The sequence below is a fragment of the Alteromonas sp. G4i35 genome (assembly GCF_054960375.1).
The window spans coordinates 1-57671 of sequence record NZ_JBHNZD010000027.1; the positions used below are offsets into that span (position 1 = coordinate 1).

51 protein-coding genes and 8 tRNA genes (1 of these 59 running past the window's edge) are annotated in these 57671 nt (G+C 44.4%); 29 read left to right on the forward strand and 30 right to left on the reverse strand.

From position 1 onward, the window contains the following. Positions 1-438 precede the first annotated feature (438 nt). Genes ACFI6L_RS16595 through ACFI6L_RS16605 form a run of 3 tightly spaced genes read left to right on the forward strand, consistent with a single transcriptional unit; the run spans position 439 to position 2712 of the window. Complete coding sequence (locus ACFI6L_RS16595) at positions 439-708, forward strand: PepSY domain-containing protein (protein ID WP_014948937.1); 270 nt, start codon at positions 439-441, stop codon at positions 706-708. A 1-nt stretch (position 709) separates the two neighbouring features. Continuing rightward, a complete protein-coding gene (locus ACFI6L_RS16600) occupies positions 710-1384 on the forward strand; it encodes a response regulator transcription factor (protein ID WP_462574438.1) in 675 nt (224 codons plus the stop codon). After that, a complete protein-coding gene (locus ACFI6L_RS16605) occupies positions 1381-2712 on the forward strand; it encodes an ATP-binding protein (protein ID WP_101563961.1) in 1332 nt (443 codons plus the stop codon). The genes ACFI6L_RS16600 and ACFI6L_RS16605 overlap by 4 nt, the downstream gene beginning before the upstream one ends. A gap of 248 nt (positions 2713-2960) precedes the next feature. Here the strand turns inward: ACFI6L_RS16605 and ACFI6L_RS16610 are convergent, their stop codons facing one another. Then, positions 2961-4001 (reverse strand): AI-2E family transporter, encoded by a 1041-nt coding sequence (locus ACFI6L_RS16610; protein ID WP_014948934.1) that lies wholly within the window; start codon positions 3999-4001, stop codon positions 2961-2963. Between the two features lie 73 nt (positions 4002-4074). Between ACFI6L_RS16610 and folX the strand changes: the two genes are divergently transcribed. Both folX and ACFI6L_RS16620 read left to right on the forward strand, forming a co-directional pair. Continuing rightward, positions 4075-4443: a dihydroneopterin triphosphate 2'-epimerase gene (gene folX / locus ACFI6L_RS16615; RefSeq protein WP_012517852.1), complete on the forward strand. Its 369-nt coding sequence runs from the start codon at positions 4075-4077 to the stop codon at positions 4441-4443. Between the two features lie 23 nt (positions 4444-4466). After that, positions 4467-5363 (forward strand): epimerase, encoded by an 897-nt coding sequence (locus tag ACFI6L_RS16620; protein WP_462574439.1) that lies wholly within the window; start codon positions 4467-4469, stop codon positions 5361-5363. 328 nt (positions 5364-5691) lie between these two features. On the opposite strand, the gene ACFI6L_RS16625 is transcribed toward ACFI6L_RS16620, so the two are convergent. Then, entirely contained in the window at positions 5692-8214 is a 2523-nt protein-coding gene (locus ACFI6L_RS16625) for an ABC transporter permease (RefSeq protein ID WP_462574440.1), read from the reverse strand. Continuing rightward, on the reverse strand, positions 8215-8913 hold the full coding sequence (locus tag ACFI6L_RS16630) for an ABC transporter ATP-binding protein (RefSeq protein ID WP_061485322.1): 699 nt from the start codon (positions 8911-8913) through the stop codon (positions 8215-8217). It lies immediately after the preceding gene. 16 nt (positions 8914-8929) lie between these two features. Here ACFI6L_RS16630 and ACFI6L_RS16635 point away from each other — a divergent pair, with 16 nt between their 5' ends. Then, complete coding sequence (locus ACFI6L_RS16635; protein ID WP_014976079.1) at positions 8930-9586, forward strand: arylesterase; 657 nt, start codon at positions 8930-8932, stop codon at positions 9584-9586. A 601-nt stretch (positions 9587-10187) separates the two neighbouring features. Beyond that, positions 10188-11162, forward strand: a complete 975-nt coding sequence (locus tag ACFI6L_RS16640; RefSeq protein WP_462574441.1) for a transposase — start codon at positions 10188-10190, stop codon at positions 11160-11162. 29 nt (positions 11163-11191) lie between these two features. On the opposite strand, the gene ACFI6L_RS16645 is transcribed toward ACFI6L_RS16640, so the two are convergent. From ACFI6L_RS16645 to gltX, 8 genes are all read right to left on the reverse strand, one after another. Beyond that, positions 11192-12130: a tRNA-dihydrouridine synthase gene (locus tag ACFI6L_RS16645; RefSeq protein WP_462574442.1), complete on the reverse strand. Its 939-nt coding sequence runs from the start codon at positions 12128-12130 to the stop codon at positions 11192-11194. A gap of 318 nt (positions 12131-12448) precedes the next feature. Next, complete coding sequence (locus ACFI6L_RS16650; RefSeq protein ID WP_014948927.1) at positions 12449-12637, reverse strand: DUF1289 domain-containing protein; 189 nt, start codon at positions 12635-12637, stop codon at positions 12449-12451. Between the two features lie 277 nt (positions 12638-12914). After that, a complete protein-coding gene (locus tag ACFI6L_RS16655; protein ID WP_039225759.1) occupies positions 12915-13820 on the reverse strand; it encodes a M14 family metallopeptidase in 906 nt (301 codons plus the stop codon). 348 nt (positions 13821-14168) lie between these two features. Next, positions 14169-14244 (reverse strand) — tRNA-Glu (locus ACFI6L_RS16660). 157 nt (positions 14245-14401) lie between these two features. Then, positions 14402-14477 (reverse strand) — tRNA-Glu (locus ACFI6L_RS16665). A gap of 156 nt (positions 14478-14633) precedes the next feature. Beyond that, a tRNA-Glu gene (locus ACFI6L_RS16670) sits at positions 14634-14709 on the reverse strand. Positions 14710-14802: 93 nt separating this feature from the next. Beyond that, positions 14803-14878 (reverse strand) — tRNA-Ala (locus ACFI6L_RS16675). A gap of 85 nt (positions 14879-14963) precedes the next feature. Then, positions 14964-16373 (reverse strand): glutamate--tRNA ligase, encoded by a 1410-nt coding sequence (gene gltX, locus ACFI6L_RS16680; protein WP_462574443.1) that lies wholly within the window; start codon positions 16371-16373, stop codon positions 14964-14966. An 885-nt stretch (positions 16374-17258) separates the two neighbouring features. Between gltX and ACFI6L_RS16685 the strand changes: the two genes are divergently transcribed. The 5 genes from ACFI6L_RS16685 (at position 17259) to ACFI6L_RS16705 (ending at position 19542) form a co-directional block, all read left to right on the forward strand. Next, a tRNA-Val gene (locus tag ACFI6L_RS16685) sits at positions 17259-17334 on the forward strand. 38 nt (positions 17335-17372) lie between these two features. After that, positions 17373-17448: transfer RNA gene (locus ACFI6L_RS16690), tRNA-Val, on the forward strand. Positions 17449-17485: 37 nt separating this feature from the next. Next, positions 17486-17561: transfer RNA gene (locus tag ACFI6L_RS16695), tRNA-Val, on the forward strand. A gap of 37 nt (positions 17562-17598) precedes the next feature. Then, positions 17599-17674: transfer RNA gene (locus ACFI6L_RS16700), tRNA-Val, on the forward strand. A 245-nt stretch (positions 17675-17919) separates the two neighbouring features. Continuing rightward, positions 17920-19542, forward strand: coding sequence for a response regulator (locus ACFI6L_RS16705; protein WP_462574444.1), 1623 nt, complete (start codon positions 17920-17922; stop codon positions 19540-19542). A 45-nt stretch (positions 19543-19587) separates the two neighbouring features. Here ACFI6L_RS16705 and ACFI6L_RS16710 read toward each other — a convergent pair whose 3' ends face one another. Further along, positions 19588-20115 (reverse strand): GNAT family N-acetyltransferase, encoded by a 528-nt coding sequence (locus ACFI6L_RS16710; protein WP_371342745.1) that lies wholly within the window; start codon positions 20113-20115, stop codon positions 19588-19590. Between the two features lie 128 nt (positions 20116-20243). Beyond that, positions 20244-21212 carry a GTP 3',8-cyclase MoaA gene (gene moaA / locus ACFI6L_RS16715; protein WP_156078142.1) on the reverse strand — a complete coding sequence of 323 codons (969 nt, stop codon included), beginning with the start codon at positions 21210-21212 and terminating at the stop codon, positions 20244-20246. Positions 21213-21536: 324 nt separating this feature from the next. Between moaA and ACFI6L_RS16720 the strand changes: the two genes are divergently transcribed. From ACFI6L_RS16720 to ACFI6L_RS16730, 3 genes are all read left to right on the forward strand, one after another. Continuing rightward, positions 21537-23357, forward strand: a complete 1821-nt coding sequence (locus tag ACFI6L_RS16720) for an ABCB family ABC transporter ATP-binding protein/permease (RefSeq protein ID WP_462574445.1) — start codon at positions 21537-21539, stop codon at positions 23355-23357. Then, entirely contained in the window at positions 23358-23573 is a 216-nt protein-coding gene (locus tag ACFI6L_RS16725) for a DUF3820 family protein (RefSeq protein WP_014948919.1), read from the forward strand. A gap of 65 nt (positions 23574-23638) precedes the next feature. Beyond that, positions 23639-23962: a hypothetical protein gene (locus ACFI6L_RS16730; protein WP_061094648.1), complete on the forward strand. Its 324-nt coding sequence runs from the start codon at positions 23639-23641 to the stop codon at positions 23960-23962. Here ACFI6L_RS16730 and ACFI6L_RS16735 read toward each other — a convergent pair. The 8 genes from ACFI6L_RS16735 to ACFI6L_RS16770 all read right to left on the reverse strand — a co-directional run bounded on the left by ACFI6L_RS16735 (position 23959) and on the right by ACFI6L_RS16770 (position 31829). Then, on the reverse strand, positions 23959-25323 hold the full coding sequence (locus tag ACFI6L_RS16735; RefSeq protein WP_039227356.1) for a TrkH family potassium uptake protein: 1365 nt from the start codon (positions 25321-25323) through the stop codon (positions 23959-23961). The two genes, ACFI6L_RS16730 and ACFI6L_RS16735, sit on opposite strands and share 4 nt — an antisense overlap. Continuing rightward, positions 25320-25976, reverse strand: a complete 657-nt coding sequence (locus ACFI6L_RS16740) for a potassium channel family protein (RefSeq protein ID WP_014948916.1) — start codon at positions 25974-25976, stop codon at positions 25320-25322. Before ACFI6L_RS16740 ends, ACFI6L_RS16735 begins: the two co-directional genes overlap by 4 nt. Further along, entirely contained in the window at positions 25976-26671 is a 696-nt protein-coding gene (locus tag ACFI6L_RS16745; protein ID WP_049585909.1) for a response regulator transcription factor, read from the reverse strand. The genes ACFI6L_RS16740 and ACFI6L_RS16745 overlap by 1 nt, the downstream gene beginning before the upstream one ends. Positions 26672-26675: 4 nt before the next feature. Next, positions 26676-27674 carry a sensor histidine kinase gene (locus ACFI6L_RS16750; RefSeq protein ID WP_156078139.1) on the reverse strand — a complete coding sequence of 333 codons (999 nt, stop codon included), beginning with the start codon at positions 27672-27674 and terminating at the stop codon, positions 26676-26678. 160 nt (positions 27675-27834) lie between these two features. Continuing rightward, a complete protein-coding gene (locus ACFI6L_RS16755; RefSeq protein WP_014978802.1) occupies positions 27835-29178 on the reverse strand; it encodes a class II 3-deoxy-7-phosphoheptulonate synthase in 1344 nt (447 codons plus the stop codon). A gap of 178 nt (positions 29179-29356) precedes the next feature. Beyond that, on the reverse strand, positions 29357-30301 hold the full coding sequence (locus ACFI6L_RS16760) for an ATP-binding cassette domain-containing protein (RefSeq protein WP_462574446.1): 945 nt from the start codon (positions 30299-30301) through the stop codon (positions 29357-29359). A gap of 16 nt (positions 30302-30317) precedes the next feature. Then, a complete protein-coding gene (locus ACFI6L_RS16765; RefSeq protein WP_462574447.1) occupies positions 30318-31295 on the reverse strand; it encodes a FecCD family ABC transporter permease in 978 nt (325 codons plus the stop codon). Between the two features lie 57 nt (positions 31296-31352). After that, positions 31353-31829 (reverse strand): low molecular weight protein-tyrosine-phosphatase, encoded by a 477-nt coding sequence (locus ACFI6L_RS16770; RefSeq protein ID WP_014948910.1) that lies wholly within the window; start codon positions 31827-31829, stop codon positions 31353-31355. Between the two features lie 93 nt (positions 31830-31922). Here ACFI6L_RS16770 and pepE point away from each other — a divergent pair, with 93 nt between their 5' ends. After that, positions 31923-32645 carry a dipeptidase PepE gene (gene pepE, locus ACFI6L_RS16775; RefSeq protein ID WP_423083693.1) on the forward strand — a complete coding sequence of 241 codons (723 nt, stop codon included), beginning with the start codon at positions 31923-31925 and terminating at the stop codon, positions 32643-32645. On the opposite strand, the gene bioD is transcribed toward pepE, so the two are convergent. The 4 genes from bioD to bioB are packed head-to-tail and all read right to left on the reverse strand — an operon-like array spanning position 32616 to position 36971. Then, positions 32616-33386, reverse strand: coding sequence for a dethiobiotin synthase (bioD, locus tag ACFI6L_RS16780; protein WP_462574448.1), 771 nt, complete (start codon positions 33384-33386; stop codon positions 32616-32618). The genes pepE and bioD overlap by 30 nt on opposite strands. Further along, entirely contained in the window at positions 33383-34483 is a 1101-nt protein-coding gene (locus ACFI6L_RS16785) for a methyltransferase domain-containing protein (protein WP_462574449.1), read from the reverse strand. Before ACFI6L_RS16785 ends, bioD begins: the two co-directional genes overlap by 4 nt. 2 nt (positions 34484-34485) lie before the next feature. Next, the gene (locus ACFI6L_RS16790; protein ID WP_462574450.1) at positions 34486-35847 is read right to left on the reverse strand and encodes an aminotransferase class I/II-fold pyridoxal phosphate-dependent enzyme; all 1362 of its coding nucleotides are present in this window, start codon (positions 35845-35847) and stop codon (positions 34486-34488) included. Then, a complete protein-coding gene (bioB, locus tag ACFI6L_RS16795; protein ID WP_014976059.1) occupies positions 35847-36971 on the reverse strand; it encodes a biotin synthase BioB in 1125 nt (374 codons plus the stop codon). Before bioB ends, ACFI6L_RS16790 begins: the two co-directional genes overlap by 1 nt. A 98-nt stretch (positions 36972-37069) precedes the next feature. Between bioB and bioA the strand changes: the two genes are divergently transcribed. From bioA to ACFI6L_RS16810, 3 genes are all read left to right on the forward strand, one after another. Beyond that, positions 37070-38335, forward strand: coding sequence for an adenosylmethionine--8-amino-7-oxononanoate transaminase (gene bioA, locus ACFI6L_RS16800; RefSeq protein WP_462574464.1), 1266 nt, complete (start codon positions 37070-37072; stop codon positions 38333-38335). Between the two features lie 172 nt (positions 38336-38507). Further along, entirely contained in the window at positions 38508-39029 is a 522-nt protein-coding gene (locus ACFI6L_RS16805; protein ID WP_014948903.1) for a DUF2937 family protein, read from the forward strand. A gap of 469 nt (positions 39030-39498) precedes the next feature. Then, complete coding sequence (locus tag ACFI6L_RS16810) at positions 39499-39780, forward strand: hypothetical protein (RefSeq protein WP_039233500.1); 282 nt, start codon at positions 39499-39501, stop codon at positions 39778-39780. A gap of 125 nt (positions 39781-39905) precedes the next feature. Here ACFI6L_RS16810 and ACFI6L_RS16815 read toward each other — a convergent pair whose 3' ends face one another. Both ACFI6L_RS16815 and ACFI6L_RS16820 read right to left on the reverse strand, forming a co-directional pair. Next, a complete protein-coding gene (locus tag ACFI6L_RS16815; RefSeq protein WP_014948901.1) occupies positions 39906-41180 on the reverse strand; it encodes a GNAT family N-acetyltransferase/peptidase C39 family protein in 1275 nt (424 codons plus the stop codon). Then, on the reverse strand, positions 41177-42664 hold the full coding sequence (locus ACFI6L_RS16820) for a RimK family protein (protein ID WP_014976055.1): 1488 nt from the start codon (positions 42662-42664) through the stop codon (positions 41177-41179). The genes ACFI6L_RS16815 and ACFI6L_RS16820 overlap by 4 nt, the downstream gene beginning before the upstream one ends. Positions 42665-42916: 252 nt before the next feature. Between ACFI6L_RS16820 and ACFI6L_RS16825 the strand changes: the two genes are divergently transcribed. Continuing rightward, complete coding sequence (locus ACFI6L_RS16825; protein WP_014948899.1) at positions 42917-43885, forward strand: calcium/sodium antiporter; 969 nt, start codon at positions 42917-42919, stop codon at positions 43883-43885. 182 nt (positions 43886-44067) lie between these two features. On the opposite strand, the gene ACFI6L_RS16830 is transcribed toward ACFI6L_RS16825, so the two are convergent. Next, on the reverse strand, positions 44068-44556 hold the full coding sequence (locus ACFI6L_RS16830; protein ID WP_014976053.1) for a hypothetical protein: 489 nt from the start codon (positions 44554-44556) through the stop codon (positions 44068-44070). A 325-nt stretch (positions 44557-44881) separates the two neighbouring features. Here ACFI6L_RS16830 and asnS point away from each other — a divergent pair, with 325 nt between their 5' ends. Beyond that, positions 44882-46279 carry an asparagine--tRNA ligase gene (gene asnS, locus ACFI6L_RS16835; protein WP_014948897.1) on the forward strand — a complete coding sequence of 466 codons (1398 nt, stop codon included), beginning with the start codon at positions 44882-44884 and terminating at the stop codon, positions 46277-46279. Between the two features lie 108 nt (positions 46280-46387). Here the strand turns inward: asnS and ACFI6L_RS16840 are convergent, their stop codons facing one another. After that, the gene (locus tag ACFI6L_RS16840; protein WP_462574452.1) at positions 46388-47287 is read right to left on the reverse strand and encodes an AraC family transcriptional regulator; all 900 of its coding nucleotides are present in this window, start codon (positions 47285-47287) and stop codon (positions 46388-46390) included. Positions 47288-47488: 201 nt separating this feature from the next. On the opposite strand from ACFI6L_RS16840, the gene ACFI6L_RS16845 reads away from it, so the two are divergent. Both ACFI6L_RS16845 and ACFI6L_RS16850 read left to right on the forward strand, forming a co-directional pair. Continuing rightward, positions 47489-48439: an SDR family oxidoreductase gene (locus ACFI6L_RS16845; RefSeq protein ID WP_462574453.1), complete on the forward strand. Its 951-nt coding sequence runs from the start codon at positions 47489-47491 to the stop codon at positions 48437-48439. A gap of 89 nt (positions 48440-48528) precedes the next feature. Further along, entirely contained in the window at positions 48529-49173 is a 645-nt protein-coding gene (locus tag ACFI6L_RS16850; RefSeq protein WP_462574465.1) for a fibrobacter succinogenes major paralogous domain-containing protein, read from the forward strand. Positions 49174-49232: 59 nt separating this feature from the next. Here ACFI6L_RS16850 and ACFI6L_RS16855 read toward each other — a convergent pair whose 3' ends face one another. Continuing rightward, the gene (locus tag ACFI6L_RS16855; RefSeq protein WP_232300918.1) at positions 49233-50006 is read right to left on the reverse strand and encodes a hypothetical protein; all 774 of its coding nucleotides are present in this window, start codon (positions 50004-50006) and stop codon (positions 49233-49235) included. Between the two features lie 413 nt (positions 50007-50419). On the opposite strand from ACFI6L_RS16855, the gene ACFI6L_RS16860 reads away from it, so the two are divergent. From ACFI6L_RS16860 to ACFI6L_RS16885, 6 genes are all read left to right on the forward strand, one after another. After that, entirely contained in the window at positions 50420-51562 is a 1143-nt protein-coding gene (locus ACFI6L_RS16860; RefSeq protein WP_110288075.1) for a paraquat-inducible protein A, read from the forward strand. Further along, entirely contained in the window at positions 51559-53211 is a 1653-nt protein-coding gene (gene pqiB / locus ACFI6L_RS16865; RefSeq protein WP_014948894.1) for an intermembrane transport protein PqiB, read from the forward strand. The genes ACFI6L_RS16860 and pqiB overlap by 4 nt, the downstream gene beginning before the upstream one ends. Positions 53212-53388: 177 nt before the next feature. Then, positions 53389-54000 (forward strand): PqiC family protein, encoded by a 612-nt coding sequence (locus ACFI6L_RS16870; RefSeq protein WP_239247236.1) that lies wholly within the window; start codon positions 53389-53391, stop codon positions 53998-54000. A 2-nt stretch (positions 54001-54002) separates the two neighbouring features. Continuing rightward, positions 54003-55118, forward strand: coding sequence for a GGDEF domain-containing protein (locus tag ACFI6L_RS16875; RefSeq protein WP_462574455.1), 1116 nt, complete (start codon positions 54003-54005; stop codon positions 55116-55118). Positions 55119-55257: 139 nt separating this feature from the next. Beyond that, on the forward strand, positions 55258-56406 hold the full coding sequence (locus ACFI6L_RS16880; protein WP_014948891.1) for an efflux RND transporter periplasmic adaptor subunit: 1149 nt from the start codon (positions 55258-55260) through the stop codon (positions 56404-56406). A gap of 9 nt (positions 56407-56415) precedes the next feature. Continuing rightward, on the forward strand, positions 56416-57671 hold the beginning of the coding sequence (locus ACFI6L_RS16885) for an efflux RND transporter permease subunit (protein WP_039227327.1). The gene runs 1924 nt beyond the window's last position; the window shows 1256 of its 3180 coding nt (coding positions 1-1256); its start codon is at positions 56416-56418; its stop codon lies off the right edge, out of view.

Sequence of the window (57671 nt, forward strand, 5' to 3'; positions counted from 1 at the left end):
GACACACACTCATACATCCATATGAGCGTTGTGAACTAATTTACAAAAACCGTGGACAGTCATTCGTTTGCACAATAAACATTGGTCCCCCTTAATAACAATCAACAAAGTGGACAGACACTTTTTCAAAGTAGGAGTAAAGATTACTCAATATGACTTACTAACGAGAGCACTTAAATATATGCGTCACTTTGAAGCTTAGAAATAGACTTGTGGACAGACACTCTCATTTTGACTTCCGGCCTCTTAGCAACTAAGTGTCTGTCCACAATAATTGCTCATTCACAATATTTGCTCTTTCGTAAATGCCATTTACTTAAGGCTTATATACAGCTTTTGCTCCGCAAGGTAGACTAAACCCAGTTCAGAATCGGTTCAGTTAACCAAGTTATACTTATCTGTAGTTTGGCCTGAGTGGGATAATAATTGTGAGGTTGTATGAAATTATCGCTTCGTGTTGCAGTAGTTTGTTTAGTGTTAGCTTTGTCTAACACAGCGCCAGCTTTGGCGTTTCAAGACTCTGGCGGCGATATATCAAAAAGCGAAGCTGCTGAGCGTGCTCGCGTTGCTGTAAATGGACGCGTCTTAAAAGTTGAACAGACCTCAAAAAACTACCGGGTAAAAGTACTTAAAAAGTCAGGGCGAGTAGTATCAGTAGATGTAGACAAACGCTCAGGCAAGGTAAAAACAAATAAAGATAAGGACTAACATGCGTATCCTCGTAGCCGAAGACGATAGCAGATTATTAACCCAGCTTGATGCGCTCCTTCAGCAAAATGGCTATAGCGTAGACCTCGCAGATAATGGTGAGCACGCGCTTTTTCTCATTAAAGAATATAGCTATGACCTGGCTGTCGTCGACATCGGCATGCCAAAGCTAGACGGATTTGAGGTTATACGAAAAGCCCGTCAAGCTGATATTTCCTGCCCTATACTCATTTTAACTGCTAGAGATAGGTGGCAAGAGAAAGTGGAAGGCCTTGATGCCGGAGCCGATGACTACCTCACCAAACCCTTTCATAACGAAGAGTTACTTGCTCGAACAAAAGCACTAATTCGACGAGCTTCAGGACAAGCGAACCCAACCATTCAGTTCGGCCCTATCTCACTGGATACCGTTAGTGAAGAACTATCGTTAAACGGTCAAGCTCTGGAACTAACAGCTTACGAATACAAAGTCATGGAGTACCTTATGCTTAACCCGCAAAAGGTCATCTCAAAAACAGAGCTAACCGAGCACATTTATGACCAAGATTTCGATTTAGATAGTAATGTCATAGAGGTTTTCGTTGGAAGACTGCGGAAAAAGCTGGACCCGACCGGTGAGTTAAAGCCAATCGAAACCCTTCGAGGTAGAGGCTATAGGATAAATAGAAGTTTATGAGGCAATTGTCGCTACGTCTTCGGAGTATCTTTCTAGCGATTGTTCTTCTAGCGTTATTTGCGCCCTTTACTGTTGTCATTTTAGACGAGGCATATACTGATAGCCTTACGCAAGCCAAGATGAGTGAGCTTAGGTTGATGAACTTAGGTCTGTTATCGGCTTTCGAGTTAGATGGCGACCTGCCCTATATGCCTGAAATTTTATACGAAGAGCAGTTAAACCTTCCGGGATCAGGTTATCTTGGCGTGATTGTGTTTCGAGACGAAGTAATTTGGCAGTCAGCCTCAGCTCTTGAATATACCTTTGCACCACCTGAGATAGACGTTGCAGTCGGTAACGAGTTATTTTTGGATTCTCATACACCTAAGTTTGAAGAAGATTCCGAGTTTTTTGTATACGCCTTTACTGCGGAATTTGCTTCAAGTAGAGACTTCGAGCCTGTTCGGTTTTATATATTTAACAATAAAGCACTTTTTGAAGCAGAGCGGAATACATTCTTAGACACGACGTGGCAGTGGATTTTCACGCTCTGTATAGCGCTCCTAATTTTTATTATTATCGGGATTAGCCTAGTACTTCTTCCTGTTAGGAAGTTAATTGACGAAATTTCACAAGCCTCAAGTGGACATAAACGCCAGTTAGAATCACGCTATCCCGTTGAATTCGATTCCTTAAAACAATCCATTAATGGTTTGCTTCAAACTGAGGCCGCCCAAAGGGCGAGATATAAAAACAGTTTAGGAGACTTAGCACATAGTTTAAAAACGCCTTTGGCAGTAGCATCGGGCACTAGCGATTTACCTACTGAGGTAAACGAAGCATTACAGCAAATTGACCGAATCATTAAACGCCAGCTGAAAAGAGCGAGTGCTGGAAAATCTAGCTGGCAACAAGCTATCTATATACTACCCATTTTGCACAAGCTTGCCGATGCAATGGACAAGGTCTATCAAGATAAAGCCCTTACTATTGAGTTTGAACTGGATGAGGATACTCAGTTTAAAGGAGACGAGACCGACTTCATGGAACTATGTGGCAACCTTCTAGACAATGCATGCAAAGCAGCGACCAATAGAATTATCGTATCAGCGTCGAAGCGTGCTGGTTGGCTAACAATTAAAGTAGAAGACGACGGCCCTGGTATTCCTGACGACAAAAAAGTGCTTTTGTTAGAGCGAGGAACTCGACTTGATACCTATACAGAAGGCCACGGAATAGGCATGGCGTTGGCGGCCGATTTAGTTTCAATCTACGAAGGTAGAATGCTCATCGAGGACAGTTCGCTTGGCGGTGCTCGTATCGTTATTCAATTTCCCAATCACGAATAGTGCTTTAAGAAGTACAACGAAGTTTGTGCATGACCGTTAAATCCTTGAGCTTTCAATTGCTCAAATATGAGAGTGGACAGACACTTGAGTTCCTACAAAAGTTGGGGCGTATGGAAAGTGGACACACACTTAATCTTGCACAAAAGTTTGGGGGGACTGACACATTCTCAACTGACTGTTTAGCTAGAAACCAATGAGAGATTTTTTTAAATCGATTGAGTGTCTGTCCACTTTCTACTTACACTAAGTTACGACGCAGACTTCTCACCTTCACTCGATAACAGCACCGCAAGCCACTTGCTCTCCTCGCGAGACTCTAATGCTATTTTTACCACCATGGTTAACGGAACTGAGAGCAACATTCCAACGGTGCCTAGCAGCCACCCCCAAAATATTAGCGAAAGGAATACCACAAGTGTAGAGAGCCCCATGCCTTTACCCATCAATCGAGGTTCCACCATATTTCCCATAATGGTATTAACAAGCACAAAGCCAAGCGCTGCGAAACCTGCTGAGGCAGGGCCAAGTTGAACAAAGGCTATCAACACTGCGGGCACAGCAGCGATAATTGAGCCAATGTTAGGAATAAAGTTGAGCATGAAAGCCAACACAGCCCAAAGCATGAAATGATCTACCCCCATCACATACAGCCAAATACCAATAATCAGACCTGTTCCTAAACTGACCACAGTTTTTATCGCTAAGTAACTGTTCACAGAACGAATAAATCTGTCGATATGCTTTAGTTTCATTCCAGGATCGGCAAGGGCAATATGCAACCGGCGTGGAATACTGTCAGCTTCAAAAAGCATGAAAATGACAGTAAGAAGAATAAGGAAGAGATTTGAAAGTACGCCGCCCATCCCGCTGATGAAATTTGTTGCTACAGACATAGCCGTCGCTGGATCAAGGTGCGAAGCAATTAACTCTCTATTGATGTGAATATTAAATTCAGCCAATTTGGACACAACCCAGGCAAACTCTGTATCAAGCTTACTTCTGTATTCTGGCAGATTTTCTCGAAACTCGGTCATAGACTGGCCGACTAAACCAGCTAAAAGAAAACCAAAAACAACGATAAGCAGTATAACAAAAGTTATAGAGAGCCATTTAGGCACGCCGAATTTCGAGGTCCAACGTATTATTGGGCTACACGCGATCGCTATAAAAATAGAGAGAAAAAACGGTACCATGATCGTACTGGCGGCTTTAATACCAGCCATTACCACTACTAAACATGCTAGAACGATTAGAATTTTTGCTGTTGGCGAGCGTAGTTCCATTGACATTTTGTGCTACATTCCTGACTGAAACGACAACACTTTACAACGACTTATAAACAACTACAAACAAGAGACTTCAATGAACTTTAATCTTGCCACTATTAAAATTAAAAACCTAAGACTACGCACATACATTGGCATCAATGAAGATGAAATAAAAAACAAGCAGGACGTTGTTGTTAACGTGAAAATTGATTACGACGCTGAAAAAGCGACGAACACCGACGATATGAGTGATGCGCTTAACTACAAAACGATTACAAAGGCAATCATCAAGCTTGTAGAAGACAACCGTTTTTCTCTTCTGGAAAAACTTACCGCCGATGTGCTAAGCATTGCCGCAGAACATTCTTCGGTGCGCTACGCTGAGGTTGAGGTCGATAAGCCACATGCCCTTAGATTTTCTGATTCCGTGTCCCTGACACTATCTTGCAATAAGACGGGATAAGGTCATACCTCGAGGAGCTAATTGTGAACATTCTTTTGACCGGTGGAACAGGGCTGATAGGAAGCGAATTTATTCGTCAATATTCTCGAGAACATGAATTTACGGTGATTTCTCGCGACTTTACAAAAGCAAAGAGCAAATTGGGGGATAACGTCAAAATCGTCGAGAACGTATCTTCGATAGAAAATTTTGAAAGTTTCGACGCAGTAATTAATTTAGCTGGTGAGCCTATCGCCGATAAGCGCTGGACAGACACTCAAAAGAAAATAATTTGCAATAGCCGCTGGGACATCACTTCTGAGCTAGTCTCAAAAATAAATAGTTGTGATGCGCCTCCGCCTGTTTTCTTATCGGGCTCCGCGATTGGTTACTACGGCAATCAAGGAGACAAGCTTGTAACTGAAGAAACTCCTCCTCATAACGAGTTCACCCATGAACTGTGCGCTAAATGGGAGACTATTGCCCAAAGTGTAGATCAAGCTAAGACACGTGTCGTAACGCTTCGAACTGGTGTAGTTCTCGCCGAAAAAGGCGGTGCGTTAGGGAAAATGGCTCTACCGTTTAAACTGGGGGCCGGAGGTACACTTGGGAGTGGTAGTCAGTATTTGGCCTGGATCCACTTACAAGATATGGTGCGTGCTATCTCCTTCTTGCTCGAGAATAGTGCATGTTCTGGTGCATTTAACTTAACGGCACCGGAGCCTGTCACGAACAAGGTGTTCTCTAAAGCGCTCGCAAAATCACTTAACCGACCTTGCCTGTTCAATGTCCCGGGCTCTGTTATGAAAGTAGCAATGGGCGAATCGTCGACGATGATACTTGAGGGGCAAAGAGTCATTCCTCAAAAGCTTACTACCGCCGGCTTCAGTTTTGACTTCCCTTCTATCGACGAGGCGCTAAGAGAAATATATCGCGCATAGTTGAATTACTGAAATTCGTTATGTGCCTTGTGGACAGTCACTTGAATTGCTAAGCAAGTGTGTGTCCACATTTATTGCACAACATTATCGCGAGGCACTTTGCTTAGTCACAGGCCTCAAAAACTTCTATCCACTCTCAAACCAGAGTACTTTTTAAACTCTTCGCGAAAACCACTCTTTCGTAATTAGCGAACTTTGCTGTGAAATATACAGTGGACAGACACTCATTTGAATTGAGTGACTGTCCAATGCCCTTAATCCAAACGGCACTTAACCGAGTGTCTGTCCGTTTTGTATTAAAGCGCATTTTAAACTAACGCAACAATACCTAAACCATATTCCGCAGCATCTGACTGGTATTAAGTGTAAGCAAACGCCAGCATCCAAACGCACCTAATATGCCTACAACGACAGCGCCAACGCTTGGCGCTATTGCCCAATATTCTGGGTGTAAGCTTGCTTCCATTTGGAATACAGAGGTTTGAAGTAAAAAAAGGCTCAACTCATTGGCCATTGCTGCCATAAAGCCTGCTACTACACCAATGATAACAAACTCAAAAATAACACTTTTTCTTATCAACGCCCCCTTTGCACCTAGCGTCCGAAGTATGGCTATTTCCTGTCTGCGTTCATCCATACTCGCCTGTACTTGTGCAATCAATACCAGACTGCCCGCTAACAATACCAGCACCAAAATAAATTCAACGGCAACAGACACCTGATCAACAATCTCTCGCAATTGATTAATTCGAGCATCAACGTCGAACATAGTTATTGATGCAAACGGTTTAAGTAGGTTTGTTAACTCTGCCTTTCTCTCGGTAGGAAGGTAGAAACTAGTAATATAAGTTGGGCTAAATGCGGCCATTGCCTCAGGGTGAATAACGAAGAAAAAGTTAGGCTGCATAGTCTGCCAATTCACAGTACGAATACTCGTTACTTTCGTTTCGACAATCTCGCTGCCCACATTAAAAGTAAGCCGATCGCCCATTTTAATGTTCAACCTTTCTGCAACGCCTTCTTCAACGGAAACCGGGAACCATCCTTCGCTGTAGTGTTTATCCTCATCGCCATGCCAGTTCCCGTCAATGACCTCGTTTTCTTTTTGAAGCGTGTTGCTCCAAGTTAGGTTTGCTTCTCTGCCTAAACCTCTCCGGCCTTCTCGATTCGGCTCATCTTCTTTAGAAACCTCGGTGTTTACCCCTTCTCCATTTACCGAAACAAATCGGCCTCGAATGACAGGATAAAACTCTTCAATTTTTACGCCATTGTCAGCGAAGTGTCTGTCCAACTCGGGTTGAATATCCGGCGTAATGTTTATTAAGAAGTAGTTCGGTGTTCCTTCGGGCAGTTGCGAGCGCCATTGCGAAACCATATCGTTGCGCATTACCAGCACCACTAAAAGCAACATAATAGTGACGGAAAAGCTAATAAGCTGCACGCTGTTGTCCATTGCACGTCGCTTAATACGTGCCCATGCCAACTGCCACGCCCCCATTCTTCCACTGCCCAGCTTGCGACCTACTGCAATTAAGATATACGTAGCACCAAGTAATCCGAGCACCAACGCAGCGCCGGAAACGAAAAGAATAGCGCTAATTTTTAAATCGCGGCTATACATCCACATCAATAAAAATATCGCACCACCTGATGCCACGAACTGAATGCTTCTGGAACGTAAATTCGCTGATATGTCCTTTCTTAATACGCGAAGCGGGGGAACTGAAAAAAGCTGCAAAAGCGGATATAAGGAAAAAAGCAATGCACACGTAGCGCCTGTAGCAACGGCGATTAAAAGCGGGCGCCAATGCCACACGTCAAGAGATACATCCACTCTGTCCGCTACAAGTGAAACCACCACTTGCTGACCGATAAATCCTATAACGAGGCCAATAAAAATACCAAGCCCAGTGATAAATAAAATTTGGAACAAATAGACTTTTCGAATGGTGCTGCTTGTTGCCCCCAAGGTCTTCATTATTGCTACGGGATCAAAGTGACGTTGAGCATAACGCTGAGCAGCAACGGCAATGGAAACGGCCGCTAATACTATTGCTAACAAACTCGCTAACAGAAAATAGCGCTCAGCACTTGCGACAGAACGCCCTATCGCTGACTCGTCATCTTCGACTGTACGCCACGAGTGTAAGTCGTCATTTAATTGGGGCAATAACCAGGTATTGAAGTTTTCTATGTCACCCGCATCACCGGCAAAAAAGCCCACATAACGAGCGCGACTCCCTGGCCCGGTTATCGCAGTTTTTTCCAAGTCGTTTAAGTTAATTAGCGCAATAGGGTCAGTATTAAACACGCTAAAACCAGCATCGGGAATATCTACCAATACATGCGTAACGGTAAAAGTGCCGTCGCCAATTTCGATACTATCGCCAATAGAAAGTCCCAAGCTCTGAAAAAGCCGAGACTGTACCCATGCTTCCCCAGACTGCGGTAATTCTGCAGTATTGCGTTTTTCTCCAAAAGGCTGGTCGGTAATATTGACTGTCCCTTTCAGTGGATAAGCGTCATTCACGGCTCGTAAATCAACAAGCGACATCTCGTCGCCTTTAAATACCATTGAACGTGTTGCCACCTGCTTTGCCGTCGCAAGGCCCTCTTCTTGGGCTCTAGCTAACCACTCCTCGTTTATAGGATCGTCTGAGCGAAGTTGCGCATCTGCTGCAATGAATGCTGCAGAGCGAGACTTTAGTGCGCCCTGTAAACGCTCACTGAAAAGTGACAGCGACAATACGGCTGCCACAGAAAGCACAATGGCTAGCAATATGATGGTCAGTTCACCACGTCTAGCTTCATGCTTGAAAAGCCGCCAAGCTAAATTAAAAGACGTCGACATCTAAACCGCCTCTTTCTTATTCATTGTGTTCGCGCCAGTTGTTTCAACTAATTCGCCAGCATTCATAGTGAGTTGCCTGTCACAATGTTCCGCAAGCTCGTTATCATGAGTTACGAGTACGAGAGTTGTGCCTTTTTCTCTATTCATCTCGAACAACAGCGCTTCGATTTTTTCACTATTTTTGGCGTCTAGGTTGCCGGTAGGCTCATCGGCGAAAAGTATTTTGGGAGAGGTAATAAATGCTCGCGCTATGGCAACGCGCTGTTGCTCGCCCCCCGACAACTGATTAGGAAAGTGATGTGCGCGATGTTTCAATCCGACTTGCTCTAGAATATCCAAAGCTAGTGCCTTTGGGTTATCAAGCCCTGCAATTTCTGCCGGTAGCATCACATTTTCTAACGCTGTTAAGCTTTGAACTAACATAAAGCTTTGAAAAATGAAGCCTACTTTATTTCCTCTTAAAATCGCGCGATCTTCTTCAGTCATGCTGTGAAGTGCTTCGCCATCTAAGAAAATTTCCCCTTCTGTAACTTGGTCAAGTCCAGCTAACAAGCCCAAAAGGGTTGACTTACCCGAGCCTGACGCGCCAATAATGGCAATGGACTCACCAGACTTGACTTCAAAAGAAATAGGACGAAGGATCTGCAGTGAACCTTCACTCGTATCCACTACTTTGGTTACAGCATTAGCTTTTATCATAAGAGGTCATCAATTCGTGTTTGTTAAATTTCGTTATTTGTACGCTTTTTTACTTATTCTTTTAATACCCTTTCAAGCGCTATCAGATCAAGCCGAGCAGAGCGACACAAGCGAAAATGCGGTTTTACTTATCTTAGGTGACAGTTTATCCGCGGCTTATGGATTACAGCAACATGAGGGTTGGGTCAGTTTGTTACAAAAGATGTGGCAAGACGACAACATTCCGATTGATATTGTAAATGCTGCGGTAAGCGGAGAGACTACTGACGGCGGTTTAGCGCGATTTCCCCGTTTATTAGAGCAACACAACCCTACCCATGTATTGATTGAGCTGGGCGGTAATGACGGCCTTCAGGGCCATAATATCGGTAAGATTAGGGATAATTTAGATTCACTGGTAAGTGTTGCGAAAGAGAGTAAAGCCGTAGTGTTTCTGCAAGAAATGCAAATTCCTTCTAATTATGGCAAGCGCTATACGCAGATGTTTACTCAAAACTTCAATAAAGTCGCGGAAGCTCAGGACGTTCAAAAAATTCCATTTTTCCTTGAAGAAATAGCGCTCAATAAGGACTTAATGCAAAACGATGGTATTCATCCCAATGCTGAGGCACAGCCTTTGATCGCTAATTTTATGGACAGACACTTAAGAAGTTTAATTCTTAGCGCTCAATAATTGTGCTAATCTTATTAAGTGATTTTTTAAATGCGAGGTTTGTTTATGGACGTTTCTTCTGTTAATTCGTCTCCTGTTTCCACTGTCTTAGAATCGCCACAGCGACCTACTCAACAGGTTGAGCCCCGTAATGTGCAAGAAAGTCGCGAGACTCAGCCTCAGAGCACACAGCAGACCTCAAACACTAACGATGGGCGTGTGGGTTCTAGGGTTGATGTATATGTTTAAACTCCTTCTTATTAAAAACTATTAGGGACAGACACTCGTTCAGATTATTGTCTAGTCTCCTAGTAAGCAGAGGCGCATGTGCTAAATAAGGGAATTAGAGAGAAATTAGAAAGGACAGACACTTACTAAATAAGAGTGTCTGTCCTTTTTTTTTAATCTGTTTGATGCAACGATGAGTGTCTATCCGCTATTAAGCTCGAGTGTCTGTCCAAGATTTTCAGTTCTAATTATCTAACTTCAACTGAGACTCTTTATGATATTTGATTGAAAGTGCACTCATTGGAAGTAATCTCCTCCTAAAACTGTCCCAAAGACCACTTAAAATTGACGCCGTAAATCTCATAATGTCAATAAATAACTATGGGATACGGATATGCCTCTACCTCGTTACAAGCAAATAAATACTGATGTTACACCTTATTACCACTGCGTTTCTCGCTGCGTGAGGCAATCTTACCTTTGTGGTCGCGATGCCCGCACTGGCATAAACTATGAGCATAGAAGAAAGTGGATTCAAGACAGGCTTCATAAGCTTTCTCAAGCTTTTGCCATCGACCTATGCGCCTACGCTGTTATGCACAATCACATTCATGTGGTATTACATATAGCAAAAGGCAGAGCTGAAGGCTGGACGATGGATGAGGTCTTGCTTCGGTGGAGGATGTTTTATAAATGCCCGCCCGTAGTGCAGCGATATTTAGAAAACTTTGATTCTGTAACGTCAGAAGAACTTGCTGAATTGAAATCATTATCTGTTTTATATCGAGAGCGACTTCAAAGCATCAGCTGGTTTATGCGTATGCTCAATGAATATATTGCTCGAAGAGCTAACAAAGAAGATGAATGTAAGGGCTATTTCTGGGAAAGAAGGTTTAGGTCACAAGCTATACTCGATGAGAAAGCACTGGCCAGTGTAATGGCTTACGTCGATTTAAATCCCATTCGAGCAAAAATAGCGACGACGCTAAGCAACTCTCACCATACTAGTATCCAATATCGGTTGAATGCCAAACGCTCGAATAAAACGCCTAAGTTTTTGATGCCCTTTAGCGATAGTCACCACAAGAACACAGTGCCGTTGCCCTTCGCATTTACCGATTATTTGCAGCTTATCACTGATACGATGAATGCAGAGAGTAATACCAATACCTGCAAAGTCCCAAAGCTTCCCAACCGCTTGCTAAGTAAGCTTGGAATGACAAAAGAGAACTGGCAGCTAGTAACTAGTAATTTTGAAACACTTTTTACTGGGCCTGTCGGTTGCCCCGAGATGATGGAGAATTTCGCCAGATGCTGCCAAAGGGCATGTCGCCCAAACGTTGCAAATGCTCAAAGGTATCTGTCGTGAACCTCTAACACCATTGCAAAAGTACTTGGCTAAATATCGGCTTGGCGTGCAAGCACATCAACAATGTCCTGAGATTTCGCTAGGCGCCTTATGTCGTTGAACAGAACTTCAGCTTCAGGGTATTGTCTTTTCAGATAGCCGCACCATTGCTTAATTCGGTTGGGGTAATATTTGCCCTTATCACCAAAAATTTCGTAGCCAGAGTACTGAATCAGCAAAGCAGCCAGTTCAGACCATGGCATAGGTGCTACACCCTCTTTAATACTCAGCGCCAAATTAGGCATTGCCAATGCACCTCGTCCAATCATAAGGTTGGTACACTCCGATTGGCTCTGACATCGCTTAGCGTCTTCAGCGTTCCAAATTTCACCATTTGCAACAAGTGGAATATCGGTGTGTTGCTTTATCTTCGCTATCCAGTCCCAATAAGCCGGTGGTTTATATCCCTCCGTTTTGGTCCGCGCATGAACAACGAGCTCAGAAGCGCCCGCTTCAGTGATAGCTATAGCATTCTCGATAGCTAAAGATTTGTCTTCAAAACCTAGTCTGATTTTGGCTGAAACTGGGATTTCTGCAGGAACAGCGTCCCTTACAGCTTTCACTATGTCATAAAGGGTTTGGGTTTCTTTCAACAAAACCGCCCCGCCCTTACTCTTATTAACTGTTTTGGCAGGGCAACCAAAATTTAGGTCAACACCAGGAGAGCCCAGCTCTATTGCTGTTTGTGCATTCTCTGCAAGCCACTGTGGATGTTGTCCTAATAATTGAACTCGGACAGGCACACCTGCCGGAGTTTTGCCACCATTGTGAAGCTCAGGGCAAAGTCTATAAAACGTTTTCTTTGGTAACTTTTGATCGACCACTCTTACAAATTCAGTAACGCACTGATCGAAACCACCCACGCGAGTGAGCATATCTCTCATTAAGTGGTCGACAACGCCCTCCATAGGGGCAAGCATTACTTTCATTGCAAAAATCTCAGTTTATAGAACATAAAATCGGCGCGGGAGTTTAGCAAAAAGCACTTATATCAGCCAGGCTTTGATGCTTAGTTTTTCAACTTCTGTGACTGTCTATTTAAGGTGCATTTAAGGTGGTTTTAAATTGCAGCTATTTAAATTTAGTAAGTGTCTGTCCGCTAGACACTTTAATTCATGTGAGAATGATACTGGCTTCTAATTTTGTACGAATGGAGAAAGCTTGTGTGTCTGTTCGTTCGTTCGTTCGTTCGTTCGTTCGTTCGTTCGTTCGTTCGTAGAGAGTATTGATAGAAATCCGCATTTTGCCTACTTACGAGGCTGTGACTGGGTAGCGGCTTCCTTTTCTAAATTTTCAAGGCGAGTGAATACGGCCTTCTTTTGATTATCGGTGTATGTCCGCCAATTAATGATTTCTTCAATCGTACGTTTACACCCAATGCAAATGTCTTCTTCGGTTAATTTGCACAAGGCTACACATGGGGAAATTAAGTTCATAAAGCTTCTGTTTTATCCAGACCGTCTTTTTTACTCTGTACTCGCGAAGCTGCGATAGCTGCCATTGTAGTTTCTGATAGCTCTTTATAGGACCACAAACAGACATGACAACCAAAGCGCGATTCAAGATATGAGGAAAACTCAGTGTCTGTCCCACAGTCATACCTCACTAAATTTTGCTTTTTACCGTCGTAAATAACCGCAGAATAAGTAAACACAAAGAGCCTCCTAAAAAAGAGGCTCAAATATACATCTAGACGTCTAAACGTTCAAGCGTCTAATTTAAATAATCGAGTGCAGCGCAAATTGCGGCCACCTGAGCATCATTGCAATTTTCGGGTGTCGCATTATCGCTATCGGGATAGACTTCTGTAGTTGTGACGTACTTAGCATCTGTCATACCTCCACAAAGGTACAACGACTTCTTGTCATAGCAAATTACACCTTCACTCACCACATCTGCACCTATAATCTTTCCGTTTTCATCGGCCGGTGCGATATGCGTTACTTTTTTCACAGCCTCAATAACTGCTTTTTGAAACTCTATTTGGGGGCTTGGAGTATTAGCAACCGTATAGAAACCATCTGGAATGTTCCAGTTATCATGGGTCACCCCATCCCGCGCAGCCAGTGCTGGTCTAAACTCACTATTGTCCGTGTCTGTCGTTTCATGCAAATCAATATGAAGCGTAAGAGATAACGCTAAGTCAGATACTAATTGCATAAGCTGAGCAGACTCAGGTGCAGGAGAATCACTGTAAAACGAGCGATTCGGATCTAATGCCATTGGGTTCCATCGATTTATCGACTCGTATCCCCAAGGACTTACACATGGCACCACAACTATATTTACTTGCTCCGCGTACTGAGCCAACTTTGTTTCAATAAATTGAAGCGCTCCTTGCACACCACTGGTTTCGTAGCCGTGAACACCGCCTGTAACGAGTGCAGACGGCTTTTCAGCGTCAAAACTCTTGGGAATGACAACATATAGTGGGTAACGCGCTGTATCATAAGGAAGTGCGCCATACTGCTTTAACTCAAAGCCTTCAGGGATAATGTTGAAGAGTTTATTAAGTACTTCTTCCTGATAGCTTCTTTTCACAGTCTGCTGTGCTTTCCATTGGGCTTTTTCTTCTTCGCCCCACGGCTCACCAGGAGTTCCAATTGGATAATTCTGCATATAACACCTCTTTTGTATTTTTTAGATCATAACAGTTCAACAAGCTCACGTATCTATCACACAAAAGTTTCTTAAAGGGTTGTGACATGAGTTCTTTACGCATTGAACCTCTGAAAAGTACTTGCGCGAAGGCGTTGACGCCTATTTTGTAAGAATTGCAAATTCCGATGAAAATGATCGGTGTATGTCTAGGTAGATGGTTTAAAGAGGGAAAGAAGAGTGTCTGTCCACTGAAGCTTTCTTAAAATGGCTTTGCATCTATTTGCTTACAGATTTAATTGCAGTGTCTGTCCACAAAGTTTTAAGCCAGAAACAAAAAAACCAGCCGAATGGCTGGTTTTTTCGATATGGCGTCCCCTAGGGGATTCGAACCCCTGTTACCGCCGTGAAAGGGCGGTGTCCTAGGCCTCTAGACGAAGGGGACTGAAAATCTTCTTTCGAAAGCACTGCTTTCGAGATTTTCAGTAAGGCGAAGTGAGCTAGCGAACTGAGCGACCTTTCCTTACTGAAACTTTCAGTCAGAAGTTGATTAATCAACTCCAGCCTATTTCACAGTTTTAATCGACTGTGACGCGATAAAATGGCGTCCCCTAGGGGATTCGAACCCCTGTTACCGCCGTGAAAGGGCGGTGTCCTAGGCCTCTAGACGAAGGGGACTGAAAATCTTCTGTCGAAAGCACCGCTTTCGAGATTTCAGTTAGGAAAAGTGAGTCAGCGAACTGAGCGACCTTTCCTTACTGAAACTTTCAGTCAGAAGTTGATTAATCAACTCCAGCCTATTTCACAGTTTTAATCGACTGTGACGCGATAATATGGCGTCCCCTAGGGGATTCGAACCCCTGTTACCGCCGTGAAAGGGCGGTGTCCTAGGCCTCTAGACGAAGGGGACTGAATTCTTTCTTCGAAACTAAATTTTCGAATTTTTCAGTCCGAAGCTGCGTTAACAACTTCAGCCTATATCAAACCACATCTCAATGTGACTTGGTGGAGCCAGGCGGGATCGAACCGCCGACCTCCTGCATGCCATGCAGGCGCTCTCCCAGCTGAGCTATGGCCCCATCATGGTACCAGTCATTTTGTGTGACTGTTCCGTGACAGCGGGGCGCATTCTAGGCATCCCCCCCTGTCATGTCAACGCTTTTTTTATGAATTTTCTCTGTTTGCTATAAAAGTAAGCGCTTTGTCGATTCTCTCGCCAATTTTCTCTTTTGAGATAAGATTCAACGTGATATCTAACGACGGTGAATTACCACCACCTGTCACAGCTACACGCAGCGGCATACCTACTTTCCCCATGCCCACTTCCAATTCTTCGGCTGTACTATTTATAGCAGCCTGAATATTTTCTGGGTTCCACTCTTCAATTGCCATTAATTTATCTTTAGCAAGCTCTAATGGGCCGCGAGCGACTGGACGAAGGTGTTTTTTCGCTGCGTTCGCATCAAAATCTTCATAGTCTTGATAAAAGTACGTAGAAATCTCAGCTAATTCTTTAAGCGTTTTTACTCTATCGGCCTGAATAGCGATAATAGATTCGAGCGCAGGGCCTGTCGTTAAATCAACATTCAACTCTTCAAAGTGCCATTTAGCGTGTGACGCAACTTCACTGGCTGGCAATGTCTTAATGTAGTGTTGATTCAACCAGATTAGCTTTTCTGTGTTAAATGCCGATGCAGATTGCCCAATGGCATCTAAGCTGAATTTCTCAATCATTTCATCAACTGAGAAAATTTCTTGGTCGCCGTGAGACCACCCCAACCTAACAAGGTAATTAAGCACAGCTTGCGGTAGGAAACCATCATCGCGATATTGCATCACGCTTACAGCGCCATGACGCTTAGATAACTTCTTGCCGTCATCACCCAAAATCATAGAAACGTGAGCATATTCTGGAACAGGTGCACCAAGCGCTTTAAGAATATTGATTTGACGTGGCGTGTTATTAATATGGTCTTCACCACGAACTACGTGAGTAATACCCATGTCCCAATCATCAACAACTACACAGAAGTTATATGTAGGGGTACCGTCAGAGCGCTGAATAATAAGATCGTCTAGCTCAGTATTGCTAATCTCGATTTTTCCACGCACGTGATCATTAATTACCACTTTACCTTCAAGAGGGTTTTTGAAGCGGATAACAAAAGGCTGACCTTCTGGATGATCAGTTCTGTCTCTCCACGTACCTGGGTAGCGAGGCTTCTCACCACGTTCTTTTTGCGCTTCACGAATCGCATCTAACTCTTCAGAGCTCATAAAGCATTTATACGCTTTACCTTCATCCAAAAGCTGCTGAATAAGTTCTTTATATCTATCGAAACGCTCAGTCTGATAGATTGGACCCGTATCCCACGTTAAACCTAACCATTGCATTCCGTCTAGAATGGCCTGCTTTGCTTCTTCAGTTGAACGCTCGATATCTGTATCTTCAATACGAAGAACAAACTCGCCGCCTTTGCTTTTAGCAAGAAGCCAAGAATAAAGCGCAGTTCGTGCGCCGCCAACGTGAAGATAGCCTGTTGGGCTGGGTGCAAATCGTGTAACAACCGACATGGTCACTCTCTATTGTTAATGTATTTCTAAAGTTGGGCGCATTCTACCAGTGTCCGCGCGACTTCAAAAGTAAGATAAGAATAGAAGGAAAAAGAAATCCCGTGAAGTAGTTTAGATGGTACGAAGAAAGTGAGCTATAAAGTGGACAGACACTTATTGTTGAAGCCCACTTTTTCAAAATTCATTTCTTGCTGAAGTGGACACACACTCAGATAAGTCCAACGATCAGAGAGTGACAGAACCGATAATAGCTTCAAAAAAGTAAGTGGGTGTCCGAAAAGACCAGGTACTTTGAATAAAAAGATACTGCACGCACTTTATCAGGTTTACGTGAGTGTCTGTCCTTTCTCCTTCTCTCCTTTGTTTTTTCGTTGCGTGTTTTTTAAGTGACTGTCCACTTGGTAATTCAATTGATACTTCAAGAATAAAGTAAGCACCACTTTTATTTGTGTTAGTTTTACTAGCGTTAAGCTACGAAAAAATAAGTGGGTGTCCACTTTGCGCTTGCACTTTGTCCTTGTTTGCCACTTCTTCTTTTAAAAAATGAGTGTGTGTCCATTGTGCGAAGCCAATTTAATTATATGTTTGTGGTAAATAAGTAACTGTCCACTTCAATTACACCCAAGCTCCCGTTTCAACTCTTAGTAAGAAGCAAGTGTCTGTCCAATTCCAACCGATTCGAAAAAAACCACGCTGCAGTTTTTGTTTATCAATGAATTCAGAATGCGATTAAAAACGCTGTTCTTTTCATCAATTTAGTTAAGATGCAGCCAGAGTGTCTAAAATTCGGGCACACAGTCATTTTTCTTTAATTTTATTGTTGACACTAACGGAACCGACTCTATAATACCGCCCCACTTGCTTAGGCAAGCTTTAAAGAAATATGGACGCTTAGCTCAGTTGGGAGAGCATCGCCCTTACAAGGCGAGGGTCACTGGTTCAAGCCCAGTAGCGTCCACCACTTCTTCACCGTGGTTAAACAGTGAAATCAAAAAATATGGACGCTTAGCTCAGTTGGGAGAGCATCGCCCTTACAAGGCGAGGGTCACTGGTTCAAGCCCAGTAGCGTCCACCACTTCCTCACCGTGGTTAAACAGTGAAATCAAAAATATGGACGCTTAGCTCAGTTGGGAGAGCATCGCCCTTACAAGGCGAGGGTCACTGGTTCAAGCCCAGTAGCGTCCACCACTTCCTCACCGTGGTTAAATAGTGAAATCAAAAATACGGACGCTTAGCTCAGTTGGGAGAGCATCGCCCTTACAAGGCGAGGGTCACTGGTTCAAGCCCAGTAGCGTCCACCATCCCTCTCAATATATCTCAATCTTTAGAAACACAACAATCTAACTATGTTTAGTCGTTGTCACGTTAAAGCATTTTGGCTACTCCTACACCAAATCCAGCAATCATTATCAATAACCAGTAATGAAATTCAGCTACGAGCAGCTTCCATTATGCGATAGTCTCCATAAAGAACTATACTTAAGGTGTACTTACCGTGATATGGTAAGAAAAATAAGGGTTCTCATGTTTCAGAGGCTACTAATTGATGAAACTACACTTAGCTAGAAATACTAAGTTGTTAATTGCTGAAGACCAGGTGCTGGCGAAAAGCCATATGCACTACGCACTTGAGCAGTTAGGTTTCAAGAACATGAACTATGTTGATAGGCCCTCTCATGCCCTTTCGGCACTGCAAGAACATGATTATGACGCCATTATCTGCTCTTATAATTTGCGCTCTGAACAAGGCGGTTATTTTTTACTTGAGCAACTAAACGAAACTCAATCACTACCCCTTACCAGCGCATTCATCTTCACCAGTGCAGATACCTCAGCAGAAGTCGTCCACGCCATCATAGAGTTACAGCCGGATGAGTTTATCGCTAAGCCTTTTTCGGTTAACGAGTTAGACAGGCGACTTTCCAGAGTTTTATCAAGAAAAAAAGCGCTAAAGATTATCTATTCATTCATGGATAAAAAGGACTACGAAAAAGCCCTGGCCGAGGTTGAGTTCTTTCTATTGCAGCCTGAGCAAGCCGAACACTTTCCGCTAGCGATGAAGATTAAAGGCGATTTGTTGATTATCACGGAAAGGTTTCAAGAAGCCGTAGCCTTCTTTGAATCGATAATTAACGTTCAAGATTTTAGCTGGGCAAAAATGGGGATCGCGAAGAGTCTGTTGGCACTCAATGAATTAGACGATGCCGAAAGAGAAGTTATCCAGTTAGCGATGCGACCTGACTCTGCGCTTGAGGCCTATGACTTACTCGCCAAACTGCAAATTAAGCAGTCAGCTTTTGACGACGCGCTGGAGTGTACTTCGCTGGCGTGCAATATCTCACCTCAAAACATTGCTAGACATAAGTTAGCGATAAATTTGGCGCGGATCACCCATGATTACGAAAGTCAGTTTAACAGCGCTAAAAAGGTGGTGCGCTACGCGAAAGACTCTATCCATGACAAGCCAGATATTTATTTAACTGCCGCAAGAGCGGGTGTTGATTTTGCTATGACATCTGAGCCCGAACACGTAAACAGCATAGTTAAACAAACTAATGAGTATTTGCGACAGTTGAAAAAGGCTCACCCGAAAGCAGCCTTAAACGATGAGCTGACGGTGATTGACGCGCGTCTTCATTATTTGAAAGACGACACAGTGAAAGCACAAATGCTGTTGTCAGATTTTCACACAGATCATGCCCAACACCACTCCACAGAAGCCTTGCTTGATAGAGCCAAAGCCCTTCATGAAGTAGGAATGAAGAAAGAGTCCCTTGCGATTTTAGACGCCATTTCCTCAAGGCAGGATGAGGAGAACGATGAATTAAACCTCATGGCCACCTATTTAAAACAAGAGAAAGAAGAAAAAGAAGCGATTACGCTAAGCCCTAAAATACTTAACAACACCGCCGTTGCACAGTATAAACGGGGTAATTTAGAGCAGTCTTACACAACATTTGCTCAAGCGTTCCGCGTCATGCCTAAAAATCCCTCTATTGCGCTTAACTACCTTCAAGCAATAGTAAGGGCCCGAAAAGCTAACGCGCCTATGCTTCCCGACACCCTTTCGGCCATCAAAAAATGTAGAGAAACACTCGAGTCGGCAGCTTTGTCAGAAGATCAGTATTCTCGCTACGAGAACGTGAAAAGCATTCTAAAGAGCGAATGATAACGTCAGTTATTCCCCTCGCCCTTCTTATACCAACACGCTTACTTAATTAGAGTAGACGACTACTGTCTCGTGATAGAGTTTGTCTTTATACTCAAGCTCGTGACTAAACGTCATTCCTAGCTTTTTCATAATATTGATAGACGCACTATTTTGCGGGTTAGCAATAGCAGAGAATTTTTCAACACCTATATCATACAGCGCTTCTTTAACAGACTGCGCAGCCTCTGTTGCGTAGCCCTTGCCCCACGTATGGCGCTTAAAACGCCACCCTAGTTCCATATTGTCACTTTCGGGGTGTTGAGTAAAAAAGCCAAAGGGTCGAACCAAAATCCAACCAATGCTTTCCTTTTCGACTAGCGTTTCCACGCGCCACAGTCCCCACCCTAGAGCTGGATTGGAATAGGCTTGGAAACGAGGAACAAAGATTTCCCGAATATCTTCCTTAGAAGACTTCTTGCCACCGTTGATATATTTCATGACAAGCTCATCTTGGTCGAGCTCCCATAAAAAGTCTGCGTCTTGTTCGGTGATATAATGGTAGGAAAGACGCGCACTGTCCTTGATATGCATATACTTCCTTTATCGTTATTATTTTTAATATACTTACACCGCTGAATATAGCTCATTTTTACAACAAACCAAACTTATTCGATGTATTTATTTTGCCCTACATTTTCCTTTAACGTAGAGCCAATTAACTAGCCTCCCAGCATGGCAAGGTGCTTGGTTGCTCCTGTTTTACCTTCATGCAAATAGTGTGTTTCGTGTTTTTGACCCAGCACATCTTGTAAAAAAGCGACCACTTCATCCACATTTCCAGTGGCAAGAAGATGTCTCATGTCTATCCCGTTTTCACTAAACAAGCATAGGTGTAGCTTTCCTGGGGCAGAAACACGTAGTCGATTACAAGTTTTACAAAAATCTTTGCTGTAAGGCATGATTAAGCCAATTTTACCGGCATAGTCAGGGTGGTAAAACTCTTGCGCTGGCCCCGCATCTTTTCTACGCAACAAAGGCTGCCAGCCCATGTCTAACAACGTACTTTTTAGCGGCGTACCACTTTGATGTTGCTTATTGAAAAACTGATTTAAGTTGCCTGTCTCCATTAGCTCTATAAACCGGAGCGTTACTGGCATATCTTTTAGCCAAGCAAGAAACCTATGAAGACGGCTATCTGAAAAATCGTTGAGTAAGACAGAGTTCACTTTCACGTCTAAGCCGGCATCAATCGCTGCGTCTAACCCTCGAAGTACAGCTTTAAGCTTGTCTTGTCCTGTTATAGCGGCAAACTGACGGGGATCTAAACTGTCAATACTTACATTTACTTGGTGTAACCCTGCTTCTTTCCACTGATGCGCAAACTTTTCCATTCGCGCTCCGTGTGTTGTCATCGCTACACGTTCGATACCAGGCGTATTACTTGTTAGCTGTAAAATATCAAGAAAGTCTCTTCGCAGCGTTGGTTCGCCGCCTGTTAGGCGCACTTTCGACGTACCTAGCTTAGCGAACGCTTTGAGCAAGGTATCAATTTCGTTTAGCGTCATAAACTGATCGCTCGTCGGGCCTTCATATCCGTCTGGCAAACAGTACTGACAACGAAAGTTGCACGCTTCGGTCACTGACAAACGTAAATAATGAAACTGTCTACCGAAACTATCTTCTAACAAACTAACTCCTTAATCCTGTGCTGCTTAGTCATTCAATTCACGGCTTTCTCAATCTAACAAAAGCCAGTAAGACATTGAGTAAATAACAAGGTAACTAAATTAAACTACCTCTAGTGTACGCGCGGTGAAACCAAAATTAAACACATTCATCGCTATAAATAAGACCAATTTAATCTCTAGCCTATTTCAAAACGTACTTCAAAAAGCGAAAATCGCCCTACACGAGCAGGTTAGCTCAATATCTATTACAACGTTTACGAAAAGCGATTTTTTGAATCAGCGCGTTCCTAACACTGTAAACACAATAATAAAGCACACTATAAAATGAGAAAAAACCGTTTTCCTACCAATGTCGACGAACCTGTTAAATGGCACGTTCTCTCACAGCTTTGGCCTTATCTCCTAGAGTTCAAGCACCGTGTATTTCTTGCTCTACTCTGCCTAGTAGCAGCAAAGCTTGCCAGCATCGGCCTACCCTATGTATTGAAATACACCGTCGATAGCTTAAATGGCGACCTAACCACGCTTGCATTAGCGGTACCTATCAGCCTTATCGTTGCCTACGGAACACTGCGTTTACTGAATGTTTTGCTCGGCGAAGTACGCGACACGCTATTTGGTCGGGTTACAGAGCGTGCCATGCGCCGCCTTGGACTAAAAGTCTTCAAACATTTGCACAACTTAGATTTGGGCTTTCATTTAAATCGACGCACAGGCGGATTGTCACGAGATATAGAGCGCGGTACCAACGGCGTAAGCTTCCTCATGCGTTTTATGGTGTTTAATATTGTTCCTACCCTGTTAGAGATCACTCTTGTTGTAGGCTTACTCTTGTTTCAGTTTGGCGTATCTTTCGCGTTAATTATTGTAGTTAGCGTGGTGGCTTACATTGGCTTTTCGATGAAAGCCACGGATTGGCGTACTCGCTTTGTTACTCAGATGAATGAAGCAGACTCGACCACCAATTCCCGGGCGGTAGACAGCCTGCTAAATTTTGAAACCGTTAAATATTTTAACAACGAATCCTTTGAAGCCAATCGCTACGACACGGATTTAGCTGCATGGGAAAAGGCACGAAGAAAAAACCGCTTGTCGCTATTTGCATTGAATGGCGGTCAAGCTGCCATTATCGCTATCGCCATGACATCTATGATGGCAAACGCCGCCTTTGGCGTCATGAATGGCGAAATGACCATAGGTGACTTTGTATTGATAAACGCCTTCACCATGCAAATTTTTATGCCCTTAAATTTCTTGGGGTTTGTGTACCGTGAAATTCGAGGGAGCCTTGCGAATATCGATAAGTTGTTTGACCTTCTCGCCCAAACGCCGACCATAAAAGATGCCCACGACGCTACAGAATTAACCTGTGCGAACCCTGCACTGCGATTTAACAATGTGCATTTTGCATACACTGAGAATCGACAAATACTTAACGGCTTAAGCTTTGATGTACCGCCAGGCTCAAAAGTAGCGGTAGTGGGTGAAAGCGGCGCAGGAAAATCAACGCTGATGAAACTACTCTTTCGGTTTTATGAGCCTCAACAGGGCGACATCACGATAAATGGAAAAAACATCGCATCGGTTACGCAACAAAGTCTGCGTTCACATATCGGTATTGTCCCTCAGGATACGGTGCTGTTTAACACTACCTTGCTGGAGAACATTCGCTACGGTAACCCTGATGCCAGCGATGAAGACATTAAACAAGTTATCAAACTCGCGCATCTTGCAGCATTTGTAGAAAGCCTACCTGAAAAGCTAGACACAACGGTAGGTGAGCGAGGCCTAAAACTTTCTGGTGGCGAAAAGCAGCGCGTATCTATCGCAAGGGCCTTACTTAAAGGCGCGCCAATCATGATTTTTGATGAAGCCACCAGCTCGTTAGACAGCACGTCAGAACGTGCGATATTAGCGGCCCTTCGCGACGCTGCTAAAGGACACACCAGCTTAGTCATCGCCCATAGACTGTCCACAATTGTTGATGCCGACAAGATCCTTGTACTTAAAAACGGTACCATTGTAGAGGAAGGGACACACACTTATTTGCTTGAGCAAGGTGGTGAATACGCAGCACTATGGCAAGCACAGCAGCGTGAAGATGAAGACCTCATCGAAAATTCCAAGACAAAAGGTAATCAGTAAATGGACCCAACGCTTATCAAAGCCGCAATTAACCAAGTGATGCCCTTTGGCAAATACGCTGGAAGACGCCTATTTCATTTACCTGAACCCTATTTGGTCTGGTTTCACAAGCAAGGCTTTCCAGAAAACAAGCTTGGTGAACAGCTCGCTTTAATGTATGAAATTAAGCTAAACGGCTTAGAGTCTGTTGTAGAACCGCTATTAAATGACGACTAGCAATCACAAGGGGACTCGGCGTCCCCTAATGGCAAAATGAGTAAACTCTAACCACACGAAGAATTATGTTAGCAAGACCCAGAAAGCAACGTCGAAGTGACGTAAACGAACGCATCAAAAAAATACACAATGCCATTGCCGACAAACTGATGTTGCAACCAGAACTATTCGAAGAAGTCGAAAAAACATTAGAAACCCGTTATCACAACAAAATGATGCGCTATGGAAGCTACCTTCTTTGGAAAGGAATAATTGAGGCTCGCCATCAACCAGACGTATTTAAGGCGCTTCTTTTGGCTGACGATGAGCGCACAGCCAACTTAAGAAGAGAAACCATCTTCGTCGGTATTTTAAGTGAAGATGAACGAGCCGCCATTTTTGCAGGTTAACCAATTGCTAGCTTAGCTTCTGGGTATTTAATGCGGCTTATTCGAGGGCTGGCAATAAAATAAGCCAATGTTAAAGGCCCTAATCTACCCGCGTACATCAGTAAGATAATGATCCACTCACCACTGTTTGACAGCTCGCCAGTTAACCCTCTGGAAAGACCCACGGTCCCAAGAGCAGAAACCGCTTCGAACACGATATCCAAAAAGTCAGCTTTTTCTGACATTAATAAAAGAAAAATAGCTATCCACGTAATACCTATGGAAATCATCGTAAGCGCTAGCGCTTTGCTGATAGTGTCATTTGAAATTGTTCTGCCAAAGAGTCGTGGTGCAGCTCCCCGCTGAATATAGTTGTATGCGGCAATGATTAAAACGATGAAAGTCATCAGTTTTATACCGCTTGCGGTACTCATTGAGCCCCCGCCGATAAACATTAACAACAACATTAATGCTGTCGTTGGATCTTCTAACGATGCTATATCCAGCGTATTAAAGCCGGCTGTTCTTGGAGTAACGGCTTGAAACCAAGATGCCCATAATGCGCTTTGAGTATCGAGGTTCGCCAAGGTTGCAGGATTATCACTTTCAATAACAAAGATAAGCAAAAAGGCGGTTACATTGACAATTAGCGTACCCAATATCATTGTCTTGGCATACACAGAGATACGTTGCCATCTGCGCTTTTTATGAAGCTCTATCCAAACGGAAAACCCGAGACCACCAATAATAAATAATGCAGAAATAGTGATGTTGATAATCGGGTCTCCCACATAGGCGGAAAGACTATCCCCACTAAGTGCAAATCCTGCGTTGTTGAACGCAGAGATGGTGTAAAAAAACGCGTGAAATAACGCTTCACTTACTCCTTTTTCCTGCATCCAGTAGGCCGACAGAATACAAAAACCCACTAACTCAACGAAGAAGGCAAAAATCAGTACCGACTTTGCTGTAGACACAAGCGTTGATAAATCTGTTTGATTAAACGCCTCCTTCACTGCCGATTGCTGCAAGAAACTGATTTTACTTCCTAAGGCAATGAGCGTGACGATAGCAAACGTCATCAACCCTAGGCCCCCCAGCTGGATTAAAACCGCAATCACCGCTTGTCCAGCAGTTGTAAAAACAGATCCGGTATCGACTACCACAAGACCCGTTACTGTCACCGCCGATGTGGAAGTAAATAGGCTTTGGATCCACGAGATGGGCTCATGAGTCATCATTGGTAATTTTAGGATAACGGTGCCTAAGAAAATCACCGCCACAAAGCTTAGAGAGAGAATAAGAGGCGGCCCTACCTGAATTTTATTGATACCTTTAGGCGAGCGCTCTATCGGTCTGTAGCCAGGATCCCATCTATTCATTGTGCTAGCCTGGGCGCTATTTTAACAAGGTTCTCTCTATGGCCGCAGAGAATAACGGTATCTTTCGAAGTAACTTCAAAGTCTAATGATGGATTATGATGTAGCTGGTGACCTCGCTTAACTAACAAACAAGAGACTTGCCCTTTACCGACGGACAGCACGTCTTTTAAGCGCTGTGAAGAAAAGTGATCAGACAAAATAACATCAACGATATAAACGCCGTGCCCTATACCCAAGTAATCATTCACCATTGGGTAGTTAAGCGCTTGCGCCACCCTTGCTCCCATCTCTTCTTCAGGATGAATGATTTTCGACACACCCAGCTTGGATAAAATAGCGTGGTGAGCAGAGCTATTAGCTTTCACCCAAATATTGGCTACGCCCAAGTTTTTTAGTGCTAACGTACACAGTAAGCTAGCTTGCATATCCTCGCCAATAGCAACAAGCACGGCTTCGCTCTGACACAAGTTTAATTCCTTGAGTGCACGCTCATCACTGGCATCACACACAACGCACTGTGTAAACTCACCTGCATACTGTTCAACCAGCTTTTCACTTTGGTCAATTCCTGTAACGGTGTGCCCCATATGAATTAACTCTAAACTGGCCGTTAAGCCAAACTTGCCAAGCCCAATTACACTAAAGTGCGACATTAATTAGCCTCCGGTTTATCAACCGCTATTCGGTAGCCTTGTTTAGGCATTGTCTCTATTAAATCTTTCTCGAACGGATCTATTTTCTTTCTAAGCTGTCTTACAAGAACGCGGATGTAGTGGGTGTCTTCACTGTGATGTAGCCCCCATATTCTTCTCAACAATTCTTGCTGACTAATAAACGCCCCAGGCTGTTTTGTAAGCTCGTCAAGAAGCTGAACTTCTTTTGGGGCCAGCGCGATAACTTCGCCTTCAACGAGCAGCCGTCGCTCGGTAATATCCAATGCTATCTTGCCAATCTGTCGTGTGGGCGTTGTGGGCTCAACCACAGGATTGAAGTCTCTAAGCAGTACTTTCACCCGGGTGACAAGCTCTCTGATCCCAAAAGGCTTGCTAACATAATCATTGGCCCCCCGGGACAACAGGTCGACCTTGTCTAACTCCTGATCTCTTGCAGACAACACGAGCACTGGCAGGCGACTAGATTCTCTTATGCGTTTAAGTACTTCACTCCCCTCACCATCAGGTAACCCTAAATCGAGTATGACAAGGTCAGGACGGTGCTGATTAAACAATGACAGAGCTTCTCGAACCGAAGCAGCTTCAACACAAAGGTAGCCTTCTGCACCTAGCGCAATGCTCAGCATCTGACGAATATTCGCATCATCTTCAACAAGTAGAATGGTGTGGCTCATTGCGCTAATCCCTTTTTGGAATTGTAATACTGACGAGAAGGCCTGGTGTGGTATTCGACAGCTTGATAGCACCACTATGGGCGTGAACTATGCCTGCTGCTACGCTTAGCCCTAAGCCAATGCCGCCTTTTCCACTATCGCTGCGACGACTGGTTTGAAAAAGCTGTATTGGCGCTTGAAGCTGTTCATCACTGATCCCTTCGCCTTTATCGGCTATTTGAAACTTAAACTCTCCATCAGAGTGGCTAACCATCAGCAATACACTGTCATCGCTGAATTTAAGGGCATTATCAATTACGTTAAATAAAGCTTGTTCAAACAGTGATTCAGACACAGTTATACCGCGACTGTCACTGTTGTTGATCACTTTTAGTCGACCACTGTTAATACGACTTTCAAGGTTAGCTAAAAAGGCAGTCAGGTTTACATGGGTTAAATTTAGCGCTAACGCGTTATGCTCAATTCGTGTGGCTTGAAGCAGGTTCTCAACGTAAACATAAAGGCGTTTACCTTCATCGTGAACCCCTTTTAACAGTGCCTGTCTCTCAATGTCATCAAGCTTGTCTTGATATGTCATATAGGTTTCAACAGAACCGATAATGGTAGAGAGCGGCGTACGCAAATCGTGGGACACAGATCGCAGGACACTAGATTGTGTTTTAACAACCTGTAGTGCATGTTGTTGAGAATTGACGTAGACAGCAAGCTCGCTAATGAGGATGGCTACAATGATGAAAACGACAAAATTTATGCTGTCTTCAACTTCTGCAATTTGAAATGAGTGCAAAGGCTCGGTGAAAAAATAATTAAAGCTCAGTGCTCCGGCTACCCCTGCAAGCAAGCCGTAAAACCTTGAGGTCGTTAACGCCACAATGGCACACGCAAGCTGTAGAATGAGCAGAATACCGCCAAGCGGCAGTAACCAGTTGCTAAGTGCTAAACACCCTAAAATAGCCACAGCCATAATAAAGAGTGTATAGAAACCGTGTTTAAATTGGGTCATAGGTCAATCGTGTTTACTTCAACACAACGAGCATATCAACCTAACCTCAAATATACGCGTAAAATTTAGGTAAAAAAAACGGCATCTCAATGATGCCGTTTCTTCAACATTGCCAATGCGATGTTGGTCACTTTAAGCATTACGCATTACGCATTACGCATTACGCATTACGCAAATGATCAGCCACCAAGAATGCCATTTCAAGTACTTGGTCTGCATTTAAGCGCGGGTCGCATTGCGTTTTGTAGGCTTGCGCTAAGTCTTCATCGCTAATTTCATAAGCACCGCCAGTACACTCCGTTACGTGCTGACCGGTCATTTCAAGGTGAATACCACCAGCGTGAGTACCTTCTGCTTCGTGAGCTTGGAAGAACTGCTTAATTTCTTTCAAAATTGCATCGAAGTTACGGGTTTTATAGCCGCTAGATGCCGAGAACGTATTGCCGTGCATCGGGTCAGAGCTCCACACAACGTGTCTGCCTTCAGCTTTAACTTTACGCAATAAGCGTGGCAAATTGTCGGCTAAATTATCGGCGCCCATACGCGTAATTAGCGTTAAACGACCTGGATCGTTTAGCGGGTTAAGCGCATCTATTAAACGGATAAGCTCGTCTTCTTGCATGCTTGGCCCCACTTTCACACCAATTGGGTTGTGAATGCCACGGAAAAACTCAACGTGCGCATGGTCAAGTTGACGGGTACGCTCGCCAATCCACACCATGTGAGCCGAACAATCGTAAGGCTTACCGGTAAGGGTATCGATGCGTGTTAGCGCCTGCTCATAGTTCAACAGCAATGCTTCATGCGACGTGAACAGTGAGGTCTCGTGCAGCGTAGAACTGGTTTGTGCGTTAATACCAATAACATCCATAAACTCAAGGGTATCTTGAATACGGTTGGCCATATCAGAATAACGCTCTTTAAGCGGGTTATTTTCAACGAACGCCATGTTCCAGCGGTTAACTTCATGAAGGTCGGCCAAACCACCTTGCGCGAACGCGCGAAGTAAATTCAGTGTTGATGCACTGCGATGGTAGGCTTCCAACAAACGGTCAGGATCTGGTCGACGGGCCGCTTCGGTAAATTCGAAGTTATTGATGATATCACCACGATAGCTTGGCAAGGTCACGCCATCGCGGGTTTCGAAATCTGATGAGCGCGGCTTGGCGTACTGGCCTGCCATACGGGCAACCTTAGTTACCGGACAACGACCAGCAAAGGTAAGCACAATGGCCATTTGAAGAATAACTTTAAAGGTATCGCGAATTTTAGGCGCATTAAATTCGTCAAACGACTCAGCACAGTCGCCGCCTTGTAAAAGAAAGCCTTTACCCAAGCTGACTTCACCTAGCTGGCGTCTAAGCTCACGGGCTTCAGCAGCAAATACAAGCGGAGGATAAGAACTTAATGTTTGCTCTACTTCTTTTAAACGTACTTTGTCGTCGTACTCTGGTTGCTGAAGAATAGGTTTATTTCTCCAACTGTCTACTTGCCAATTACTCAACGGTGTTCTCCTGAATAAAAAACGTAGGGCAAACGTTTTACTGAAAATATTTATTGAAGCTAGATGCTTCGAATAAAAAGACTGTAACGCGCTTAACAGTGCGTCTGTAGCGCTTTTTTCTAATCAGCCTAATGTGAAAATGTGAATCTAAAAAAATGCTGGGGGCACTTTACCACATTTATTCTAGGGAAATAGGTGCGCAAACTTGAATTTCTAGAAAGTTATCGTGCTTGCTTATAGCAAAATGGCATTCAAACACACTTTCTAAGTTTGTTTGCGTGGTCACCTCTTGTGGCTTACCGAACGCTACCATGCGACCTTTTTGCATAAGCCATAAACTATCGCAATAGTTGGCACTAAGCGCGATATCGTGAGACGTCATAAGTAGGGTATTCCCTTTATCGCAAAGGAATTTTACCAAACTAGCCAGTGCATATTGATGCCTTATATCAAGCCCTTGCAGAGGCTCGTCTAAAAACGCTATGCCCTCTCCGCGCTCTAACTGCGGCCATATTTGCAAAAGCGAACGACAAATTTCTACTCGCTGACGCTCACCGCCAGAAAGCTGAGTGAGAATTTTGTTTAAGAACCCCGATACTTCAAGGGCTTTTTCTAAAATCGGTGGAATTAGTTCATCTTGCTGTGCTGTTGCATAAAAGCTTAGGTACTCTTTTACCGACAAGTGAAAACCACTTTCGCTTTGTTGCGCCAATAAAGTGCGCACGCTTGCAAGTGTCGCCAGCGACCAGCTATCCATAGGTTTACCTAGCAGCATGACGGTGCCTTCGTCAGCTTCGATAAGACCCGCAAGGGTAAGTAACAGCGTTGATTTCCCTGCCCCATTTGGCCCTATAATGTGAACGCACTCGCCTTTATTTGCACGTAAACTTTCCACCCAAAGGCGCGATGCCACTTTTACATTCTGTAAGCTTAAAACGGTATCTGGTAGGTTATGGCTATTCGCTAGGCTATTGCTATCCGCTTCGCTTGGACTTTCTCCTACACCATTTTTGCTGCTGTTTTGCTTTGTGTTAACACCAAGTGCGGCATGGCCACTTGTATTTATTTTCACATCGCTGGTCGAAACTGGGCGTTGGTGGGTAGTACTATTGTTTGTCGTCATTTCATTTCCCCCTTCACTACCCTTTTATTTGACCTTTTGCTAATGCCCAAATTAATAATGGACCGCCTAACGTAGCTGTTACCATAGACACCGGAAGCGCAATGGCACGGGTCATTTCAGAGCTTAACGCAACCAGCATCAGCAGACTTGCACCACTTAATGCACTTAACGGCAACAAATAGCGATTATTATGCCCGATGATCAAACGTAAGATATGCGGTACTAATAAGCCAACAAAAGCAATAGAGCCTGCCATAGACACCGCAGTACCTACAGCAATAGCGCAGACAATGAGTGCGCGCTCAGTGAGTTTCTCCACATCCACACCACTACTTTTTGCTGCAAGTTCACCAGCATAGAGCTTGTTTAAATCGCCGGCGAAATAAAGCTGTAATGCGACAGCAACAGCGATTAACGGGCCGCCCACTGACAAAATTAACCAGTTAGTTTGGTACAAACTACCCATTAACCAGAAAGTAAGATTGCGCAGGGCATTAGCGTCGCTGAACATGTAAAGCCACGCTATAACGGCGCCGCTAAGAGTAGAGATGGCAATACCCGCTAGAATAACAGCCGTAGAGGAGCCCAACAGTTTTCTGGCTAAGCGGTAGATAATAAATGTAGATAACAACGCACCAATAAAACATCCCAAAGGCAGCAAATAGTGTAGGTACGCTGTAGCCCATTGTGGGGTGAGCAATAGCAAAAGCGCAGCAACCAAGCTTGCGCCACTCGTAATGCCAATAATTCCCGGATCTGCCAGGGGATTTCGCAGTACTACTTGCAAGGTAGCGCCACTTGTAGACAGTGCCGCCCCTACTAAACACGCAGTGAGAATAAGCGGTATTTGAAGCTGAACAATAATATGCTGTTTTAGTTCAGCCGCCGTATCAGACAGCCCTGTCACGCCAACAATCCCTACCACACCTATGACGAGTGACAAAAGTACTGTTATTACAACCAAAGTGACGGCGGTGCGTTTAGTTCCTGTCATTGTCAATACGGGTTCTCAACGTGGGCTTTCGAGATGGTTTATCAATATGATTTGCGTTTATTGTTGTTGGGTTTGTTTAATATGCGCAATCAAACCGTCCGACGCTTCTTCGATAAGATCCAACACCAGCTCAAAGCCGCGCTTGCCGCCATAATATGGATCAGGTACTTCTTTATCGTCTGCATTTGCAAAATCAAGAAACAGCTTAATTTTATCGTGGTACTGGCTAGGCGACATACCGTGCAAATTAGCAAGGTTGCTGTTATCCATGGCAAGAATGAAATCAAATCGCTCAAAGTCGCTTTCATCCACACGTCGGCATTTTAGCCCTTTGAAACTGTAGCCTCGTTCTACGCCTGCGGCTTGCGAACGCTTATCGGGCGGGTTACCAATGTGATAGCCGTGGGTTCCCGCTGAGTCAATTTCAATATTTAATCCGGCTTGTGCAGCCTTGTGTTTGAACACGGCTTCTGCGGTTGGAGAACGACAAATATTACCCAAACACACGAACAACACCGATGTAGATTGTTTCATTCAAAATCCTATTTCAACACAGTGACGGAGCGCGACTAAACTTTATGCCTAGTTTCACGTATGATACGCCGTCAGAAAAATTGTGGAGTTAGTATGACCGCACATGTACTTATGCTAAGTAGCTCACGTCAAGGCGACGAGGCTTACTTAGAGCACGCTAGAGCGCTTATTTTTGCACACTTAGGCGAAATTCGCGACCTTCTATTTGTTCCTTATGCCGCCGTCACTCAAACGTACGATAGCTATGTAGACGCCGTTGCTACCGCCCTGCCAGAGTGCAAGGTTACTGGGCTACATTCCGTTGAAGATCCGGTTGCCGCAGTCAATAACGCGAAGAAAAACGGCCAAGCCATTGTTGTAGGCGGTGGAAACACCTTTCACCTGCTTTCTACCCTTTATGCAAACGCGCTTATTGTGCCAATAAAGCACGCCATCGCCGATTGCACTCCTTATATTGGCTGGAGTGCAGGTTCGAATATTTGTGGTCAATCAATTAGAACCACTAACGACATGCCCATTATCGAGCCGCCGAGTTTTGATGCACTAGATATCGTGCCGTTTCAGTTAAACCCGCATTACACCGATTATCAGCCGCCGGGTCACAATGGCGAAACCCGCGACCAACGTTTGGCAGAGTTCACCACGCTTAATCCAACCACGCCAGTAGTTGCTATTCGCGAAGGTACAGCGCTGCGCCTTACTCATAATCAACTTACCCTAGTAGGTCAAAAAGACGGCTTTATCTTTCTAGGTGAAGAAAAAAAGCCAATTCATTCAGGTGATGATTTAACTTATTTGCTTGATAGCGGCGAATAACGCCTCATCGTTGGGCGCTACCTGGTAAGGAATTTCTGCCAGTAGCGGTTCGGGTAACATGGCTTTAAGAGAGTGCAGATTTTCTTGGTATCGCGTCATGTTACCCGTGATGTCGTTCGCAACCCATCCTTTAATGGTAAGTCCATCGGCGCGAATTGCTTCTGCAGTTAATAACGCATGATTTAAGCAACCCAAACGCATGCCTACAACTAAAATTACATCCATTTTGAGTGTTTTCACGACATCAGAAAGATAGTAAGTGGGCGTATACTCATCACCTACCGTTAGCGGTAAACGCCACCCACCTGCACCTTCCATTAACAAAAGATCTGGTTGATAGGCGTGCAGTTCGTCAAGCCCTCTAGCTATTCCGTCAAACGTTAACGCAACACCTCCTTCAAGGGCAGCAATATGTGGTGCAATAGCCGGTTTTAGTGCAATTGGGTTTATTTGATGCAAAGGAAGTGTCTGTCCACTTTCTTCGTTGTTTTCATTTGCGCTTTTTAGCTCGTTATTGTCTGTAATTCTAATGGCTTTATTAGCGCGTATTTTGGAGCACGCTTTCTGAATATTTAGCGCATCTTCGTTAACCCACTCGCCGTTTACTTGTTCGCATCCGGCTGCAATAGGCTTGTAGCCGATGGCGCTTAACGAGGATTTTTGCGCAGCTTGTAGTAGTTGGCAGGTAACATAGGTTTTACCTACCTCGGTGTCGGTACCGGTAATGAAATACTGCTTCATCGTTTTTCCAATCTAAAATGACTTACGCGGTAGGTAAGCGGTAACTTACTTTCTACACCACTCATATTGCTGTAAGCCATGGCTAATTTTTTAATATCTCGACGGGTGAGCGGCGGTTGTTTTCGCCCGGTCTCTCCTGCCCCTACACCTTTCACAGAGCGCAATAGCGACATAATATCGTGGTGAGAATCGACATAATCTTTGGTAATCACCCGTTGCAAAGAGAGACCTGACTGCTTAAAGCCATTTACCCACTGTGCGGTAGTTGGCATATAGGTTTCGGCCTGTGGAAGCTGCGCCACTTTGCGCGCCGTTTTAAGCTCACTAAATGAACCCGCCACCATAATCGCCAGCTCGGCAAGACCACCGTTTTTAAGCACTCGCGCTATCTCACTGGCAACAAGCCCAGTATCGCTAACCCACTGAAGCGCCATAGACGAAAATACGGTTGAAAATTGGCTATCAGAGAAAGGCAAATCAACAGCACTACCTTCTACGAAAATGGGGTCAGAGTACATTTTTCTGGCCTGCGCTAACATGCCCTCGGCAATGTCTACGCCAGTTGCGGCTGCACCTTTATTTGCAAGGGTTTGGGTATGAATGCCAGTACCACAGCCGATATCAAGAACCGTACCCTGTAAGTCTATCGGTAAGTTCGCTAATGCCTGCTTAGCAATAATGCGCTGAACACCCGCAATACTGTTGTACTGCACAGCCGCTTTTGAAAAACGATGTGCCACGTCCTGCTCATTAATTGTTGAAGCAGTACCATTACGCTCAGCTTTTGCAGCGCCTTTAGTTGTTATAGAGCCTTTAGCTGTTTTAGAGCCCTCAGCTGTAACATAGCCCTCAGTTTTTGCCTTCTCCTCGGCATGCATATTGGCCGAAGCTTTGGAGGAGCAATCAGAAGGGTAAGCAGTTTTAACTGTGAGAGCCCCTTCAGCGTTGGTCGCACTTTTAAAATCGAGAGGTGCCTCGGACGAAAAAACCCCGTTTGCCTTAAAAGCCGCCTGCGCCGCGTCACGCGACAGCTTACCGTCGAAGAGACTTCTCGATTCTGCCGACATAGCAGCTTTTATAGCGGGACTTAGTGACATGGTTACATCTCTTGTTTACTTACAGAGCCAGAAGAACACATAGCGCTTTCTGATCCTCTTTTTTCTGAAGTTTCACTTAATGGCAAGTTATTAAGTGAAAGCTCTAGGGCATCAAGCAATACGTCAATATCTTGTGATGAATGATTTGACGTAAGCGTTATGCGCAGCCTGTCTTGGTTTTTCGGTACAGTAGGCTGCCTGATAGCCGTTGCCCAGATGCCGCGCTGCTTTAGCCCCTCACTTAGTGCAACTGCACGTTCTGGGCTACCAACAATAATGGGCTGGATCGCGCTTTGCGACTGCCCCAAAGTGATTTCAATTGATGCATCGCCTTTCTCGCTTGCATTAAGTGTCTGTCCAAAGCGCTTTTGAAACGAGTCTCTGAAATAGGCGATATTGTTATGCAGCGTTTCGCGGCGGGCAGTATCACTGGCGATATGTGTAAGAGAGTACAACGTCGCGACCGCTTGTGCTGGTGGCATGGCAGTGGAATACACATAATGTTTAGAAAAATTCACCAGATAATCAATTAGGGTTTGGCTTCCCGCAATAAAGGCGCCGGCCGTGCCCACTGCTTTGCCAAATGTTCCCATAACAATAGGCGCTTGTTGCTGGCTTAAGTTTAGTGCTTCTGCTGTGCCGAAGCCGTTTTCACCCAATACACCCATACCGTGTGCATCGTCTAACATGAACCATGCATTATATTTAGCGGCCAGTTCAGCGATACCTTCGCAAGGCGCTACGTCACCGTCCATACTAAACACACCTTCACTGGCAATCAGAATGTCTTGCTGGTTTACATCAGAATTACCAACCGCAGCGGATAACTGGCTGTGACAAACGTTTGATAGCATGCTCTCTAAATGACTTAGATCGTTATGCTTGAAACGGCGAAGCTTAGCGCTGTCAGATACACATTGCGCACCCTCTAAAAACGAAGCGTGCATGAGCTTGTCGGCAATAATATGACCCGCACTCGCGCTTTTATTGGGATGAGACATGTGAGGAAAAAGTGCCATGCACAGTGCCTGATTGGCGGCAAAGCCAGAGTTAAACAACAGCGCAGCTTCTCGGTTTAACCCATCGGCAATGTAGGCTTCTAGCGCCAAATGAGCCTGTGTGTGTCCAGTTACCAAAGGCGACGCACCGCTGCCACCACCAAACTGCGCTAGCCCCTCAACCCAACTTTGCAATACACCCTCATGCTGGCGCATGCCTAGGTAGTCATTGCTTGAAAAATTAAGGTAGTGCTCACCGTTAATACAAATAATGCTGTCTTTTTCGTATTGTTGGCAGTGGCGCTGGCGCAGCAAGCCTTGCTCGGCACGCGCGCTCAGCGAATCGTCTAACCAGTGAAAGGCCATTACGCCTCCGTTAAATGCTGTTTCTTTGGCGCTACCTTAGGCTTGGTTGCATCAATAAACAAGTCGTTACTGTCGTCGGCTTGTTCTTGTTGCTGGGCAATTTCTTCTTCTAACACTTGTTGATGTGCTTCGTCTGAGTAATCCCTTGTACGCTCAGTATTAATACCAAGCTTTTTGAACAGCATTACATCTTCATGGGTATCTGGATTTGACGTGGTTAACAGCTTGCAGCCATAGAAAATAGAATTCGCGCCTGCCATAAAACAAAGGGCCTGCATTTGTTCGTTCATGGCTTCGCGGCCTGCCGACAAGCGCACATGTGACTTAGGCATCATGATACGAGCAACGGCAATAGTGCGGATAAACTCAAAATAGTCCAAGTCTTCTACACTATCGAGTGGCGTACCTTTTACTTTAACCAACATATTAATAGGTACACTTTGAGGCTGCTCAGGAAGGTTTGCTAATTGCACTAACATACTAGCCCGATCGCTCACCGTTTCTCCCATGCCAACAATTCCCCCAGAGCAAACATTCATACCTGCAGCACGCACGTTCTCTAACGTATTCAATCGGTCTTGGTAAGTACGGGTCGTGATAATATCGCCGTAGTATTCCGGAGAGGTATCAAGGTTGTGATTATAATAATCAAGGCCCGCTTGCTTTAAGGCCACAGCTTGATCGCGGGTTAACATACCCAGCGTCATGCAGGTTTCTAAGCCTAAGCTTTTCACCTCTTCAACCATTTTTAAAATGTAAGGCATGTCTCTGTCGCGTGGATTTCGCCAAGCAGCCCCCATACAAAAACGGGTTGAGCCTACTTGCTTTGCTTCTTTCGCACGCTGGATGACTTTTTCAATTTCCAGTAATCGTTCTTTTTCAAGGCCCGTATCATACCGAGCACTTTGCGGGCAGTACTTACAGTCTTCAGGGCAAGCACCGGTTTTAATCGACAAAAGCGTGCTGACCTGCACTTCATTCGGATTAAAATGCTGTCTATGCACTACTTGGGCATTAAAAAGTAAATCGTTAAATGGCATGGCAAACAAAGCTTCGACTTCGGCTTTGGTCCAATCGTTTCGAATAGTTGTCGTTTGCGCAGAAGGCGCACTAGCCAGCGTCATTGACTGTCCTTTACTAATTATTATCGCTGGCTTAGTCTATGCCCCAATATCGAGTTGTCAACTCTGACCAATTTAAAACCTTTACCAATGGTTATTTTGTGAACAATATAGAATTTGATAAACAACACATTTGGCACCCCTATACCTCGGCGGTTAATCCCCTTCCCTGCTATGAAGTAGTTGGTGCAAAAGGCGCTGAACTTACCTTGGCCACAAGTGAAGTGCTAGTAGATGGCATGTCTAGCTGGTGGGCAGCTATTCACGGCTACAACCATCCTGTACTCAACGATGCTGCGCACAAGCAAATTGACATATTTTCTCACGTTATGTTTGGCGGTATTACCCACCAGCCGGCGGTAGATTTGTGTAAATCGTTACTGAACATGGTGCCGGCAGGTTTAGAGCGTGTATTTTTAGCAGACTCTGGCTCAGTGTCTGTTGAAGTTGCGATAAAGATGGCGATTCAGTATTGGGCGTGTCAAGGGCGCTCAGAGAAGTCACGCATTGTCGCGCCGCGCAATGGCTACCATGGCGACACGTTCGCTGCAATGAGCGTGTGCGATCCCGTTAACGGCATGCATAGTTTATTTGAGGGTGTACTAAGCAAGCAGATTTTTGCGCCCGCTCCTCAAACTCGCTTTGGCCAAACGTTTAGCGAAGATGACATTCTTCCACTTGAAGAGATTTTTGAAAAGCATCACCACACGATGGCAGCCCTTATCCTAGAACCTGTTGTTCAAGGTGCGGGAGGCATGCGTATTTACCACCCCGAATACTTAAAGCGCTGCCGACAGCTTTGCGATACCTACGACGTACTTTTAATTTGCGATGAAATTGCTACTGGCTTCGGCCGTACAGGTAAGCTCTTCGCTTGCGAGCATGCAGGTATTTCGCCTGACATCATGTGTTTGGGTAAAGCGATTACGGGTGGTTATATGACACTGGCCGCGACCTTGTGTACCGAAGACGTGGCTTTAGGGGTTTGCCAAGGGGAGCCTGGCGTCTTTATGCACGGTCCAACCTACATGGGCAACCCGTTAGCCTGCGCGGTGGCCAATGCCAGCCTGTCGCTCATTAACGAAAATCGTTGGCAGCAACAAGTCCCTATCATTGAGAAACAATTACAAACCGAATTGGCAAAATGTGCAGACTTGCCGCGAGTCGCTGACGTAAGGGTGTTAGGTGCTATAGGGGTAGTCGAGACGGTAAATCCCGTCAATGTAGCCGAAATTCAGCGCCATTTTGTAGAACAAGGCGTGTGGATACGGCCATTTGGGAAACTGGTATACATTATGCCTCCGTACATTATATCTTCCGAGCAGTTAAGTAAGCTGACCCATGCGATTTACACCGCCTTGAAATAGTGTGTGAGATTGTTACGCTAACTATCTTCTTGGGTGAAATATGAGTTTTGAACCACTAGTTGACGTCAGATGGCCCGAGGGTTGATGTTAGTTTTGTTATAGAGTGAACATTCAACTTTAAAGCGGGTCACTAATTAGATCATTAATGCAGAGTGTTTATAGCGAGATTTGAATGATAGTACGTGTTTTAGATAAAGTTGTATTTGCAGTCTTGTTTATCATTACACTTCAAGTCCCCATCTTGGCGGATCATTATCGTCAATACCTCAATGGTTATTATGATGCACTGAGAGATGAAGTTTCTAGTTCGTCAGCGCTCGCCAAGCAGCATGGTTTTTCTTCGGTTGAAGCCATGCTTGAAAGCTTACAGAAAAACAGTGAGCCAGTTGTGCGAGAGAATGCCTCGATGAAAGCCACACGCTTCGCCCAGATCACCACTTTAGAGCAAGGCATGAGGAAGTTAGAGCACGGTCATTACTTCGAAAAGCTTGTGTTTATGGCCTCGCCTTCTCAATATGGTACGCTGAAGCGCGTGTTAGATAATTTCAGCCCCTCTGTCCCACTAACGCCTTCGTCAATTGTGTTCAGCCTTGTTACCGCTATCTTACTTAATCTGTTAATTTGGACGCCACACTTCTGCTATTGTCAGGTTAAGAAAATTAAAAATAAACCCAAGCGCTACGCTTATAAATAGCACTTGGGTTTATCTTGTTGATACGTGGTTTATTGTTTTTTAAAAAGCCACTTCTACCAGTCGAACTAAACCAACACATTAGATCTTAATGAGCTGCATGGCTTTGATATTTCGTGGCCCGAGATTTCAAGGCGTTATACACGGCATGCACTAAAATCGCTCGGACCTTTCTCTATCCGTCAGCCGGCTTAGCTATTTTTTTCGTATAGCTTTTCCTCGCTTTCTTTTCATCTCTTTTCCACGCTCTCTTTTTCTCGCTTTAGTGAGCCTCAACAGTCGCGCTCCGCATTTAGGCACATTTGGCGTGTTCTAAGTCATCATCTAGTAAGAGTTGGCATCTTTGCTGCAACACTTATTAAGAGTGTGTGTTGAGATGTTGCTGAATTTACTCTACGCCTATCAAAGTAAACACTTAATACCTTTGATAAACAGCAACTTAAACACAAAAAGCTATACAGGAGATATTATTATGCCAACAGATGCGCAATTATTAATCGGGAAAGTGTTGCAAATAAAAGACAAAATTATTGCAAAACGCCACTGTATTCCAAGCGACCTAAAAGCGGAATGGAACACGCTTAATGAGCAAACTGCGTGTTTTGAAAGTGAGGCGCTTTATAGAAGTGCTGTGAAGGGCCAAGAAATGAATAAGCACATTGATTATTCAGGTTCGGTGAAAGAGCTTTCTCAATTAGTAAAACAACTTAAAACGCTAAATAAAAAGGTTAACGTTACACGAGTTCATCACTAATACCTGCGATGACACGCCACGGTTATGGCTATTTTAAGTTTCGCTGAGTGGATATTTATCCTCGCGGACTAGTGGTGTGAGGCCTCAAGCATTCTCCGTGCCTCAGGCCTAAGCAAAAATTCGTGTTACTTTTTCTTTTTAAGGAGTACCAATGTTCTTACTTTACGCGTGCCATAGCTGGCAAGCCTTAGAAAGTCTTCGCGGGCAACCGGAATGTGTTGATACTCGACAGGCTGCCCCTCACTCGCATCTGGATCGTGCAGATAATAGCAATGAGAATCGCAGCTAGTCACCGCAACCCAATGGGGAACCTTTTTCTTATCGAACGCGTATGTGCTGATTAAGCACAATACTGCCCCGCCAGCTTTAAGGGTTTGGTCGATAACATCAACTCGCCAGTCAGAGATTTCAACAGAAATGCCTTTTCTACGTGCCTCTGCCATAAACTGCGACTCAACATTTTCGACTATCGCTTTCTTGTTAGTATCTCTAACGCCATCAACAAAAAGCGGGACATCCTGATTGATGACCACTTTCGCTGCATAACCTTCGTTTACCGCGGCGAGCGCTAATCCCACCGGGTGGCAACCGCCATGACCTGACATCATAAATATCGTGGTCGCAGTACGCCACAACGATAGTTCTTTTTCTTGGGTCATTTCATAGCGATTGTTCAATGCACACATTGCCATCATTAATGCTGATGGACCGCAGGTAAAATCAGTCGTTTGTTGGTACCACGGATAAACCTCTGGCTTAACTGATTTACTCGGCACCAACACTTTTTGCATACGTAATGCGTCAGTGTGATCGTCGTAGTAATCGGTATACATACCAAACTGACTAAACCCTAATTTTTTATACAGAGCAATGGCGCCGGCATTACCTACTGCCACTTCCAGGCGCATAAATCGCTTTCCCCGCAAAAGCGCCCGCTCCCCCAAGCTATTTATGAGCTTTTCAGCAACGCCAAGCCCTCTCGCCTCAGGCAAGACTGCGATAGAATACAGTCGAGTGAGCTGCGTTCCACGACGCAGCAGCAACAATCCATAGCCAACAATACTATTTACACTCGGCTTATTTTTGTCGAGGTTAGAACTTGAAGTCGACGGCTCGCGCTCGGCCACAATAAGCTCTGCGTGCTGGGCATCAATGTAAAATTTGAAACGGCTTTTACTTAGCCTGTCGGTGGTGAAACAAGTTTGCTCAATGTGCTGAAGCGAAGCAAGATCGTGTAATGTCGCAATGCGCAGCACTACACTCGACTGCGTAGAAGGCACACCAACACTATTTGTCGATTTAGTATTAGATGCGCCCTCAGCTAGGCCATATGCACGATTTGCGCTTTCCTGTGGACTTGCATTATTCACTTCAATTACTCGCTCAGCCGATGTAATCATCGCCCTCTTTGCTCCAACCTGTCAGCAAATTCCTGCATAATTAATTCGTACAGTTCTTTGCCTAAATATTTGTCTTCAACACCCGAGTCGATACTTGGGTTGTCGTTCACTTCAATAACATAAACTGCATTGCCGGTTTGCTTGATGTCTACACCATACAAGCCGTCACCCACCGCTTTAGCGGCCTTGATAGCAGCTTGTAACACCGGCTTAGGCACTTCAAACGTTGGCATTGTGGCAAATCCCCCCGAAGAGAATCGGTCTCCCTGATGGTTGTATATCTGCCAATGGTTGCGCACCATAAAGTATTGGCAAGCGTAAATAGGTTTGCCACCTAATACACCAATTCGCCAGTCGAATTCAGTGAATATATATTCCTGAACCAAAACAAGTGCCGATTCAGCCAGCATTTGTTCTAAGCGCGTTTTTAACGCTTCTTTATTTTCAGCTTTATGCACGCCGCGGGAAAACGAGCTTTCTGGCAGTTTTAAAACAAGCGGCAAACCAAAGTCAGCTATGAGTTTTTCGCATACTTCATCAGTAGCGCTCGATACAAACGTCGCTTTCGGCGCTGGCACTTTCTGATAAGCAAACGCATCCTGCAAGTACACTTTGTTACAGCAGCGCAGAATTGATTGGGTATCGTCCATAACCACAATGCCTTCTCGCTCTGCGGCACGCGCTAAACGGTAAGTATGATGGTCAATCGCCGTCGTTTCACGAATGAACAATGCATCATAGTGACCCAATTCTTCTTGCGACAGGCGACTCACGACATCTGCGCGAAAGCCCACTTTTTCAGCTGCTTTCACAAAGTTTTTAATGGCGCGTTCGTCACTAGGCGGCGTGCTCTCTTCTGGGTTAACCAAAATGGCCATATCCCAACGAGTACGTTTGCTCGTTTTACCGGCTTTCCACTGTATTTTGGTATGTGCTTCTAATTGCTCAATGAAACGTGCTTGTTGCTTGGCGTTTAAGTCCTTAAACGCTTTTGCCTGTACGCTTGCAAAGCCTTCAATTTGTACTTTACCCGTGGCTTTAGGCGATACTTTCGTATCGGTAACTGTTGGGCTTAACACCAAAACAGGGTACGGGTATTTTTCAAACGCTTGGCGCGCCAAACGCTTAAAGCGCTGATCTTTCACTTCGCCGAAAAGTACTAATATAGGCTCATCAGTAATTTCCGTATTGTCTTGAGATACCGACAAAGAGAAGACGATGCGATCGATACTTTTCTCTTCCGCCATGCGTAAATCGTTAATGGTATTTACAGAAGGCAATACAGAGTGATTACGTGCCTGAGCCAAAAGTGAACAATAGTACCCTTCGCTTAAGTAACGCGTAGTATCACAAATGTTGATAACGCGTGTTTTGGGCTCGTTCAACTTTGGAAACTCGGCAAGATAATCTTGAAAAGTCAGCACGGTTAAAGCTGTGTTACAAAAAGGAGTAACATCATCAGTAACAATCAGTGTATTGTGCATGTAATTCGCTTCTAAATAGTGTGTTGTCAGTTACAATTATTGCTGTGTTTGTTCAACTTACAAACACGATTAAAGTAGCGCTGAGTTTACGCTTTACTCATCATTTGCATAGCATTATCAGCACGGCTTTTTTTCATCGTTAAGACAACAAAAACTAATGTGCATTTGAATAGATTGAAACGACTTTTGTTTATTGAGTTTGCCTATACATTGAAGTAAGCAAACAAGATACGAATGGTTTAAGGAGTACGTATGTTATTAGCCAGCTTGGCTATTTTAATCGGATTACCGGTTTTGCTTTGGAGCGCAGGGAAGTTTGTAGGTGGTGCCGCATCGGTAGCCAATCATTTCGGTGTTTCACCCTTGCTCATCGGTATGCTCATCATTGGGTTTGGTACATCGGCCCCTGAAATCATCGTTTCAGTGTTTGCAGCTATTCAAGGCAACTCTGGCATAGCGCTGGGCAACGCCTATGGCTCTAATATCGCCAATATCTTGTTAATCCTTGGCCTTACCGCAATCATTAGTCCTATTGCGGTTAAATCAGAAATCATTAAGAAAGAGCTGCCTGTTTTACTTGGCATCACCTTCTTTGCCGCATGGCAGGTGTGGGACTTAAATATCTCGAAAGACGACGCATTCTCTTTGTTAGGACTGTTTGTGCTTCTGCTTTCTTGGAGTATTTATCACGGCATGAAAGGCGACAAAGACGCCCTCGCCGACGAATACGATGAAGAGATTAATAGCAACGAAGGTACAGTAAAAACCCACGTAATGTGGTTGATTGCGGGGCTTTTATTGCTAGTTGCAAGCTCGCGTATGCTGGTATGGGGCGCGGTAGAAGTCGCCACCTTCTTCGGTGTTAGCGATACTATTATCGGGTTGACGGTTATCGCAATTGGTACATCGTTACCAGAACTTGCATCATCGCTAATGGCGGTGAAGAAAGGCGAACACGATTTAGCCATTGGTAACGTGATCGGATCTAACATGTTCAACACCTTGGCAGTAGTGGGCATTGCAGGCACCATTCAGCCAATGGCTGTAGGTTCTGAGTTTTTATACCGCGACGTTATGGTGATGTTCGCATCAACCATTGCCCTATTCATTTTCTGTATTGGCATTAAGCGCCAAGGACGTTTAAACCGTCTGGAAGGCGGAGCATTTGTGCTGGCCTACGCGGCCTATACGTACTGGCTTATCCAAGCAGCTTTTATTTAAGTTATTGCCGCAAGCCTTGTAAATAATAACGCTTATTATGCATCGCTCACTTGATGGGAAGCTCACAGCAACCCCATCAAGTGACATAAACACCGTTTGCCGAAAGCGCTACTTACAAGGCTTTGTTATTTGTCCTTGAGTTATATTTTTGTCGTGCACTGCATGTAGAGCGCTTTCTCTATTTACAGGCCCAGTGTGGTAGCCAGCGTGATTAGGCTTATCGCCGCAATAGCAAATAGAATGAATAGGTTTATGCCAAAGCTATCGCTTTGACGACGGTTTCTTCTGGCACGCATAATTATGCTAACCAAACTCACTATTAAACATACCTGCAGCATGATGGTCATGGCCGATAAATGACTTTCAGACCAACTGGTATCGCCTTTTATTCCCCAGTACTGCTGCACGCCACTGATAAAGTCAGGGCGCGCATAGTGAAACAGTATGAGTACGACAACCATGCCAACCCAGCCAACGATGTTTAACCCAAGCATCACCTTATAAAAAGGCGTTTTAGAACGGGGCGTTGAACGTCGCTCTGCAAGTTGCTCGTAAGTCATAGAACTTCTCTCATTTTCGGCATCGCTAGAACGGTCAGCGTCACTTTGCGTAGCACTCGGTTCTTGTGCTTGCTGAGACACTGGCGTGTTCGAATCATTTTTATTTCCCATTTGTCACTCTGTTCTCTGGCATCCCGCTTTATGTTGGGTATACTAGCGTGCTATTGGATTGTATTTCATTGGTTATTTTTACATCACCAAGTCATGTTTCGATCTGTATTTTGCTTATACTTGGCACCAAGCGAATTGCGAAATGCCTTTTTGAAAAGCGAAAAGCTAATACAGATTCTAGTAAGTTATCGGCATGGCAATCCAAAAACATTGACTATAAAGCAAATTTTAGTGCATTTTTTCATTCACAGTTTAATGCACTGTGTTGTTGAAAATGACTCAATAGTAAGCAACAACATAAAATTAGTAAGACGGAGAAATTAACATGACGCATGCGCCCGTAGTTGACGTACTTAAAGGTAAGTACGCCGTTGGCGAATCGGTAACCGTAAAGGGTTGGGTAAGAACACGCCGCGACTCTAAAGCGGGGTTATCATTTATTGCACTACACGACGGTAGTTGCTTCGATCCTGTACAAGTTATTGCGCTAAATTCTCTGTCAAATTATGCCGATATCCAGCGCTTAACAGCAGGCTGCTCATTATCGGTTACCGGTACAGTGAAAGAGTCTCAGGGCCAAGGCCAAGCCGTTGAAATTGACGCGACTGACGTTGAAGTTTTGGGGTGGGTAGAAAACCCTGATACCTACCCAATGGCCGCTAAACGCCACAGCATTGAGTATCTTCGCGAATATGCACACCTTCGCCCACGCACTAACGTTATCGGCGCGGTAACTCGCGTGCGCAACTGTTTGTCGCAGGCTATTCACCGCTTCTTCCACGAAAAAGGATACTTCTGGATCTCTACGCCAATTCTAACGGCCAGCGATACAGAAGGTGCAGGTGAAATGTTCCGCGTATCAACTCTTGATATGATGAACCTTCCACGCGACGACAAAGGCAATGTTGACTACTCAGAAGATTTCTTCGGCAAAGAAACCTACCTTACGGTATCAGGTCAGCTTAACGTTGAAACTTACTGTACAGCTATGTCTAAGGTGTACACCTTCGGCCCTACGTTCCGTGCAGAGAACTCAAACACATCTCGCCACCTTGCCGAGTTTTGGATGATTGAGCCTGAAGTGGCGTTTGCTGAATTGAAAGATGTCGCACAGCTTGCTGAAGACATGCTGAAATATGTTTGTAAGGCCGTGCTTGAAGAACTGCCTGACGACATGGCGTTCTTTGCTCAGCGTATTAAGAAAGACGCCATTGAGCGTTTAGAAAAGTTAGTGAGCTCTGACTTTGTTCGCATGGACTACACAGACGCTATCGAAATTCTGCAAAACTGCGGCAAAGAATTCGAATTCCCTGTTGAATGGGGTATCGATTTATCTTCTGAGCATGAGCGCTATCTTGCAGAAGAGCACGTTGGTGCGCCAATTATCATGCAGAACTACCCGAAAGACATTAAAGCCTTCTACATGCGCATTAACGATGACGGTAAGACTGTTGCAGCAATGGATGTACTTGCGCCAGGCATCGGTGAAATCATCGGTGGTTCACAGCGTGAAGAACGCCTAGACGTTTTCGATGCACGCCTTGACGAAATGGGCCTATCGAAAGAAGACTACGCGTGGTATCGCGACCTTCGCCGCTACGGCACCGTACCTCACTCAGGTTTCGGTCTTGGTTTCGAGCGCCTTGTAGCATACGTAACTGGCATGCAAAACGTACGTGACGTGATCCCATTCCCACGTACACCGGGCAACGCTAGCTTCTAAGCAGTTGCTGTATCAATAAATAAAAAGCTCGCCACAGTTTGCTGTCGCGAGCTTTTTTAATATCTCTATCGCTAATATTTTTTAAGTCATAGCCTCATGTTGAGCAAACTATTGCAGCATAGTCGCGGCTTTTGTTTTATTTTCTTTTTCCCATTGTTTCGGCGATAGGCCATACATTCGCTTAAAATCTCGGCTAAATTGCGACGAACTTATATAGCCAACATCCATTGCTGCAACACTTACGTTTGTGCCTTCAGCTATACGTTTGGCTGCGTTATTCAACCGCATCGATTTAACAAACTGAATAGGCGACATAGTAGTGGCTTGTTTAAATTTACGATGAAATACGGCCTTACTCATACCTATCTTATTGGCCATATTGCCAATAGTGACGTTTTCATTTACATGGGAGGCCAGGTATTCAATAGCACGCCCTATAGCATTGCCTACGCCAAAACTACCTCTTACTGTGCTACCCGCTTCCCCTTTTAATACCGAGTAATACAGCTCGCGCAAACGCGTACTGGCTAACATAGCAATATCGGTAGCATTATCAGTGAGAAGAAGTAAGCGATATAGGGCATCGGTAAAATCAGCATCCCAGCGGGCTGAAGCAATGCCCGAGGGTGCAGACGAAGCTGACGATTGACTGAAATGACCGCCTACACTTTCAAACTCAATAGCTAAATCGGTCATCAATCTGCTATTTAAAGAAATATAAACCCCCAGCAGTGGGCTTTCCTCAGAAGCATCGGGAATGCCCGCTTCTACAGGCATAGACATGGTGCAGCAAGTATATTTGCTGGTGTTAAAGGTATGCTTATCCCCATTCAAAATGGCTTCTTTACCACCGTAAACAATGGCAGTCAGTGACGGTTCGTATACCACAGGAGCACATTCGATGGGCTGTGTTATTTTGAAAAGTTGAACACCGTCGATCCCGGTATCGTATAAGCCGCTGTTTTCCACTTTCTCTTCAATTAACTGCTTTATTAGTGCTTTGCTCATAGCCTTTTAAACCACTACCTCATCTTTTGTTTACGTCGTGTTCTTTGATTTTTTGCGTTTTGCAATCTAGCAACAAACTTCACCCCAAACAACAAAATGATACGATTAGGCAAGTTTTTAAGAGCTTTTCGCCTACTTTACCCAAGCGTTAGTCATTATATTGCAAGTATACAAAATTTAGTGACAAAAGGTGTGAAGCAGATGACAAAGAGTGATCTATTTGGAAGAGGCGGTTGGACGCCATCTCGTATTGAAAACGCAAACGGTAAGACGTTTTTAATAACAGGCGCAAATACGGGCGCTGGGTTTGAGGCTACACGTATTCTACTTTCTAAAGGTGCGAAAGTCGTTATGTTGAACCGAAGCCCGAGCAAATCCCATGACGCTATTGCTACGTTGAAGCAAGAGTTTGGTAACGATGCCAATGTCAGCTATATACGCCTTGACCTAAGCAGCCTCAATGCTGTGAGGCAGTCAGCAAAAGAAATCTTAGTTCAAGTGCCTATTATCGACGCACTAATTTGTAATGCTGCTATTGCACAAATATCAACGCAACAATTAACCGAGGATGGTTTTGAAAGCCAATTGGGCGTAAACCATTACGGTCACTTTTTACTGTGTGGCTTGTTATTCGATCGTATCAATGAGTCGAAAGGACGCATTGTAGTCGTTGCCAGTGAAGGGCATAAAATGGGCCTAAGAACCATGCAATTTAATGACATGAACTGGGACAAAAATTACAACCCCAATAAGGTATACAGCCAGAGTAAACTGGCGCAAATGATGTTTGCGTACGAACTCCAAGACAAAGTAAAAGCACATATCAAACACGTGCAGGTGTTTGTGTGTCACCCCGGAGCGTCGAACACCACCCTTATACGAGAAAGTGCTAACTGGGTAACCCGTATTTCTTGGTCCTTTATGGTGAAAATAGGGCTGGCGCAGTCTGCCGAGAAAGGCGCCTACCCTGAAGTGATGTGTGCCACCGAAGATAACCTTAAGCAACGTGCTTATTATGGACCGACAGGGTTAATGAATTTTGGCGGCCCCGTTGGAGAGTGTAAATTGGAGGAGTTTGCTGTAGACAAAAAAGTGCTAACAAAACTTTGGGCCTTATCAGAAGAAGCGACAGACTTTACCTGGTCGTTTTAATAGCTAAATTGAATGTTGATGAAATGAGAAAAGCCGTTTTTATTTTAGGATTTTTTATGATGACCTCTTCGCCCTCAGCCCCAGCTTCTATGAACACTTCAAATCTAGAGTTCGATGGCAGCCAGAATACTTTTCAAGACGTAGAAGGTAATCGCTATAAAACCGTAAAAATAGGGAAACTTGAGTGGTTTGCAGAAAACCTACGCGCAACTCAGTTTCAAGATGGAAGCCCTGTTGATTCTGGGTTTATTCCAAAAGACGACGAGAAGAACCTACTTAAATACGGACGGCTTTATCATTGGCAAGACGTAAATGACGAGCGAAAGCTGTGTCCTTATGGATGGCGCATTGCGACCGACGCTGATTGGCAAGAAATGGAACGCGCTATTGGTGTAGCACAAAGCGAACTGGCGAAAGAAGGCTGGCGCGGAAGCGACGACATTGCTATTACCCTAAAAGCGGAACAGCCTAATACCCTATTTAAAAAATTCGAGCAGGCTAAAGTTAATCAATTTCAATTTGGCGCAAAGGCAGCGGGCGTAAAGATAGGCAACTGGTACATAACGCAGGGAATGTACACTGAGTTTTGGACAAGTACGAGCGCCACTGATAAAGAAGCGTACGCCCGTACCCTCGCCTATTCCTGGTGGAACTCACACAAAGGCGAAATTAGAAGGGCTAAGCTAAACAAAGACTATATGTTTAGCGTTAGGTGCGTTAGGGATACAAAATGACCGGCATGCAAAATGTACGTGATGTGATCCCCTTCCCACGTACACCGGGCAACGCTAGTTTACGGACTCACTGAAATTCCAATTGCAGCAGAGCGACAAGGTTCAACGGTGTAAATAAATCCCTCTTCCACTTCATCAGTCTTTTCAATCTGCAAAATTTCGTAATCGTTAAGCTCTATAACGCGGGTTCCTTCTGGATGAGCACAGCGTGAGAGTGAGTCAGCTTCAAACTCATAAATGAAATAGGCTAAGGCACGTCGTTGTGACTTTTTGTAATCAACACTCTTTTGTTTTGCGTTAGTCAGTAGCGTGGTTAAGTCCTTTTCTAACTCAGAAATATCTTCCGCTTGTTCCTTAGTAAGTTGCGCTTCACCATTTTCAAGCTCATTTTCCGTTACGTTTTCTATGCTTATTAAAGGGTTAGCACTTTCACTACTAAATTCAGAGAGTAGCCCAACTTGCCCAGCTAAAACTCCCAGCTGCAGCGCCACGCCAAGTGTCCATGCTAGTCTTGCCAATGTGGTAGAGGTAGCAAACCGATAGTGTTTTGGATGCCAAAACCGCGCAACGCCAAACGGCTTCAATAACAGTAAGAAAAACAGATAGAAAATAATAAGAAGCATACCACCCACGAGCCCTAACATGGTGGTAACAAAGAACCAGCTTGGCACCATAAGAATAAGCGCAAAATTGTGACTGTAGGGCAAGGCGTTTGCTGATACGCCAGTTATGCTATTCACTAACCCACTTGCAGAGGCGAGTGCAAAGTTTGCGATGATTGCATATATAAACAGAATCACAGCTTTACCTGGTAAGCTGTTCCAAAGTGTCATGAACCTGGGCCATGTCTCGCTAACAATGCCCGTAAGAGCAAAACCAAACATTATTGTTTCAAACAGTCTACTTTCTATGTTCAGAAATATTTGCAACAAAAGCATGCTGGTTGCTAAAAAATAACATCGCTGAACAAAGGTAATACTCATCCAAAAACGTAAAAAACCAACACGCCTTTTCAGGAATAAACGACTTACCTGCTTCTTAATTTTTCCATATACACTACGAATTTCGTTTGCTATTTCCATCACTTAATCGTCAATTATTGTTGTTATACTGCTAAATACGACTGGCTATACTTCCCGACATGCCTGCAATAAGCTATGCTGTTGATTCTAAAAATCAACGGGTTATACCTCTAGGCTGCTATCTATCATACAACGAGCATACAAAAAGTGGCGTGCAAAAGCATATGGCTGAATCAAATACGTTATCTATAGTTTGTGAGCAATGCCATACTCAGGTACACATTCCCGCCCTAGCACACAGGCAACGGGCCGTGTGCCCAGTATGTAACCACACACTAATATCTCATCGCGATGGCGCAAGCGAAAAGTTGCTCGCTTATACTTTCAGTGCTCTGATATTTTTATTACTTTCGTTACCTTTTAACTTTCTGACATTTAAAGCTAGCGGTCAAAAGCACAGTATTGACTTGCCCACCGGCATTACCGTACTCATTGAAAACGATTATTTATCACTAGCGATAATAACCAGCTTAGCGACGCTACTGCTGCCCGGAATGGTACTCGGCGGCCTGCTATTGTTATCGTTAGCTCAAATACAAAACCGACGCCCCTTTTACTTGCCGCGGCTTTACAAACTTGTGAAAGCCCTCTTACCGTGGAGCATGGCAGAAATTTTTCTTGTTGGTACCTTGGTTAGCCTTATCAAAATTACCGAATTGGCCGACGTTTCCATAGGCCTATCATTTTACGCATTCGTTGGCTTTTCAGCGTTCACGGCTCTTTGTATATCTCAATTTGATCCCACACGCTACGCCATGTGGATGTCTCAAGGACAACCACCACAACCTAAACCACTGTGTGAAGCACAAGCGCAAGAGAGTATTCAGCGTACGTGGGCGTTGTTGATCACCGCTTGTATCTTATATATTCCTGCTAATGTACTGCCAATTATGTATACTGAATTTTTTGGCCAAGAGACGCCCAATACCATTATTGGTGGTGTCATATCGTTGTGGGAATCGGGTTCATACCCAGTGGCGATAATTATTTTAGTTGCCAGCGTGGTAGTGCCAGTGGCAAAAATTATCATTCTTGCTTGGCTCAATTTTTCCGTACAGCGAGAGAAAACCACTTCAAAACAATTACGTATACGTTACTACCGCATCACTGAGGCGATAGGCCGCTGGTCGATGATAGACGTTTTTGTTGTAGCAGTGCTGGTATCCCTTATTCAGATGGGGAACACCATGTCTATTTATCCTGGCCAAGCGGCACTCGCCTTTTGTGCCGTTGTATTTGTAACGATGATAGCCGCGATGACGTTTGATTCGAGGCTAATTTGGCAGCAGTGGAAGCAATTACCATGACCACAAACGATCCGAACATTAATGAAGCTAAGGTCAAACCGACCTCGTCCATTTCTCGCATTTGGATTATCCCAATTCTTGTTATCGTTATTGGTGGTTGGATGGTGTACTACCAATGGAAGAATCAGGGCCCTCTTATTACGATAGAGCTGCATTCGGCAACAGGTATTGAGGTAAACAAAACACCAATAAAAGTGCGCGACTTAGATATTGGACAGGTCAAAAAGATAACGCTAAAACCTGACTTAAACGGCGTACTTGTCACGGCCAGAATTGATGCAAGCGCGGCCCATCTACTCAATGAAAATGCAAAATTTTGGGTTGTCGCCCCCCGTATAAGTTTTTCTGAAGTTTCAGGGCTCAACACCCTCTTGTCTGGCAGCTATATTGCTATGTCAGCCCATGATAAAGGCAAAGAGCAACTCCATTTTACGGCACTTGAACGCCCACCGGTTACGCCTCCTGGCACTCCAGGGCTGCATGTTATGTTAAAAAGTGACGACGAATTTGCCTACAAACCTGGCGATCCTATTATTTATAAAGGGTTTAAAGTTGGCGAGTTTGAAGACGCTACCTTTAATATTGAAGAACGTGTGGTGTATTACGACGCATTTATTGAAGCGCCTTACCATAAACTCATAACCAACACGACACGTTTCTGGGATGTCAGCGGCGTTAAATTGTTGCTTGAATCGAACGGTGTAAGCGTTGAAACAGGCAGCTTGGAAACCCTTTTAGCAAACGGTATTACCTTTGGGATCCCTGACGGCGTGCCAAAAGGTGAACAAGTGCTAGATAACGCCTTTTTCACAATTTATGGAGATAGCACATCCGCCTCAGATGCACGTTATAAAGTCGCCGCTGAATACTTGCTACTTATCGATGAGAGTGTGCGAGGTCTAACCGTTGGCGCCCCAGTTGAATACCGTGGTATTGAAATTGGCAACGTGACTGCTATCAACTCCTTCCCTGCTTTAGATGGCAACATTTTGGAGCGAGATTATCCCATCCCAGTGCTTATTAATATTTACCCCGGTAAAGCAAGGCAGCCAGATACTAAAGAAGGCCTTAGTGCAATAAAGCAAACTATTCGAAACTGGCTAGAAAGAGATCTCCGCGCATCGCTACGCATGGGTAATGTATTAACAGGTGGCTTGTATGTAGATTTACAGCACGTACCCGACGCTGACAGTAACAGCGGCATTGAAGTGATTAACGGCTACGAAGTAATTCCTACTGTTAGTAACGAGTTCACACAATTGACGCAAAAGGCCGACGCAATTTTAGACAAAATCAATCAGCTTCCGCTTAAGGAAATGGTGGAAAATGTGCAGTTAGCCGTTGAAGACATGCGTTTAGCTGCTGAGTCTGTGGAAACGGCAAGCAGCGACTTTGATGTACTTATCGCTGATATTGATGCGAAAGCATTAAATAGTAATCTTAATCAGGTTCTTGTTAGCCTTGATGGCCTGCTTAAAAATTACAGCGAGGGTGGTTTTAACCAGTCTGAGATAAAAGAGACCGTTGATGCGCTGCAAGAAACCATGCGCAACATTCAGCCTTTATTGTTAAAGCTAAACCAGTCTCCGAATAGTTTAATATTTTCAAAGGATGATGAAGCGGACATTCAACCTAAAGCGAAGAATTAGCGCAGTAGAGTCAAACAAATGCGCGGTTAATTTTCGAGCAACAATGGCGTAAAAAATGAATGCTCTTTATCCTTGATAATTAGCCGATATTAAGAAAGTAATACGCTACAGTGAATGTCAATTGACAGTATTGCCATAGCGAAACATCCAAAAACAAGGATGGAAGGAATAAATAGAATGATACAGCAGTTTAAGGTTTTCCCATCTCAACCTACAGGTAAAGCACTGTTTATCGGTGTATTTGCGCTTTTCACCTGCGTATTATCGGCGTGTAGTAGCGCGCCTCGTTCGCTGACATACTACTTACTTCACACCACGGGTGACAGTGCATATACCGTAAACAAAGCATCAACGACTGTTGTAATAGATAAGATAACCCTGCCGGAATATCTCAAACACCGTGGGCTGGTGTACCAAACCAGTGACACCAACTTGCATATCTCAACCAGTCACTTATGGGCCGAACCTGTAGACGAAGGGCTTACTAAGGCGCTAACCAGCGCGTTATCATCAAAGCAAGTGTCATTGCTTCGCCCCGATCACTACGCAAGTGAAGAAGCCATTCATATGGCGTTGCACCTCAATGATTTTGTCAGCACCTATGAAGGGGAAGTTATTCTATCTGGCCAATATGTGATTACTCACGTGAAAGGCCAAACGCAAAGCTACCCATTTTTATTCAAAACGCCCCTGGAAGATGATGGATTTTCTCCAAGTATCAAAGCAATGAGAAATACTATCCAACAACTCGCAGAAGATATTAGAAAAACTGTGACAAAATCTGCTTAATCATGTTCGGCTCTCTCAAGCAATACGTATTTAGTGGCGTAAGCCGTCACTACAAAGATGAAACCAACAGACGCATTATGGTGGTGAACCTTTTTGCGGCAGTGGGTATGTCTATCACGTTCTTGCTTGGCTCTAGGGCTTTTATTGACGGTGAATATTCCCTTTCAACTACGCTCTATACTGCCAGTGTAGTATTTGCTATTTCACAGCGCTTACAAGTTCGGTTTGCGTCAGCCAAAGCTCGTACATGGTCTATAACACTTCTCATTATCTGTTTAATGGTACTGACTCTCCTGCTGCTGATTACCGGTGGTAAAGACAATACCGGTCCCCTTTGGATTTACTTGGTGCCGCCAGTCACTATGTTTTTTGCAGGCTTTGTCAGAGGCCTCATCGCACTTATTGCCTATACGCTAGTTAGCGCCATCGTGCTGTTCGGCTTCAATGACGCTTCATTTGTAGCAAACTACACCTACGCGTTTAAAACTCGTTTACTGTATTCTTTTTTAACCGTTTCATTTCTGTCGGCGTTTTATGAGTACAGTAGACAAAAGAGTTACGACACCGCACTCTATTTAAGTGAGCAGTTTGAGCGCCAGGCCAAGCATGACCACTTAACTCAGTTGTTAAACCGGCGAGGCGCGCAGCAGTGTCTAGAGCGCGAATACGCAAGAATGCTGAGAAGCAAACGTAAATTTTCGGTCGCCATTGCAGATATTGACCGCTTTAAAAGTATCAATGACACCTTAGGCCATGAACAAGGTGACGAGGTCCTTCGTCAGATTTCAAAAGTGTTTAGTTCTCGCCTGCGAGGACAAGATATACTGGCACGGTGGGGTGGCGAAGAATTCATGTTCATCTTTACCGACACCGATGAAGCGGGTGCTGTAAATGCCTTGGAAAATATTCGAGATATTTTGAACAACGCACCGCTTAATATTAACGGTAGCGAGATCCATGTAACGAGTAGTTTCGGGGTGAGCGAAGTGAATCCCGACATAGATATTTCCTGCGCTGTTCGTCGAGCAGACCAAGCACTTTACTATGCCAAAGATAATGGTCGAGATTGCGTGTGTGGATTTTCGTCGTTGAGCTCCCCCTCTTTTTCGGAAAACTAAACCAATTTCCCTGTTTAAATCAGTACGGATAACTGACTTTACACAAAATTGACTCATGTTTAGTTACATTTGCGCTGTATTCCTGAAACACTTTAGCGCTACACTATGTAAAGTATTCGCTATAAAAGTAGATTTAGCCATGAAATGGATGAAAGTTGCACTGCCTATTGGTGTTTTATTAGTAGGCTACTTAGGTATGAAAGGAATCGAAGCCTCTGCCTCTGATAATACTATTACAGAAGAAGTTGATACCCGCCCAACGGTGACTATTGAAGCTTTATCGCCAGAAGACGTGCGCGTTCAACTTACCTCGTATGGCGAAATAACGCCCCTTGAAACTACAAACCTTGCAGCTCAGGTATCGGGAGAAGTTGAGCGCTGGAACCCTAAGTTTGTGAGCGGCGGTCTGGTTCGACGTGGCGAGACCTTATTTGAAATAGAAGCTGACGCATATGAAGCGGCATTATTGCTGGCTGAAGCTAACCTCGCTAGCGCGCAAGCACAGCTTATCCAAGAGCAAGCGCAAGCTGATGTCGCTGCCAAAGAAGCGAAAACGATGCCTAACGCACGGGTTACTGACCTTTACCTTCGCAAACCTCAAGTGATGAGTGCGCAAGCTGGCGTAAAATCAGCGGAGGCGCAGCTTAAAATCGCCAAGCGTGATTTAGACAACTGTAAGGTAAAAGCACCATACGATGCACTTATAGTATCTAGAGATATCAGCACTGGTGACTATGTAACTCAAGGCACGCCAGTCGCTGTCATTAACAACATCGAATACGCTGAAGTAACCTTCCCTGTAGCCGGCTTTGACCGTGTTTTTCTAGCAGACAACACCATTGGTAGTGAAATCGCCATTGAAGTAGATGATGTGCAGGGCGCTACTGTAAAAGGTACCATTCACCGTGATACGGGTGTGGTAGATAACACCACGCGTATGAGCTATTTCGTTGCCCGTATTGAAGATCCTTACGCCATCAATTCGTCGAAGCCTATCGTGAAGTTTGGTTCATATAGCACAATCGCATTTGAAGGAAAAACTCTTAGCGACGTATACCGCGTACCTCAAGAGTTGGTAACCAATCGATTGTTATGGACGTTAGATGACGAAGACAGATTAAAATCCCAAAAGGTTAAAGTTGTTCGCGAAGAAAATGGCGACTTCCTTATTCAAGGCGATTTCAATGCCAAAAAAGTCGTGATGAGTTTGCCTGAATATCCTCAAAACGGTATGCCTGTTAAGGTCATTGAGACCACGACCGAAATTGTGACAGCAAAAGCGAACTAAGGAGCTGTCATGGAAAACCACAACGATACACAAACCGGCATAATTTCTTGGTTCGCCAGAAACTCCGTGGCCGCCAACCTACTGATGATTTTTATCATCATCATGGGGATAGCGAGCTATTTCACTATTCAGCGTCAGATGTTTCCAAACATCGAAATAAACTACATCACCGTTGAAGCCAACTACCCTGGTGCTTCACCTCAAGAGATTGAAGAGAGTATTTTCATTAAAGTTGAGGAAGCGGTAAAAGACATTACTGAGATTAAGCGTACGGTTTCACGTGCATTTCGCGGTGGCGGTGCAGTTACACTGGAAATTGACACCAAAGCTGAATTAACAGATGTACTTGATAAGGTGAAGCTTCGCGTTGACAGTATTGCCACCTTCCCCGCTGGCATGGAGCCGGTTAATGTTTCCCAAGTAGAGTTCCAGCAGCAAGTTATTGAAATGCCTATTGTCGGTGACTTGCCTTTATCAGAACTCAAAGTGCTGGCAAAAGAGGTGGAAGATGAGCTTCTACAACTTGGCTCTATCTCTTTGGTTGAAGCCAATACACCGGACGATGAAATTGCCATTGAAATTAAACCCGATACGCTTAGGAAGTACGGTTTAACTATTGCCGATGTCACGCAGGCAATTAATAGTTACTCTGCCAACATTTCCGCAGGTCAGCTTAGAACTAACTCAGGTATCGTATCGGTACGTGTTGAAAACCAGTACTACAGCGGCGATGAGTTTAAGCAAATTCCCATCAAAATCGGTGCGGGCGGCGCTAAGGTAACCTTGGGCGATGTCGCTTATATCAACGATGGATTTGTTGAAGGCGAACGCTACTTTAAATACAACGGCATGAACGCTATCTACATTGCCGTTAAAGCCACTAAAACCCAAAACACCATTCCTGTAGCCGAAACCGTAAAAGCCTATATTGATCAGAAAAACGAAAGCCTTCCTCAAGGAGTAAGTCTAGAAATTCTGGTTGATATGACCTATTACCTTAACGCTCGTTTAGACATGATGTTGTCGAACCTGGTTCAAGGCTCAATTCTAGTGGCGCTAATGTTAACCCTGTTCTTGCGTTTTAGGCTTGCCGTGTGGGTTATGGTTGGTTTACCGGTATGTTTTCTTGGTGCCATGATGCTAATGCCTCTGTTTGGTGTAAGCATAAACATCCTATCGCTGTTCGCATTTATCATGGTACTGGGTATTGTGGTTGATGATGCGATCGTTATTGGCGAGAGTGCTTACACCGAAATTGAAAGCAA

Excerpts from the sequence above, each read along its gene's own strand:
- ACFI6L_RS16870 (WP_239247236.1), top strand. The coding sequence starts at position 53,389 with ATGATACAGCAGTTTAAGGTTTTCCCATCTCAACCTACAGGTAAAGCA.
- ACFI6L_RS16600 (WP_462574438.1), top strand. The coding sequence starts at position 710 with ATGCGTATCCTCGTAGCCGAAGACGATAGCAGATTATTAACCCAGCTT.
- ACFI6L_RS16760 (WP_462574446.1), bottom strand. The coding sequence starts at position 30,301 with ATGACGACAAACAATAGTACTACCCACCAACGCCCAGTTTCGACCAGC.
- asnS (WP_014948897.1), top strand. The coding sequence starts at position 44,882 with ATGACGCATGCGCCCGTAGTTGACGTACTTAAAGGTAAGTACGCCGTT.
- ACFI6L_RS16595 (WP_014948937.1), top strand. The coding sequence starts at position 439 with ATGAAATTATCGCTTCGTGTTGCAGTAGTTTGTTTAGTGTTAGCTTTG.
- ACFI6L_RS16705 (WP_462574444.1), top strand. The coding sequence starts at position 17,920 with ATGAAACTACACTTAGCTAGAAATACTAAGTTGTTAATTGCTGAAGAC.
- pepE (WP_423083693.1), top strand. The coding sequence starts at position 31,923 with ATGACCGCACATGTACTTATGCTAAGTAGCTCACGTCAAGGCGACGAG.
- ACFI6L_RS16825 (WP_014948899.1), top strand. The coding sequence starts at position 42,917 with ATGTTATTAGCCAGCTTGGCTATTTTAATCGGATTACCGGTTTTGCTT.
- ACFI6L_RS16655 (WP_039225759.1), bottom strand. The coding sequence starts at position 13,820 with ATGCAGAATTATCCAATTGGAACTCCTGGTGAGCCGTGGGGCGAAGAA.
- ACFI6L_RS16845 (WP_462574453.1), top strand. The coding sequence starts at position 47,489 with ATGACAAAGAGTGATCTATTTGGAAGAGGCGGTTGGACGCCATCTCGT.
- ACFI6L_RS16645 (WP_462574442.1), bottom strand. The coding sequence starts at position 12,130 with ATGAAAGTAATGCTTGCCCCTATGGAGGGCGTTGTCGACCACTTAATG.
- ACFI6L_RS16710 (WP_371342745.1), bottom strand. The coding sequence starts at position 20,115 with ATGCATATCAAGGACAGTGCGCGTCTTTCCTACCATTATATCACCGAA.
- ACFI6L_RS16750 (WP_156078139.1), bottom strand. The coding sequence starts at position 27,674 with ATGACCCAATTTAAACACGGTTTCTATACACTCTTTATTATGGCTGTG.
- ACFI6L_RS16735 (WP_039227356.1), bottom strand. The coding sequence starts at position 25,323 with ATGAATAGATGGGATCCTGGCTACAGACCGATAGAGCGCTCGCCTAAA.
- ACFI6L_RS16725 (WP_014948919.1), top strand. The coding sequence starts at position 23,358 with ATGGACCCAACGCTTATCAAAGCCGCAATTAACCAAGTGATGCCCTTT.
- ACFI6L_RS16815 (WP_014948901.1), bottom strand. The coding sequence starts at position 41,180 with ATGATTACATCGGCTGAGCGAGTAATTGAAGTGAATAATGCAAGTCCA.
- ACFI6L_RS16745 (WP_049585909.1), bottom strand. The coding sequence starts at position 26,671 with ATGAGCCACACCATTCTACTTGTTGAAGATGATGCGAATATTCGTCAG.
- ACFI6L_RS16840 (WP_462574452.1), bottom strand. The coding sequence starts at position 47,287 with ATGAGCAAAGCACTAATAAAGCAGTTAATTGAAGAGAAAGTGGAAAAC.
- ACFI6L_RS16880 (WP_014948891.1), top strand. The coding sequence starts at position 55,258 with ATGAAATGGATGAAAGTTGCACTGCCTATTGGTGTTTTATTAGTAGGC.
- ACFI6L_RS16605 (WP_101563961.1), top strand. The coding sequence starts at position 1,381 with ATGAGGCAATTGTCGCTACGTCTTCGGAGTATCTTTCTAGCGATTGTT.
- ACFI6L_RS16640 (WP_462574441.1), top strand. The coding sequence starts at position 10,188 with ATGCCTCTACCTCGTTACAAGCAAATAAATACTGATGTTACACCTTAT.
- gltX (WP_462574443.1), bottom strand. The coding sequence starts at position 16,373 with ATGTCGGTTGTTACACGATTTGCACCCAGCCCAACAGGCTATCTTCAC.
- ACFI6L_RS16765 (WP_462574447.1), bottom strand. The coding sequence starts at position 31,295 with ATGACAGGAACTAAACGCACCGCCGTCACTTTGGTTGTAATAACAGTA.
- ACFI6L_RS16810 (WP_039233500.1), top strand. The coding sequence starts at position 39,499 with ATGCCAACAGATGCGCAATTATTAATCGGGAAAGTGTTGCAAATAAAA.
- folX (WP_012517852.1), top strand. The coding sequence starts at position 4,075 with ATGAACTTTAATCTTGCCACTATTAAAATTAAAAACCTAAGACTACGC.
- ACFI6L_RS16770 (WP_014948910.1), bottom strand. The coding sequence starts at position 31,829 with ATGAAACAATCTACATCGGTGTTGTTCGTGTGTTTGGGTAATATTTGT.
- ACFI6L_RS16720 (WP_462574445.1), top strand. The coding sequence starts at position 21,537 with ATGAGAAAAAACCGTTTTCCTACCAATGTCGACGAACCTGTTAAATGG.
- ACFI6L_RS16850 (WP_462574465.1), top strand. The coding sequence starts at position 48,529 with ATGAACACTTCAAATCTAGAGTTCGATGGCAGCCAGAATACTTTTCAA.
- ACFI6L_RS16875 (WP_462574455.1), top strand. The coding sequence starts at position 54,003 with ATGTTCGGCTCTCTCAAGCAATACGTATTTAGTGGCGTAAGCCGTCAC.
- ACFI6L_RS16730 (WP_061094648.1), top strand. The coding sequence starts at position 23,639 with ATGTTAGCAAGACCCAGAAAGCAACGTCGAAGTGACGTAAACGAACGC.
- ACFI6L_RS16650 (WP_014948927.1), bottom strand. The coding sequence starts at position 12,637 with ATGAACTTAATTTCCCCATGTGTAGCCTTGTGCAAATTAACCGAAGAA.
- bioD (WP_462574448.1), bottom strand. The coding sequence starts at position 33,386 with ATGAAGCAGTATTTCATTACCGGTACCGACACCGAGGTAGGTAAAACC.
- ACFI6L_RS16740 (WP_014948916.1), bottom strand. The coding sequence starts at position 25,976 with ATGTCGCACTTTAGTGTAATTGGGCTTGGCAAGTTTGGCTTAACGGCC.
- ACFI6L_RS16625 (WP_462574440.1), bottom strand. The coding sequence starts at position 8,214 with ATGTCGACGTCTTTTAATTTAGCTTGGCGGCTTTTCAAGCATGAAGCT.
- ACFI6L_RS16830 (WP_014976053.1), bottom strand. The coding sequence starts at position 44,556 with ATGGGAAATAAAAATGATTCGAACACGCCAGTGTCTCAGCAAGCACAA.
- ACFI6L_RS16790 (WP_462574450.1), bottom strand. The coding sequence starts at position 35,847 with ATGGCCTTTCACTGGTTAGACGATTCGCTGAGCGCGCGTGCCGAGCAA.
- ACFI6L_RS16610 (WP_014948934.1), bottom strand. The coding sequence starts at position 4,001 with ATGTCAATGGAACTACGCTCGCCAACAGCAAAAATTCTAATCGTTCTA.
- ACFI6L_RS16855 (WP_232300918.1), bottom strand. The coding sequence starts at position 50,006 with ATGACACTTTGGAACAGCTTACCAGGTAAAGCTGTGATTCTGTTTATA.
- ACFI6L_RS16805 (WP_014948903.1), top strand. The coding sequence starts at position 38,508 with ATGATAGTACGTGTTTTAGATAAAGTTGTATTTGCAGTCTTGTTTATC.
- ACFI6L_RS16785 (WP_462574449.1), bottom strand. The coding sequence starts at position 34,483 with ATGTCACTAAGTCCCGCTATAAAAGCTGCTATGTCGGCAGAATCGAGA.
- ACFI6L_RS16820 (WP_014976055.1), bottom strand. The coding sequence starts at position 42,664 with ATGCACAATACACTGATTGTTACTGATGATGTTACTCCTTTTTGTAAC.
- bioB (WP_014976059.1), bottom strand. The coding sequence starts at position 36,971 with ATGACGCTGGCTAGTGCGCCTTCTGCGCAAACGACAACTATTCGAAAC.
- ACFI6L_RS16860 (WP_110288075.1), top strand. The coding sequence starts at position 50,420 with ATGGCTGAATCAAATACGTTATCTATAGTTTGTGAGCAATGCCATACT.
- ACFI6L_RS16630 (WP_061485322.1), bottom strand. The coding sequence starts at position 8,913 with ATGATAAAAGCTAATGCTGTAACCAAAGTAGTGGATACGAGTGAAGGT.
- pqiB (WP_014948894.1), top strand. The coding sequence starts at position 51,559 with ATGACCACAAACGATCCGAACATTAATGAAGCTAAGGTCAAACCGACC.